Origin of the sequence: Cellulomonas sp. CW35 (assembly GCF_052378485.1) — a bacterium.
In the GTDB taxonomy this organism is placed as follows: domain Bacteria; phylum Actinomycetota; class Actinomycetes; order Actinomycetales; family Cellulomonadaceae; genus Cellulomonas; species Cellulomonas uda.
Map to the genome: position 1 here is coordinate 3143807 of NZ_CP199000.1, position 57671 is coordinate 3201477.

Annotated in this window: 46 protein-coding genes and 1 tRNA gene (2 of these 47 running past the window's edge); 17 read left to right on the forward strand and 30 right to left on the reverse strand. The window is 75.3% G+C overall.

Translation table 11 applies throughout. The annotated features are described in order from the left end of the window. Both ACT17Q_RS14350 and dacB read right to left on the reverse strand, forming a co-directional pair. Positions 1-758, reverse strand: partial view of a zinc-dependent metalloprotease gene (locus ACT17Q_RS14350; protein WP_444663248.1) — the 5' portion only. 376 nt of this gene lie to the left of the window's left edge; 758 of the gene's 1134 nt are visible here — the first part of the coding sequence; it begins with the start codon at positions 756-758; the stop codon falls past the left edge of the window. A 44-nt stretch (positions 759-802) separates the two neighbouring features. Then, positions 803-2227 (reverse strand): D-alanyl-D-alanine carboxypeptidase/D-alanyl-D-alanine endopeptidase, encoded by a 1425-nt coding sequence (gene dacB / locus ACT17Q_RS14355; protein WP_444663250.1) that lies wholly within the window; start codon positions 2225-2227, stop codon positions 803-805. Between the two features lie 181 nt (positions 2228-2408). Between dacB and ACT17Q_RS14360 the strand changes: the two genes are divergently transcribed. Further along, complete coding sequence (locus ACT17Q_RS14360) at positions 2409-2906, forward strand: inorganic diphosphatase (protein WP_094181767.1); 498 nt, start codon at positions 2409-2411, stop codon at positions 2904-2906. 122 nt (positions 2907-3028) lie between these two features. On the opposite strand, the gene ACT17Q_RS14365 is transcribed toward ACT17Q_RS14360, so the two are convergent. Then, the gene (locus ACT17Q_RS14365; protein WP_444663253.1) at positions 3029-4549 is read right to left on the reverse strand and encodes a C40 family peptidase; all 1521 of its coding nucleotides are present in this window, start codon (positions 4547-4549) and stop codon (positions 3029-3031) included. Between the two features lie 395 nt (positions 4550-4944). On the opposite strand from ACT17Q_RS14365, the gene ACT17Q_RS14370 reads away from it, so the two are divergent. From ACT17Q_RS14370 to ACT17Q_RS14395, 6 genes are all read left to right on the forward strand, one after another. Continuing rightward, on the forward strand, positions 4945-6264 hold the full coding sequence (locus ACT17Q_RS14370; RefSeq protein ID WP_094181766.1) for a bifunctional o-acetylhomoserine/o-acetylserine sulfhydrylase: 1320 nt from the start codon (positions 4945-4947) through the stop codon (positions 6262-6264). 150 nt (positions 6265-6414) lie between these two features. Further along, positions 6415-7650 (forward strand): homoserine O-acetyltransferase MetX, encoded by a 1236-nt coding sequence (gene metX, locus ACT17Q_RS14375; protein WP_094181765.1) that lies wholly within the window; start codon positions 6415-6417, stop codon positions 7648-7650. Positions 7651-7754: 104 nt separating this feature from the next. Then, a complete protein-coding gene (locus ACT17Q_RS14380; RefSeq protein ID WP_444663256.1) occupies positions 7755-8480 on the forward strand; it encodes a maleylpyruvate isomerase N-terminal domain-containing protein in 726 nt (241 codons plus the stop codon). 47 nt (positions 8481-8527) lie between these two features. Next, complete coding sequence (locus ACT17Q_RS14385; RefSeq protein WP_444663258.1) at positions 8528-9325, forward strand: DUF5995 family protein; 798 nt, start codon at positions 8528-8530, stop codon at positions 9323-9325. 66 nt (positions 9326-9391) lie between these two features. Beyond that, positions 9392-10348 carry a zinc-binding dehydrogenase gene (locus ACT17Q_RS14390; protein ID WP_444663260.1) on the forward strand — a complete coding sequence of 319 codons (957 nt, stop codon included), beginning with the start codon at positions 9392-9394 and terminating at the stop codon, positions 10346-10348. A 26-nt stretch (positions 10349-10374) separates the two neighbouring features. Next, positions 10375-11451 (forward strand): alpha/beta hydrolase, encoded by a 1077-nt coding sequence (locus tag ACT17Q_RS14395; RefSeq protein ID WP_444663262.1) that lies wholly within the window; start codon positions 10375-10377, stop codon positions 11449-11451. Positions 11452-11466: 15 nt separating this feature from the next. Here ACT17Q_RS14395 and ACT17Q_RS14400 read toward each other — a convergent pair whose 3' ends face one another. The 3 genes from ACT17Q_RS14400 to ACT17Q_RS14410 all read right to left on the reverse strand — a co-directional run bounded on the left by ACT17Q_RS14400 (position 11467) and on the right by ACT17Q_RS14410 (position 14663). Then, positions 11467-13392, reverse strand: a complete 1926-nt coding sequence (locus tag ACT17Q_RS14400) for a restriction system modified-DNA reader domain-containing protein (protein WP_444663264.1) — start codon at positions 13390-13392, stop codon at positions 11467-11469. A 433-nt stretch (positions 13393-13825) separates the two neighbouring features. After that, a complete protein-coding gene (locus ACT17Q_RS14405) occupies positions 13826-14158 on the reverse strand; it encodes a thiamine-binding protein (RefSeq protein ID WP_094181760.1) in 333 nt (110 codons plus the stop codon). A 46-nt stretch (positions 14159-14204) separates the two neighbouring features. Next, the gene (locus ACT17Q_RS14410) at positions 14205-14663 is read right to left on the reverse strand and encodes a pyridoxamine 5'-phosphate oxidase family protein (RefSeq protein WP_244937781.1); all 459 of its coding nucleotides are present in this window, start codon (positions 14661-14663) and stop codon (positions 14205-14207) included. Positions 14664-14805: 142 nt separating this feature from the next. Between ACT17Q_RS14410 and ACT17Q_RS14415 the strand changes: the two genes are divergently transcribed. Beyond that, positions 14806-16662, forward strand: a complete 1857-nt coding sequence (locus ACT17Q_RS14415) for a DUF222 domain-containing protein (RefSeq protein ID WP_444663267.1) — start codon at positions 14806-14808, stop codon at positions 16660-16662. Positions 16663-16840: 178 nt separating this feature from the next. Here the strand turns inward: ACT17Q_RS14415 and ACT17Q_RS14420 are convergent, their stop codons facing one another. From ACT17Q_RS14420 to ACT17Q_RS14440, 5 genes are all read right to left on the reverse strand, one after another. Continuing rightward, entirely contained in the window at positions 16841-19918 is a 3078-nt protein-coding gene (locus tag ACT17Q_RS14420; RefSeq protein ID WP_444663269.1) for an FAD-linked oxidase C-terminal domain-containing protein, read from the reverse strand. A gap of 390 nt (positions 19919-20308) precedes the next feature. Next, a complete protein-coding gene (locus ACT17Q_RS14425) occupies positions 20309-20548 on the reverse strand; it encodes a FeoA family protein (RefSeq protein WP_094181757.1) in 240 nt (79 codons plus the stop codon). A gap of 147 nt (positions 20549-20695) precedes the next feature. Continuing rightward, positions 20696-21133, reverse strand: coding sequence for an OsmC family peroxiredoxin (locus ACT17Q_RS14430; protein ID WP_141321719.1), 438 nt, complete (start codon positions 21131-21133; stop codon positions 20696-20698). Between the two features lie 297 nt (positions 21134-21430). Beyond that, positions 21431-22909, reverse strand: a complete 1479-nt coding sequence (locus ACT17Q_RS14435; RefSeq protein ID WP_444663273.1) for a M15 family metallopeptidase — start codon at positions 22907-22909, stop codon at positions 21431-21433. Positions 22910-23717: 808 nt separating this feature from the next. Further along, positions 23718-25487: a GMC oxidoreductase gene (locus ACT17Q_RS14440; RefSeq protein WP_444665403.1), complete on the reverse strand. Its 1770-nt coding sequence runs from the start codon at positions 25485-25487 to the stop codon at positions 23718-23720. Positions 25488-25751: 264 nt separating this feature from the next. On the opposite strand from ACT17Q_RS14440, the gene ACT17Q_RS14445 reads away from it, so the two are divergent. Together ACT17Q_RS14445 and ACT17Q_RS14450 are read left to right on the forward strand one after the other, a co-directional pair. Beyond that, positions 25752-26438, forward strand: coding sequence for a protein-L-isoaspartate O-methyltransferase family protein (locus tag ACT17Q_RS14445; protein ID WP_444663275.1), 687 nt, complete (start codon positions 25752-25754; stop codon positions 26436-26438). A 221-nt stretch (positions 26439-26659) separates the two neighbouring features. Further along, positions 26660-30577: a S8 family serine peptidase gene (locus tag ACT17Q_RS14450; RefSeq protein ID WP_444663277.1), complete on the forward strand. Its 3918-nt coding sequence runs from the start codon at positions 26660-26662 to the stop codon at positions 30575-30577. Between the two features lie 345 nt (positions 30578-30922). Here the strand turns inward: ACT17Q_RS14450 and ACT17Q_RS14455 are convergent, their stop codons facing one another. Then, positions 30923-31603 (reverse strand): ribonuclease H family protein, encoded by a 681-nt coding sequence (locus ACT17Q_RS14455; RefSeq protein WP_444663279.1) that lies wholly within the window; start codon positions 31601-31603, stop codon positions 30923-30925. Positions 31604-31890: 287 nt separating this feature from the next. Here ACT17Q_RS14455 and ACT17Q_RS14460 point away from each other — a divergent pair, with 287 nt between their 5' ends. Next, entirely contained in the window at positions 31891-35739 is a 3849-nt protein-coding gene (locus ACT17Q_RS14460; RefSeq protein ID WP_444663281.1) for a S8 family serine peptidase, read from the forward strand. A 171-nt stretch (positions 35740-35910) separates the two neighbouring features. Continuing rightward, positions 35911-36441: a hypothetical protein gene (locus ACT17Q_RS14465; RefSeq protein WP_444663283.1), complete on the forward strand. Its 531-nt coding sequence runs from the start codon at positions 35911-35913 to the stop codon at positions 36439-36441. A gap of 24 nt (positions 36442-36465) precedes the next feature. On the opposite strand, the gene ACT17Q_RS14470 is transcribed toward ACT17Q_RS14465, so the two are convergent. From ACT17Q_RS14470 to ACT17Q_RS14495, 6 genes are all read right to left on the reverse strand, one after another. After that, positions 36466-37431 carry a 5'-3' exonuclease gene (locus ACT17Q_RS14470; RefSeq protein ID WP_444663285.1) on the reverse strand — a complete coding sequence of 322 codons (966 nt, stop codon included), beginning with the start codon at positions 37429-37431 and terminating at the stop codon, positions 36466-36468. 63 nt (positions 37432-37494) lie between these two features. Then, positions 37495-38100, reverse strand: a complete 606-nt coding sequence (locus tag ACT17Q_RS14475) for a DUF4203 domain-containing protein (RefSeq protein WP_268534742.1) — start codon at positions 38098-38100, stop codon at positions 37495-37497. Positions 38101-38243: 143 nt separating this feature from the next. Continuing rightward, positions 38244-39689, reverse strand: a complete 1446-nt coding sequence (locus tag ACT17Q_RS14480) for a hypothetical protein (protein WP_444663288.1) — start codon at positions 39687-39689, stop codon at positions 38244-38246. A 117-nt stretch (positions 39690-39806) separates the two neighbouring features. Next, positions 39807-40523, reverse strand: coding sequence for an RNA polymerase sigma factor (locus tag ACT17Q_RS14485; protein ID WP_444663290.1), 717 nt, complete (start codon positions 40521-40523; stop codon positions 39807-39809). 151 nt (positions 40524-40674) lie between these two features. Beyond that, on the reverse strand, positions 40675-42273 hold the full coding sequence (locus tag ACT17Q_RS14490) for a MinD/ParA family ATP-binding protein (protein ID WP_444663292.1): 1599 nt from the start codon (positions 42271-42273) through the stop codon (positions 40675-40677). A 184-nt stretch (positions 42274-42457) separates the two neighbouring features. Further along, the gene (locus tag ACT17Q_RS14495; protein WP_232514539.1) at positions 42458-42892 is read right to left on the reverse strand and encodes an ATP-binding protein; all 435 of its coding nucleotides are present in this window, start codon (positions 42890-42892) and stop codon (positions 42458-42460) included. 154 nt (positions 42893-43046) lie between these two features. Between ACT17Q_RS14495 and ligD the strand changes: the two genes are divergently transcribed. Next, positions 43047-44132, forward strand: coding sequence for a non-homologous end-joining DNA ligase (gene ligD, locus ACT17Q_RS14500; protein ID WP_444663295.1), 1086 nt, complete (start codon positions 43047-43049; stop codon positions 44130-44132). A 3-nt stretch (positions 44133-44135) separates the two neighbouring features. Here the strand turns inward: ligD and ACT17Q_RS14505 are convergent, their stop codons facing one another. Next, positions 44136-45257 (reverse strand): M15 family metallopeptidase, encoded by a 1122-nt coding sequence (locus tag ACT17Q_RS14505; protein ID WP_444663297.1) that lies wholly within the window; start codon positions 45255-45257, stop codon positions 44136-44138. Positions 45258-45392: 135 nt separating this feature from the next. Here ACT17Q_RS14505 and ACT17Q_RS14510 point away from each other — a divergent pair, with 135 nt between their 5' ends. After that, positions 45393-46634, forward strand: a complete 1242-nt coding sequence (locus ACT17Q_RS14510; RefSeq protein WP_157732679.1) for a hypothetical protein — start codon at positions 45393-45395, stop codon at positions 46632-46634. A 21-nt stretch (positions 46635-46655) separates the two neighbouring features. Here the strand turns inward: ACT17Q_RS14510 and ACT17Q_RS14515 are convergent, their stop codons facing one another. The 3 genes from ACT17Q_RS14515 to ACT17Q_RS14525 form a co-directional block, all read right to left on the reverse strand. Beyond that, positions 46656-47372: an endonuclease/exonuclease/phosphatase family protein gene (locus ACT17Q_RS14515; RefSeq protein WP_444663299.1), complete on the reverse strand. Its 717-nt coding sequence runs from the start codon at positions 47370-47372 to the stop codon at positions 46656-46658. Positions 47373-47686: 314 nt separating this feature from the next. After that, the gene (locus ACT17Q_RS14520) at positions 47687-47980 is read right to left on the reverse strand and encodes a hypothetical protein (protein WP_141320223.1); all 294 of its coding nucleotides are present in this window, start codon (positions 47978-47980) and stop codon (positions 47687-47689) included. Positions 47981-48117: 137 nt separating this feature from the next. Next, a complete protein-coding gene (locus tag ACT17Q_RS14525) occupies positions 48118-48789 on the reverse strand; it encodes an arsenate reductase/protein-tyrosine-phosphatase family protein (RefSeq protein WP_444663301.1) in 672 nt (223 codons plus the stop codon). Positions 48790-48835: 46 nt separating this feature from the next. On the opposite strand from ACT17Q_RS14525, the gene ACT17Q_RS14530 reads away from it, so the two are divergent. After that, positions 48836-49312, forward strand: a complete 477-nt coding sequence (locus tag ACT17Q_RS14530) for an arsenate-mycothiol transferase ArsC (RefSeq protein ID WP_244937718.1) — start codon at positions 48836-48838, stop codon at positions 49310-49312. A 75-nt stretch (positions 49313-49387) separates the two neighbouring features. After that, complete coding sequence (locus tag ACT17Q_RS14535; RefSeq protein ID WP_444665404.1) at positions 49388-49747, forward strand: arsenate reductase ArsC; 360 nt, start codon at positions 49388-49390, stop codon at positions 49745-49747. A 46-nt stretch (positions 49748-49793) separates the two neighbouring features. On the opposite strand, the gene arsA is transcribed toward ACT17Q_RS14535, so the two are convergent. The 8 genes from arsA to ACT17Q_RS14575 all read right to left on the reverse strand — a co-directional run bounded on the left by arsA (position 49794) and on the right by ACT17Q_RS14575 (position 57432). Next, a complete protein-coding gene (arsA, locus tag ACT17Q_RS14540; RefSeq protein WP_268535155.1) occupies positions 49794-51566 on the reverse strand; it encodes an arsenical pump-driving ATPase in 1773 nt (590 codons plus the stop codon). Positions 51567-51575: 9 nt separating this feature from the next. Continuing rightward, positions 51576-51962, reverse strand: coding sequence for an arsenite efflux transporter metallochaperone ArsD (gene arsD, locus ACT17Q_RS14545; RefSeq protein ID WP_444663304.1), 387 nt, complete (start codon positions 51960-51962; stop codon positions 51576-51578). 99 nt (positions 51963-52061) lie between these two features. Further along, complete coding sequence (locus ACT17Q_RS14550) at positions 52062-52364, reverse strand: ArsR/SmtB family transcription factor (protein WP_307722673.1); 303 nt, start codon at positions 52362-52364, stop codon at positions 52062-52064. Positions 52365-52569: 205 nt separating this feature from the next. Continuing rightward, positions 52570-52645: transfer RNA gene (locus tag ACT17Q_RS14555), tRNA-Thr, on the reverse strand. Positions 52646-52768: 123 nt separating this feature from the next. Continuing rightward, positions 52769-54286 (reverse strand): alpha/beta hydrolase, encoded by a 1518-nt coding sequence (locus ACT17Q_RS14560; RefSeq protein ID WP_268535159.1) that lies wholly within the window; start codon positions 54284-54286, stop codon positions 52769-52771. 248 nt (positions 54287-54534) lie between these two features. Continuing rightward, a complete protein-coding gene (locus ACT17Q_RS14565; protein WP_094181724.1) occupies positions 54535-55671 on the reverse strand; it encodes a DNA polymerase III subunit delta' in 1137 nt (378 codons plus the stop codon). Beyond that, entirely contained in the window at positions 55668-56342 is a 675-nt protein-coding gene (tmk, locus tag ACT17Q_RS14570) for a dTMP kinase (RefSeq protein ID WP_444665405.1), read from the reverse strand. The genes ACT17Q_RS14565 and tmk overlap by 4 nt, the downstream gene beginning before the upstream one ends. Positions 56343-56427: 85 nt before the next feature. After that, positions 56428-57432 carry a Gfo/Idh/MocA family protein gene (locus tag ACT17Q_RS14575; protein WP_141320233.1) on the reverse strand — a complete coding sequence of 335 codons (1005 nt, stop codon included), beginning with the start codon at positions 57430-57432 and terminating at the stop codon, positions 56428-56430. A 146-nt stretch (positions 57433-57578) separates the two neighbouring features. Between ACT17Q_RS14575 and ACT17Q_RS14580 the strand changes: the two genes are divergently transcribed. Beyond that, on the forward strand, positions 57579-57671 hold the 5' end (the start) of the coding sequence (locus tag ACT17Q_RS14580; RefSeq protein WP_444663308.1) for a glycosyl hydrolase. It continues 3648 nt past the right edge of the window; only the first 93 of its 3741 coding nucleotides appear in the window; the start codon lies at positions 57579-57581; the stop codon falls past the right edge of the window.

The window sequence follows — 57671 nt, forward strand, 5'->3', positions numbered from 1 at the left end:
AGGATGCTCGCGTCGTCGTCGGTGAGCACGCGGCCCAGCGCGGAGAGCATCCGGCTGAGCGTCTCCTCGCGGCCCTCGTCGCCCGCGTGCCCCGTGACCTGCCCGGCGACGTCGCCGAGCAGCGCGGCGGACCGCTCCCGCAGGTGGTCGGCGAGCCACGGCGCGGCGGCGAACTGCAGCGCGTGCGTCTGCTCGTGCAGCGCGACCCACAGCCGGAAGTCGGCGGGCTCGACGCGCAGCGTCCGCTCGAGGTGCAGCACGTTGGGCGCGACGAGCAGCAGCCGTCCCTCGCCGGGTGCGCCGGCCGGAGCACCCGCGCGTGGCGTGTACGGGTCGAACTGCCCGAGCACCTTGCCGGCCAGCACGCCGAGCACGGCGCCGACCTGGGCGGCACCCGCGAGCCGCCCGACGGCGGAGGAGCCGCGCGCGCCAGACCCGTCGGGGCGCGCGAGTGCGTCGACGAGGGGCGTCGCCATGACCTCGAACATCCGCACGTTCGCGCGCGCCCAGCCGGCACGGTCGACGACGAGCACGCGCGAGACGTCCGCCGCGGGTCGACCGTCGGCCGCCTCGAGCCGGGTGACGCGTGCGGCGTGCTCGGCCGCGGGCCCGGCCGCGGCCCGCAGCCCCGCGACGAGGTCCTCGAGCTCGGCACGCGGCGCGCGCGGGCCCGGCCGTACGGCGCGCGCGGCGAGGCGGGCGGCGGCGTCCCAGTCGACGGGGCCGGGGGCGCTCGTCGTCGTGCGCGTGGCGCTCATGCGGCTCACCGTAACCCGCGGGACCACGCGTACGACCGGCCGGGTCAGCCCTGGCAGCCGCACCCGTGCAGCGCTGTGACGAACGCGTCGATCGCCTGGCGCGGACCCCACGGCCCGGTCTCCTTGGCGTGCCGGACCAGGACGACGAACGTGAGCTGGCGGCCCTGCGCGGTGAGGACGGTGCCTGCCAGACCCTTGACGCCCGCGAGGCTGCCGGTCTTGGCGCGCACCAGCCCGCGCGCGTCGGACGTGAGGTAGCGGTCGTGCAGCGTGCCCGTGAGGCCGCCGATCGGCATCCCGGCGGCGATCGAGCGCAGCTCGGGGTGCGCGGGGTCGGCCACGAGCTGGACCAGGTCGAGCAGCGTCGTCGGCGTGAGGCGCGAGCCCTCGGCGAGCCCGGACGCGTCCGCGAGCGCCGCGTCCGTGGTGTCGGCGCCGAGCCGGGTGACCGCCCGCAGCACGGCCTGCGTGCCGCCGTCGAAGCTCGCGGGCAGGCCCTGGTCGAGTGCGACCGCGCGCGAGACGACCTCGGTGATCGTGTTGTCCGAGGACTCGAGGAAGAAGTGCACGACGTCCTGCAGCGGGGCCGAGCCCACGGTCGCCAGGACGGTCGCGCCCGAGGGCGCACCGCCGCGTGCGACCGTCCCGGTGACGGTCACGCCGGCCTCCGCGAGCCGGGCCGCGAACACCTGCGCGGCGGACAGCGCGGGGTCCGACGAGCGCGGCGGGTACTCCACGCCCTCCTTGGTCGCCGCGATCCGCACCGCGAGCGGCGCGACGGGCGCGACGTAGCCGAGGTTGAGGTCGTCCTCGTCCCAGCCGAGGCTGGTGCGCGGGCCGGAGTACAGGGTGTCGTCGACGCGCAGCGTGACCTCGGTCAGCCCGACGAGCCTGAGCTGCTTGGCCGCGGCGCGCGCCAGGTCACCCAGGCCCGCGCGCCCGTTGACGGCGGACGCGTCGCCCTCGTCGGGCGCGAGCATCATGTCGCCCCCGCCGACGAGCACCACCTGGTTGCCGGGGCCGCGCACGACGCTCGTCGTGAACGTGCTCGCCGGGTCCAGCGTGCCGAGCGCCGCGACGGCCGTGACGAGCTTCGCGGTGGACGCCGGCTCCCGCGCGACGTCCGCGCCGTGCTGCGCGACGACCTGCCCCGTGAGCTCGTCCGCGACGACCACCCCGACGGCGCTGCCCTCGCCCAGGCGCTCGTCGGCGACCAGGTCAGCGACGAGCGCCTCCACGGGTGCGGACGCCGGCACGGGCGCGTCCGCGGCCACCGGCCCGAGGGCGGGCTCGACCTCGGGCGGCGCGACGGCGGCGGGCGCCGTCGGGAACGGCGCGGGGTCCGGCGGGACCGGGTCGAGCGTCACGAACCCGGGCGCGACGTCGTACGCGTCGGCCGCCACGTAGCCCCCGACGCCGAGCACCAGGACGAGCATCGTCGTGCCGACGACTCGCGCGCCTGTGGCCATCGTCACGCTCCGCTCAGGGGCCTCGAAGAAGTGCGATGGGACGATCGGCCCACCGGTGCGTCAGACTATGACGGACAACTCGGTGCGCCCGAACCCGCGGCACGCCGGTCACCGAACCACGCCGCGTGCGCGCGCACCTCCCACCGGTGGTGCGCCGGCGCCGCGAGCCGACAGGAGAGCTGTGGAGTTCGACGTCACGATCGAGATCCCCAAGGGTCAGCGCAACAAGTACGAGGTGGATCACGCGACGGGGCGGATCCGGCTCGACCGCATGCTCTTCACCTCGACGCGCTACCCGGACGACTACGGCTTCATCGAGGGCACCCTGGGTGAGGACGGCGACCCGCTGGACGCCCTCGTCCTGCTCGAGGAGCCCACGTTCCCCGGCTGCCTGATCCGGTGCCGCGCGCTCGGCATGTTCCGCATGCGCGACGAGGCCGGCGGCGACGACAAGGTGCTGTGCGTGCCCACGGGCGACCAGCGCGCCGCGTGGCGGCAGGACATCGACGACGTCTCCGACTTCCACCGCCTGGAGATCCAGCACTTCTTCGAGGTCTACAAGGACCTCGAGCCCGGCAAGTCCGTCGAGGGCGCGCACTGGGTGGGCCGCGCGGAGGCCGAGGCGGAGATCCAGCGTTCGCGCCAGCGCGCGATCGACTCGGGCTACGACCAGCACTGAGCGAGTCGCTGAGCCGGCACTCAGCCGGCACTGAGCCGGCACTGGCCGGCACTGGCCGGTCACGACGAAGGCCCGGACCCCCGCGGGGAGTCCGGGCCTTCGTCGTCGGTCCTCAGGTCAGGTCACGGTCGGCCGGCGTAGGGCATCGAGCCCGCGTACCGCATCGACGTGATGCGCACGGCCACGCCCGGCCGCGGCGCCTCGATGATCTGCCCGCCGCCGATGTACATCGCGACGTGGTAGATCGAGTCGGGGCTGTTCGGGTTGGTGCCCCAGAACACGAGGTCACCGGGGCGCATGTCGGCGTAGCGGATCTTGAGGACCTGCTTGTACTGGTCGCGTGACGTCCGGTTGAGCCCGACACCCGCGCCGCTCCACGAGGTCATGGTCAGCCCGGAGCAGTCGTAGCCCGGGCCCGTGCCGCCCCACACGTAGGGCGCGCCCAGGCGGGTCTTCGCGATCGAGACGGCCTTCTGGCCCTGCGACGACGAGCCGCGCGAGACGCCGGTGCCGAGGCCGTACCGGTCGGTCGGGGTGGGCGCCGGGGCCGGCGTGGTGGGACGCGGGGCCGGGGTGGTCGGGGCCGGGGCCGGGGTCGTGGGGCGCGGTGCCGGGGTGGTGGGCCGCGGGGCCGGCGTCGTGGGGCGCGGGGCGGGCGTCGTCGGGTCGGGCCTCGTCGGCTCCGGGTCGCGCGTCGGCGCGGGGTCCGGCGCGGGGTCCGGCGTGCGGATCGGCTCGGGGTCGGTCGTCTCGACGGGCGTCGGGTCCTGCTGCTCCTCGCGGCGACGACGAGCCTCCTCCTCCTCGCGTGCGCGACGCTCGGCCTCGATGGCCTCCTGCCGCTCGCGCTCGACCTCGACGCTCGTGCTGCGCGCGGCGGCGAGCTGGCCGAGCAGCGCCTCGCGCTCGGTCTGGGCCGCGGCCTGTGCGGCGTCCGCGTCGTCGGCGAGGTCCTGCGCGTGGTCGAGCGCGGCCTGCGCGTCGTCCTGCGCGCGCGCCGCGGTGGCGGCCGCGTCGTCCGCCGTGCCGGCGAGGGTGCTCGAGACGAGCTTCGCCGCCTGGTAGCCCTGCACGGCCGAGTCGGCCTTGCGGGTGATCTGGTCCATCGCGGAGGTCCGACGAGCGACGTCGGCGAAGCCGTCCGCGGACAGCAGGGACTCGACGAGGTCGGCGGAGCCGCCGGACCGGGCGACCTGCCGGGCGATCGCGAGCAGCTCGCGGCGCGCCTGCTCGGCGTCCGCGGCGGCCTGGTCGGCGCGCGTCCGGGCCGCGTCGGCACCGGCCTGCGCCGCCTGCGCGTCGCTCATCGCCTGCGTGTACGCCTCGCCGGCCTGCTGGACCTGGAGGGTCGCGGTGTCCGCCTCGGCGGACAGCTGCGCGAGCCGGACCTCCATCTCGGCGACGGACTGCTCGGCGCGGCCGACGGCGGCGCGCGCGTCGCGCACGTCCTGGTCGCTCGGGCCCGTGGGGTCGGCGACGGCGCCGGGCGCGCCGACGAGCAGCGCCGCGATCGTCGCGACCGTGAGCGCGCCTGCGCCGCGCGCTCGTCGTCCTCGTCGCTCCACCTCGTGCGTGCCCTTCGTCGTGCCGATGTCCCTGCCGGACCCACCAGCGGCGGTACCGCGTTCTCGGACGGTACCCACGCGTGCCACAGAAGTGAACTCCCGTCACAAGAGTCACTCCTTTCACAGCAGTCACATCCGGGACGAACCCGACACATGCGACGCCGCCCGTCCACCATCTGAGACAAAGGTCCCGGCCCGGAGGCGCTGCACCGCGAATGAGACACCCATCTCAGTAAGCAAGACGCCCGTTCCACGGCACGGACGCAGCCCGTAGCCTCGGCCCCATGCTTCGTCGAATGTGTCGCTGACCAGCGCACGTTCGGCATGCCTGCGGGCAGCTCGCCGCCCGGACCCCGTCCGGCGACGACCCCCGCACCAGCCCGTCTCGACCGTGCGCCCCTCCCCCTCTCCCCGCGGGTCGGACGTCGGCTGCCGAGCTCCCCGCGGACCCACCCCGCCACAAGGAGCCAGCAGTGAGCAACGAGAACTGGAACTTCGAGACCCGCCAGATCCACGCGGGCCAGGTCCCCGACCCGACGACGGGCGCGCGCGCCCTGCCGATCTACCAGACCACGTCCTACGTCTTCCCCGACGCCGGCGTCGCCGCCGCGCGGTTCGCGCTGCAGGACCTGGGCCCGATCTACACGCGCATCGGCAACCCCACGCAGGAGGTCGTCGAGAACCGCATCGCGTCGCTCGAGGGCGGCGTCGGCGCGCTGCTCGTCGCGTCCGGCCAGGCCGCCGAGACGTTCGCGATCCTCAACGTCGCCGAGGCCGGCGACCACGTCGTCGCGAGCCCGTCGCTCTACGGCGGCACGTACAACCTGCTGCACTACACGCTGCCCAAGCTCGGCGTCGAGACGACGTTCGTGACGGACCCGCACGACGCCGAGGCGTGGCGCGCCGCGATCCGCCCCAACACCAAGGCGTTCTTCGCCGAGACCATCCCGAACCCGAAGTCCGACGTGCTCGACATCGAGCTCGTCGCCGGCGTCGCGCACGAGTACGGCGTGCCGCTCATCGTCGACAACACCGTCGCCACGCCCTACCTCATCAACCCGCTGAAGTGGGGCGCCGACGTCGTGGTGCACTCCGCGACCAAGTACCTCGGCGGGCACGGCTCGGCGATCGGCGGCGTGATCGTCGACGGCGGCACGTTCGACTACGCGCAGTACCCGGACCGCTTCCCCGGCTTCAACCTGCCCGACCCCTCGTACCACGGCCTCAAGATCGCCGAGGCGCTCGGCGTCGGCTCGGCGTTCGGCGCGAACCTGTCGTACATCCTCAAGGCGCGCATCCAGCTCCTGCGCGACCTGGGCTCCGCGATCTCCCCGTTCAACGCGTTCCTCATCTCCCAGGGCATCGAGACGCTGTCCCTGCGCGTCGAGCGGCACGTCGAGAACGCCACCAAGGTCGCGCAGTGGCTCGAGGCGCGCGACGACGTGCAGCGCGTGCACTACTCGGGCCTCGAGTCGAGCCCGTGGCACGCCAACCAGGTCAAGTACGCGCCGCGCGGCGGTGGCGCGGTCCTCGCGTTCGAGATCGAGGGCGGTTCCGCGGCCGGCCAGGCGTTCGTCTCGGCGCTCGAGCTGCACTCGAACGTCGCGAACATCGGTGACGTGCGCTCGCTCGTCATCCACCCCGCGTCGACCACGCACAGCCAGCTGACCCCGCAGGAGCAGGAGCTGTCCGGCGTCACGCCGGGGCTCGTGCGCCTCGCGGTCGGCATCGAGCACGTCGACGACATCCTCGCCGACCTCGAGGCCGGCTTCCGCGCCGCCAAGGGCGCCTGACCACCGGGCCGGGTGGGCGCCACCCCCGACCGCCCACCCGGCCCGCACCCCGTCCCGCCGTCGTCGCCCCGCCTTCGTCGTCCCGCCTTCGTCGTCCCGCAGGACGGGACGACGGGCGGCGTCCCTCCCCCTTCCGTAGATTGGCTGACCGTGTCCGACGAGAACGCGACGGTGCCCGCCACGAGCCCACCGGCCGGCGGCGCCCACGCCCGCACCGGGACGAGCCGCGTCCCGGTCGCGCAGCGCCCGCCGGTGCCCGCGTCCGCCGCCTGGCAGGACGGCGACCCGCTCGGGCGTCGGCAGCTCGCGGACCTCGGGCCGTTCGCGCTCGAGTCCGGCGGTCGCCTGCCCGCCGTCCGCCTCGCCTACGAGACGTGGGGCACGCTCGCCGAGGACGGGTCCAACGCGGTCCTCGTGCTGCACGCCCTCACCGGCGACTCGCACGTGACCGGCGACGCGGCCGAGGGCCACCCCACCCCCGGCTGGTGGCAGTCGATGGTCGGGCCGGGCGCACCGATCGACACCGACCGCTGGTTCGTCGTCGCCCCCAACGTCCTCGGCGGGTGCCAGGGCTCGACCGGTCCCGCGTCACCCGCGCCCGACGGGCGCCCCTGGGGCTCGCGGTTCCCCGTGCTGTCCGTGCGCGACCAGGTCGCCGCCGAGGTGCGGCTCGCCGACCTGCTCGGCATCCGGCGGTGGGCGCTCGTCATCGGCGCCTCGATGGGCGGGCAGCGCGTGCTCGAGTGGGCCGCGTCCGAGCCCGAGCGGGTCGAGGCGTTCGCGGCGATCGCGACCACCGCCGCGACCTGCGGGGACCAGATCGCCAACTTCCACACCCAGCTCGTCGCGATCCAGCAGGACCCCGCGTTCCGCGGCGGCGACTACTACGACGCCGCGCCCGGCGACGGCCCCCACCGCGGGCTGGGGCTCGCACGCCAGATCGCGCACCAGAGCTACCGGTCCGCGTACGAGCTCGACGAGCGGTTCGGCCGGATCCCGCAGGGCGCCGAGGACCCGCTCGAGGGCGGCCGGTTCGCCGTGCAGTCCTACCTCGAGCACCACGGCGACAAGCTCGCGCGCCGGTTCGACGCGAACACCTACGTCACCCTCACCCGCACCATGCTCACGCACGACCTCGGCCGCGACCGCGGCGGCGTGGACAACGCGCTGTCGCAGATCACCGCGCGCGGGCTCGTCGTCGCCGTCGACACCGACCGGCTGTTCCCCGTGGCGCAGTCCGAGCGGATCGCCGCGCACGTGCCCGGCGCGGGTCCCGTGCGCGTCGTGCACTCCGACTTCGGGCACGACGGGTTCCTCATCGAGGAGGACCAGGTCGGCGCGCTCGTCGCGGACTTCCTGACCGAGCGGGTCCGCAGCCGGCCCTGAGCGGGGACCCGCCGCGAGCCGGCACGGGCACCCGCGCGGGCACAGGCACGAGTAGGGGCACGGGCACGGGTACGGGCAGGGCGCGAGCACGGCAGGATGGCGCCATGACCGCGACCCTCGACGAGGCCACCACCGCGCTGCACGCCCAGTGGGACCGGCTGCGCACCTGGGTCGTCGACGTCGTCGACGACTCCGTGGGTGACGCACCGTCCGTGCTCGAGGGCTGGACCGTCACCGCGCTCGTCGCGCACGTCGGCCGGGCCATGGACGCGCTCGCCGCGTGCACGCCGCTGCCCCCCGGGACCGTGCCCCTCACGCTCGCCGAGTACCTCGGCACGTACGCGGGCCGCGCGGCGGACATCGCCGAGACCACGCGCGCGCTCGCCGCGCAGGTCGCCACCGACCCCGTCGCGTGGATCGACGCACGCGCCGCCGCGGCGTTCGCCGCGCTCGAGGCGCACAGCCGGTCCGGCGACCCCGTCGTCCAGGCCCGCCGGGGTCCCGTCCGGCTCTCCACGATGACGGTCTCGCGCGTCGTCGAGCTCGTCGTGCACGCCGACGACCTGTTCGTCTCGGTGCACCGCGTCCCCGGTGCGGGCGCCGGCCCCGACCCCGTGGAGCCCGGGGCGCTGCGGCTCGTCGCCGACGAGCTGCTCGCGATCGTCGTCGCCCGCGGCGGCTGGGACCTCGAGGTGGACGACGCACGCCGGTGGGTGCGGCTCGCGTCCGGACGCGAGCCCTACGACGTGGACGCGCTGGCCGTCGCGCTCGCGCCGCGGTGGACCGGGGACTCGCTGCCCGACCTGGGGCGCATGCTGCCCGTGCTCTGACGCGCTTCATCCTGGGCACGCGCGCCCCGCTCGGCCACAGTGGGGGCATGGGGCAGGACAGCGGTGCCCGGACGAGCGCAGGCTCGGGGTCGACGGCGGGGTCGGTCGCGGGGTCAGCGGGAGCCGTCGCGGGTTCCGTCGCGGGTTCGGTCGCGCTGGGCCGCGTGGTCGCCGCCATGGACGCCGAGCGCGAGCAGTGGCCCGCGGGCGACGGGCTCGGCGTGTTCAGCGACGTGTACCGGCAGGTCACGGTGCTCGTCGCGCGCCGCGTCGTCGACGGGACGTTCGGCGACCCGGCCTTCGTCGAGGACCTCGACGTCCGGTTCGCCGACCTGTACCTCGACGTGCCCCGCGACCTCGCCGCACGACGCCCCGTCAACCGCGCGTGGGCGCCGCTGGTCGAGCGCCGCGCGCACCGCGGGATCTGGCCCGTGCAGTTCGCGCTCGCCGGCATGAACGCGCACATCAACCACGACCTCGCGCTCGCCGTCGTCGCGACGTGCGAGGCGCGCGGCACCACACCGTCGGCGCGCGGCGTGCACGCCGACTTCGAGCGGGTCGACGACGTGCTCGCCGAGGTCGTGCGGCCCGTGCGGCAGTCGTTCCTCGACCGGCGCGTCGTCGCCGCGGGCGGCGAGCTGTCACCCGTCGCGGACCTCGTGTCGAGCTTCTCCATCGACAAGGCGCGCGACGCCGCCTGGGCCAACGCGCTCACGCTGTGGCACCTGCGTGACCTCGGGTTCGTCGCCGCGGCCGCGCGTGACGCGCTCGCGCGGACCGTCGGGCTGGTGAGCCGCCAGCTCCTCACGGTGTTCCCCGACCCGCTGGACCGCCCCGGCGACTGACCGGCCCGGCCGGCTCGCGTCCGCGATCCGCGCGTGCACCGGGCTACCCATCGGTAACGTGACGGTGTGATCGCGGCCTACGTACGAGAGCTCTCGTCCGACGACCCCGTCTCCGGCCTCGAGGTCGGCGACCGGCCCGAACCCGCGCCGCGCGAGCACTGGTCCGTGGTCGACGTCCGCGCCGCCGCGCTCAACCACCACGACCTGTGGTCGCTGCGTGGCGTCGGGCTGCGCGCCGACCAGCTGCCCATGGTGCTCGGCACCGACGCCGCGGGCGTCGTCGACGGACGCGAGGTCGTCGTGCACGGCGTCATCGGCGGCCCGAGCGGGCACGGCGTCGGGCCCGACGAACCGCGCTCGCTGCTGTCCGAGCGGTACCCCGGTACCCTCGCCGAGCGCGTCGCCGTCCCCACGTGGAACCTCGTCGACAAGCCCGCCGAGCTGTCGTTCGTCGAGGCCGCGTGCCTGCCGACCGCCTGGCTCACCGCGTACCGGATGCTGTTCACGACCGGCCGCGCCACACCCGGCCAACGCGTGCTCGTCCAGGGTGCCGGCGGGGGTGTCGCCACCGCCGCGATCCTCCTCGGCGCCGCGGCCGGCCTCGAGGTCGTCGTCACCAGCCGGTCCGACGAGCGACGCCGCCGCGCCCTCGAGCTCGGCGCGGCCGCCGCCGTCGAGACCGGGGCCCGCGTCCCGCGCGCCGACCTGGTCCTCGAGACCGTCGGACGCGCCACCTGGTCGCACACCATGCGCTCCGTGCGACCCGGCGGCACGGTCGTCGTCGCCGGCGCCACCTCGGGCGACCCCACCGCCGCCGAGCTCACCCGCCTGTTCTTCCAGGAGATCACCGTCGCGGGCGTCACCATGGGCTCGCGCGACGACCTGCAGCACCTGCTCGCGTTCCTCGCCCGGACCGGGGTGCGCCCGCTCGTCGACACCACCTACCCGCTCACGCAGGCAGGCGACGCACTGCGGCGGCTCGCCGCGGGCACGCAGTTCGGCAAGATCGTCCTGACGGTCTGACCCGCGACGGCCGAGCAGGGGGTGCGATGAGCGAGCGGACGACGAGCGGGACGGCCGGCACGCCGGTCCTCCCCGTCGCGCCCGTCGGGCCCCGCACGGACGTGCCCGACGAGGACGTCCCCACCGTCGAGTCCGCGCCCGGCACCTGGGTGCCCGACGTGCTCGGACCCGGGTACGAGGCGCAGACCCTGTACCTCGCACCCGACGACGAGGGCGCCGTCGTCGCGACCCTCGTGCGACACCGGCCCGAGACCGACGAGACCCTGCGCCCCGCACGCGCCGTGCTCTACCTGCACGGCTGGTCCGACTACTTCTTCCAGACCGGGCTCGCCGAGCACTGGACCGCGCGCGGCGTCGCGTTCTACGCGCTCGACCTGCGCAAGTACGGGCGCAGCCTGCGCGCGCACCAGACCCCCGGCTACGTCGACGACCTCGAGACGTACGACGAGGAGCTCGACGCAGCCCTCGCCGTCGTGCGCTCCGAGCTCGGTGCGCACGCCCGCGTCATGCTCATGGGCCACTCCACCGGCGGGCTCGTCACGAGCCTGTGGGCGCACCGGCACCCCGGACGCGTCGCCGGCCTCGTCCTCAACTCCCCCTGGCTCGAGCTCCAGGGCTCCGGCCTGCTGCGGCACGTGTCCAGCCCCGCCGTCGCCCAGCTCGCCCGGTTCCAGCCCAAGGCGCCCCTGCCCAACATCGACCCCGGCTTCTACAACCGCACCCTGTCCGCCGCGACCGGTGGTGAGTGGAGCTACGACGAGCGGTGGCGGCCCACCCCCGCGTTCCCCGTCCGCGCCGGGTGGCTCGCCGCGATCATGACCGGCCACACGCTCGTCGCGCGCGGCCTGTCCGTCGACGTGCCCATCCTCATGCTCGCGTCCACCCGCACCCTCATCACCCCCCGCTGGCACGACGACATGCGCTCCGCCGACATCGTCCTCGACGTCGAGCTGCTCGCCCGGCGCGCCGTGCAGCTCGGGCCCTGCGTCACCGTCGTCCGCATCGCCGGCGGCATCCACGACCTCGTCCTGTCCGCACCGCCCGTGCGCGCCCGCGTGTACGCCGAGATCGACCGGTGGACCGCCGGATACGGCTGGACCTGAGCCCGCCCGCGACCCTCAGGACTCGGTGCGGCCCGTGGCCTCCGCGAGCGTCGGGCCGCCGTCACCCAGCCGCCACGCACGCCACCCGTCGACCTCGACCGACGAGCTCGACGCGTACGCCGCCGCGTCCCCCGGCTCGACGAACCGCGCACCGTCCGGCAGCAGGATCGTGCCGTCCGGCTGGAGCTCCGCCACCAGCCGCTGACCCCGCCGCTCGCGCAACCACACGAGCGTCGCGATCGCACGGCGCCGCTTCGCCAGCATCGCCAGCTCCGGGTACGGCACGTCCGGGTCGCGCGGGGCCGGGCCCGCAGCCGACGGGGGCGGCGGGCCGTCCGGCAGGTCTGCCGACCCGTCCGCGAGTGCCTCGAACAGCGGCGACAAGCCGTCCGCCCGATCGTGTGCCCGGTCGTGTGCCCGGTCGTGTGCTCGGTCGTGTGCCCGATCGTCTGCCCGGTCGTGTGCCCCGTCGTCCGTCCGACCGTCTGCGGAGCGGCCGTCCGGCGTCCGGGCGTCGGCCGTCGACGGCGTCGGGGCCGTGCTCGTCGCCCGCGAGCCGCTGGGCGTGCGCGGGGTCACCGGGATCGACGGCATCGCGCCCGTGCCGACGACCGCGCCGTACGACGCGGCGGGCTTGGCGAGCGCCGGGTTCGCCGGGACGTCGCTCGTCGGCGCGTGGTTGGCCGGCGGGACGTAGGGGGAGGTCGTGCGGTTCGCGGGGGGCGAGTACGCGCGCGGCGCGAACGACGCCGGCGCAGCCGCTCGCGGTGCCGCGGGGCCGTGCGTCGACGACGACGAGCGCGGCCCGGACGACGCGCCGACCGGCGGGACGACCGTCGGGACCGCGCGGGTCTGCGCGCCCACCTGCCTGCTCGGCGTCCCCGCGACCGGCAGCGCGGTCGACGAGATCGTCTCCGACGCCGGGCGGGCGTCCCGGGCGCCTCCGCGGGAGGCCCTCGTCGTGCCCGGTGCGGCCGTCGTCGTACCGCTGGTGATCCCCGCGGTCGTCGTACCGGCGCGCATCGTGCTCGTCGGACCCGCCGTCGTCGGGCTCGCCGTCGTCGGGCCTGTGCTCGTCGGGCCTGTGCTCGTCACGCCCGCGTTCGTCGTGCCGGCGGCGCTGGTCGGGCGGGGTGGAGGCGGGACCGCCGGGACGGCCGCGGACACCGGGCGGCCGGGACCGTCCTGGCCCGTGCGGCCTCCGGCCGGGAAAGCCGACGACGCGGGCAGACCCGGCGTCCCCGCCCGCGACGACCCCACGGGCGACGGCGGGCGACGGCGGCCGTCCTCGTACGCCATCGCCGTCGCGAACGACGCCTCGCTCGAGCGCACGAGCCGCAGCGCGGTCGGCTCGACGGGCCGGCGCACGTTCTCGTGGCGCGCGAGCGGTGACACGTCGAGGAACCTGCGGTCGTCGACCCCGCGCACGACCCCGAGCTGCAGGATGTCCACGTGGCGGCCCGGGCCGCGCAGGTAGCCGAGCGTGTCCGCGGCCTCGGGGGCGACCTCCGAGCACACCACCAGGAGCCGCACCCCCTCACGCCGGCTCGACGTCATGCCGAACGCGACCTGCTCCCGGAACGCCGCGAAGTCCACCGCGAACCGCTCGGGGTCCGCGTGGTACGCGCGCGCCAGGTCCGTCGACGTCATGCGCGAGGCCGCGCCCGCGTGCCGCAGCGCCGCGACCACCGCGTCGTCGTCGAGCACCTGGACGGCCTCGAGGACGACCGCGCGGCCCGTCGAGTCCAGCGCCAGCAGCTCCGGCAGGTCCGCGTGGTCCGACGCGCTCGCCCGGTGCCGCACCGGGAACAGCGGCTCGCCCGCGATCGCGGCGAGGTGGTGCTGCACCAGCAGCGCCAGGTCCTGCGAGAACGACGCCGGGAGCGGCTGCATCGGCTGGACGAGGCGCGGCCGGCCGTCGTCGAGCTCGAACAGAGGCATCCGTCTCGCCGGCCTTCCTGGGTCTCGCAGGCACTTCGTGCGGGGTGGAACGGGGTGGTGCGTGCGCGGGCGAGCGGCGCGGACCGCGACGGGTCCGCTCCCTGCCGGAGCGTCCGTCCGACCGGGTGGCGGTCGTCGCGTGCCTACTGTCGCATGGCCGCGAATGTCCGGTCTGTCCGCCGGACGGGTCAGGTTCCGACCGCGGGCAGGGCCGTGCGGGTGACGACGAGCGCGTGGCCGTCCCCGGGCGCCATCCTGGCCCGCTCGGACGCGGGTGTCACGCGCCGTCCACGACCGCTCGTACCGTGTCGCGCGACACGCCCACGCCACGCCGACCGGCCCGTTCCACGCCGACGACGAGAGGTCGTGATCCATGAGGTTCCGGGCGCGTCCGTCGTCCTCCGTGGGCGCCGCACGCCGGGCCGCGACCCCGTCATCCGCCCTGCCGCGGGACCGGCTCGTCGGCCCGTGCCAGTGCGCCCTCGAGGCGCTCGACCTTGCCCGTCAGCTCACCGACGTGACCGGGCCGGATGTCCGCCTTGAGCACGAGCGACACGCGCGAGCCGAACGGCGCGACCGCCTCGGTCGCGCGCCTCACGACGTCGAAGCACGCATCCCAGTCGCCCTCGATCGTCGTGAACATCGCATCGGTGCGGCTCGGGAGGCCGGACTCCCGCACGACGCGGACCGCCGCCGCGACGGCGTCCGACACCGAGCCGTCGGAACGGCCGGTGCCGCTGGGTGCGACGGAGAACGCGACAAGCATCAGACACTCCTCAGGTCGGGATGGTGGCGGGGACCGGGTGGGGGCGTCACTCGCGCTCGACCCGGGTGATGCCGCGTCCCGGGTGCCACGCCGTCACGACCAGGCGGGTCCCGGTGGCGTCCATGCCGGTGTGGACGACCTCGGTGACGTCGAGCGCGAAGTACGCGCCGGGCAGCCCGCCGGCCGGCTGGGGGATCGGGACGAGCCGGCCGGCGAGCTTCGCGTCACCGACCCACTGCGCCAGGTCCTTCGGCGGCTCGATCGTCGGCGAGTGGATCGCCACGCGCGGGTCACGCTCCACGTCCCGGAGCTTGCGCGACGCGGGCATCATGCCGAGCGTCACGTCATCGCCCACCTCCAGCTCCGTGCCGGAGATGCGCGGCGAGCCGTCCGCCCGCGTCGTCGCCAGGGTCTTGTTGGTCCCCGCTGCGAACACCTCCTCGACCACCGCCGCCAGCTGCGGCACCTCGCGCCGCACGTCCACCCACCGCACTCGTCCGTCCACCCGACCATAAGACCGCGGACCACTGACATCCGCACCGACTCCGACCCGCGCGCTCCACGCACGCTGACGCCTGTCGCCTCCTCGTCCACAGGGCGCGCCCGCCCGTTCCCGCATCCGTGTCCGATCGACTAGCGTCGTACACATGTTCGATTCGTCGGAAGCGTCCTGGTCGGGCGGCGCAGCAGACCGCGCCGTCGCCCGCGCCGCGCTGCCCGCGAGCGGTGAGTCGCCGGACGGAGCTCTCGACGAGCTCGAGGCGGTGCGGATCCGGCTCGCCACGCTCGCGGCCGTCGCCGCGCGGGCCGACGGCTGGTCCGGCACGCAGCGGGCGCGCGCCCTGGCGACGCTCGACCGCATCGCATCCCTCGTGACGGTCGTGCGGTCGCCCGTGCTCGCGGCACAGCAGTCGGCGGCGGCCGCGGTCGGTGCCGGCCGCGAGTTCGCAGACACCCGCGCGCGGCTCACCGGCTCGACCAGGTGGCACGTGGCCGGTCAGGTCCGGTCCGCCGAGGCGCTGACGCGCCTGCCCACCGTGCGCGCCGCGATGGCCGAGGGCGTGGTGCGCGACGGTCACGTCGACGTGCTCGCACGCACGCTCGAGCAGGCGCCCGCACAGGCCGCCGAGTCGTTGCGCACGCCGCAGGGACAGGCGGCCGTGGTCGAGCTCGCGCGCGGGGTCGACGCCCGTGAGTTCGGCCGCACGCTCACGGCCTGGGTCGCCGCGCAGGACGACGACCACCTCGAGGCCAGACGCGCCGCCCAGCACCGCGCGAGGTTCCTCGCCCTCACCCACGCGGCGGACGGCACCCACCTGCGCGGGCGCCTCGACCCCGTCACGGGCCGGCTGCTGCAGCGCGCCCTCGACGCCACCGGGCACCGCCCCGACGACGACCGCACACCCGAGCAGGCTCGTGCCGACGCGTTGGCCGCGCTCGCCGGCAGCCCCGCTGCTGGGCACATCGCTCCCCCGTCGGCGTCGCAGCCGATCGAGCCGGTCGCCCACGCACGCCAGGTCGTGCGCGACGAGGTGCGCGACGAGGTGCGCGACGAGGTGCGTGCCGGGGCGTGGGCCGACGTGGGCGACGAGGCGCGCGGCGACGGGGAGCGGCCGCAGTCCGCCGCCGGTCCTCACCCCGGCTCGCTCGCCGTGCCCCACGTGTCGCTCCTCGTGCCTGCGGAGACGTGGGTGGAGCATCGTCGCCGCGCCGCGCGGCGTCACCGCGCGCCCGGCGCGCCGTCGAGCAGATCGGCGCCGGCGACGCCCTCCTCCTCCTCCTCCTCGGCGGTCCCACTGCCACCGGCCGTCACCGACGACGGCACCGTCCTGTCGCCGAGCGAGCTCGCGGCCGCCTTGTGCGACTGCGCGATGACGCGCGTGGTCATGGATGCGGCGGGCAGACCGCTCGACGTCGGCCGGACGCGACGCTCGTTCACGCCTGCCCAGCGCCTCGCTGTCGTCGCGCGTGACCGCGCGTGCGCGTGGAACGGGTGCTCGGTGCCGCCCGCGTACTGCGAGGTGCACCACATCGCGTGGTGGAACCGTGACGGGGGCACGTCCGACCTCGTCAACGCGGTCCTCCTGTGCTCGTTCCACCACCACGAGGTGCACCGCCTCGACCTCACCGTCGAACGCCACTCACCCGCCCTCGTTCCGCCGCACGGCGGCCCGCAGCGCACGCCCACGGGCTCCGAACCCGGGGAGCCAGATGCGACACCGGTGCCGGATAGCGCCCCGGGGCGGCCGCCGGGTGCGGTACCGGAGACGGATGGCGTACCGGAACCCTCGTGGGTGGCAGGAACGCCGCGCCCGGACCTCGCGATGTCAGGCGGGCGCTCCTCGGCCGGCACCCGCTACACGTTCCGCGACCGGTCGGGTCGGCCCTACAACGCCCCGGCGTCACCGACGCGCATCGTCGGGCAGGCGCCGGGCGCCGGCCACGGCGTGGGTCCGCACCTCGGCCCGGGCGTCGAGGCGAGACCAACGGGGTGGACGGCGTGAACCCGACCCGACACGGGTATGCCCTGCGGCCACGGTCGGCCCGGCGCGGGTCAGCCGGGGCGCGGGTCAGCCGGGGCGCGGGTCAGCCGGGGCGCGGGTCCGCCGGGGCGCGGGTCCGCCGGGGCGCGGGTCCGCCGGGGCGCGGGTCCGCCGGGGCGCGGGTCAGGCGGGGCGTGGGTCAGGCGGGCGTGGGCTCGGCGCGGTCGGGCGGTGCGGGGGTGGGGCGTGCGCCGAGCCGGGAGGCCAGGAGCTCCGCGAGGTGCATGCCCTGCACACCCGCGAGCTGGTCGGCCTGCGTGCGGCACGAGTAGCCGTCCGCGAGGTAGATGTCACCCGGGGCCGCGTCGCGCAGAGCGGGCAGGAGCGAGTTCTCCGCGACCGCCACCGAGACGTCGTAGTGGCCCTTCTCCATGCCGAAGTTCCCGGCGAGCCCGCAGCAGCCGGCCATGGCCGAGAACGTCGCGCCGGCGTCGGTCAGGAGCCGACGGTCAGGCGTCCACGTCATGACGGAGTAGTGGTGGCAGTGGGGCTGGACGACGGCGGTGACGTCGGACAGGTCGGGGACCTGCCAGCGGTCCCCGGGGCCGACCGGCGCGGGGGCGGTGAGCAGCTCGGCGAGCGTCCGGGTCTCGCGGGCTACAGCCACCGCGCGCGGGTCGTCGGGCAGGAGGTCGCGCAGGTCGGAGCGCAGCACGGCGGTGCAGGACGGCTCGAGGCCGACGATCGGGATGCCGTTCACGGCGAACGGTCCGAGCACCTCGAGGAGGTGCTCGAGCTGGTGGCGCGCGCCCTCGAGCTGGCCCGTGCTGATCCAGGTCAGGCCGCAGCACGCCTGGTGGTCGGGCACGAGCACCTCGTAGCCCGCGTCGCGCAGCACCGCCACCGCAGCCCGCGCGACCGACGGCGCGAGCGCGTCGCTGAACGAGTCGGTCCACAGCAGCACCCGCGGCCGGGAGCCCGTCGGGGCATCCGTCGGGGCATCCGCGCGAGCACCCCCAACCTCTCCGGTCCGCTCACCCGCCGGGCCGCTCGGCTGCCCGCTCGCCTGGTCGGTCGTGGGCGACGAGGACGTGGGCGGCGCCGGGGCGAGCGAGGCCGCTGCGCCCGAGGCGACCCGGGTCACCTCGGAGGCGCCCGCGCGGCGGACCCAGCGGCGGAACGGCTCACCGGCGAACGTCACCATCTGCCGGCGGGTGTCCATGCCGCCCGCCGCGAGCACGAGCTTGGCGATGGGACGCACACCCAGGACGGCGTTGGCCACCGACGCGACGCCGGGCAGCCCCGTGACGAGCCGCGCCCACCGGGGCAGCCATCCGAGCGCGTAGTGGTTCACGGGACGCAGGCGGCCGCGGTACGTGCGGTGCAGCACCTCGGACTTGTACTGGGCCATGTCCACGCCCGCAGGGCAGTCCGACGAGCACGCCTTGCAGCTCAGGCACAGGTCGAGCGCCTCGTGCACCTCGGGCGAGGACCAGCCGCGCGACACGAGCGAGCCGTTCGCCATCTCCTGGAGAACCCGGGCCCGCCCGCGCGTCGAGTCCTTCTCGTCCTTCGTCGCGAGGTACGAGGGGCACATGAAGCCGCCCGCCGCGGTCGAGTCGGCGCGGCACTTGCCGACCCCGACGCAGCGGTGGACGGCCGTCGTGAGGTCGCCCGCGTCGTGCGCGAAGGAGAAGCCCGTGGTCGCGGGCAGCGGGCGCGCGGCGGGCCGGCGCAGGTCGGCGTCGATCGCCGCGGGCCGCACCAGCACGCCGGGGTTGAGCAGGTCGCGCGGGTCGAACAACGCCTTGAACTGCCCGAAGACCTCGATGGCGCGCGGCGAGTACATCACGGGCAGCAGCTCGGAGCGTGCGCGGCCGTCACCGTGCTCGCCCGACAGCGACCCGCCGTGCGACGCGACGAGCTCGGCGGCGTCCTGCATGAACGCGCGCAACGGGTCGCCCGTGCGCTCGAGCGGGATGTCGATGCGCAGGTGCACGCACCCGTCGCCGAAGTGCCCGTAGGCCAGGCCGTCGACCCGGTGCCGCGCCATGAGCGCCTCGAGGTCACGCAGGTACCCGCCGAGCTTCGCGGGTGGCACGGCGGAGTCCTCGAACCCGGGCCACGCCTGCTCACCGGACGGCGTGCGACCGCCGAGGCCGGCCCCGTCCTCGCGGATGCGCCACATCGCGGTCGCCTCGGCCCCCGGCGGGAAGAGGGCCACGGCTCGGGTCCCCGCGTCGGCGGCCAGGGCGCGGGCGCGCTCGAGGGCCTCGTCGAGCGTGTCGCCGCCGACCTCGACCATGAGCCAGCCCGCGCCGGGCGGCAGGTCCGGCACGGCGGCCGCACCGCGAACTCGTCGGACCACGTCCACCAGACGCGCGTCCATGCCCTCGATCGCGATGGGCCGGTGCGCCAGGAGAGCGGGGACCGCGTCCGCGGCGGCGGGCATGTCCGGGTAGCCGAGCACGACGAGCACGGGCGCCGCGGCGATCGGGACGAGCCGGAGCTTCGCCTCGAGCAGCGTGCCGACGGTGCCCTCCGTGCCGACGAGCGCCTTCGCGAGGTCCGTGCCGTTCTCGGGCAGCAGGTGCTCGAGCGAGTAGCCCGACACCTGACGGCCGAACCGGCCGAGCTCGGTGCGCAGCAGGTCGAGGTTGGCACGCACGAGCGCGGGCAGACCCGCCACGACGTCGAGCGCACCCTCACCGGCGCGCGCCTCGACCCGCCGGCCCGTGCCGTCGACGAGGTCGAGCGCCAGCACGTTGTCGGCCGTCCGGCCGTAGGCGACGGCCCGCGGACCGCACGCGTTGTTGCCGATCATCCCGCCGAGGGTCGCCCGGGTCCACGTCGAGGGGTCCGGGCCGAACCGCAACCCGTGCGGCGCGGCGGCCTTCTGCAGCGCGGCCATGACGACGCCGGGCTGGACCCGCGCAGTCCGCTCCTCGGGGTCGACCTCGAGGATGCGGTTGACGTGCCGGGAGAAGTCGAGGACCACGCCGGGGCCGACGGAGTTGCCCGCGACGGACGTGCCCGCGCCGCGGGCCGTGATGGGCACGCCTGCCTCGCGGGCGACCGCGAGCGCCGCCTCCACGTCGTCGGTGTCCTGCGGGAACACGACGACCTGCGGGACCACCCGGTAGTTCGACGCGTCGGTCGAGTACTCCGCGCGACGCCGGGACGAGTCGTCGACCGCCCCGCGCACCGCGGACCGGAGCGCGGCGACGACGTCGGTCCCGGCGCTCTTCTCGTCGGCCACAGCAGTCACGGGAGGCATCTTCGCACCACCGCCCGAGGGCGGTCCGGGACCACCCGAGGACCGGACGCCGCCCCCGCACCCGGGTTCCCGGCGCCCCACCGCCGCCTACCCGCCGCCTCCTGCCGCGACCGCCCTCGTCGGCGCCGCACGAGGGCTGGCAGGTCGCGTCGCACGCAGGCGCGTCCACGGGCGGTGCAGGGCGTGTGGACCCGGTCGGGCCCGGGCGGTGTCGTGTACCGAGGCGAGGCAGGAGTGGGGCCCGGGCAGGCCCAGGCAACGCCGTGGACCCGAGGACGCAGGACTGCGGGCCCGGCGGGCCCCGGCAACGTCGTGGAGCCGAGGTGGTGCAGGGGTGCGGGGGCACGGCGGCCGGGCCAGGGCGACACGGTGGGCCCTCGGCGGGCGGTGTCAGGCCGGGTCGATGCCGTGGACCGGGGAGACGTAGCGGCGGACGCAGGTCCAGGACCGGAGCGCGAACCGGTCGGTCCCCAGCCCGACCTCACGATCGCCCAGCCCGCCGCGGTGGGTCACGTGCACGGCCGCGCCCGGGGCGAGCCCGAGGCTCCGGCACCGGCGACGCATCGCGGTGTCGAGGTCGATGCGGACGGCCCGGGCAGCGTCGCCCGGTGTCCCCTCGGCGAGGGTCACGCTCGCGACGGTAGGCCCCCGACGAGCCGTCGGCCTGGGCCGGAGGTCCTCGGGGGACGTCCGCCCAGGCCGACGACTGCCCAGGTCAAGCGTGATGAAACGCCCGCCGGCCGGCCACGGTGTGTCGAGCAGCGAGCGACCGCGGCGTCAGGCGAGAGCGGCGTCGAGCGTGATCTCGGTGCCGGTGAGCGCCTTGCTCACGGGGCAGCCGGCCTTGGCGCTCTCGGCCGCGGCACGGAAGCCGTCGGCGTCGAGGCCCTCGACCTGCCCGCGCACGGTGAGCGCGATGCCGGAGATGCGGAACCCGCCGGCCGGGTCGGGGCGGAGGGTGACGTCCGCCTTCACGTCGAGCGCGACGGGCGTGCCGCCGGCCTCGCCGATGAGCGCGGACAGCTGCATCGCGTAGCAGGACGAGTGCGCGGCCGCGATGAGCTCCTCGGGGCTCGTGACGCCGCCGGCCTCGTCGGCCGCGCGCCGGGGGAACGAGACGTCGTAGGCACCGGCGCCCGAGCTCGAGAGCTCGACGTGACCGCTGCCGTCGGCGAGAGTTCCCTGCCAGGAGGTGTGTGCGCTGCGCGTGGGCATGACCGCTCCTTCGTCGTGACGTGGATGTGCGCCCGCGACCGCGCTGGTGCGGTCGGCGGACCGCCGGCACCAGCGACGACGCGCATCGCGCGGCGTCCGGGCCGGCTCGTCCACGCTAGGCGCGGGGGCCGCCCGCCGCAGCCCGGCGGCCACGCCTCGGACACCCGGGCCCCGACCGGCACGCATCACCCGGGAGCCCGCTCCCGGCCATGGGGCGTCACGCGCCGGCGGGCCGCTCGGGCATCACACCGGCTGTGCGCGTCACACCGGCTGCGTGCGTCACACCGGCCGCGCGCGTCAGCGCACGTACTCCCAGTGCCACGCCTCGGGCTTGCTGCCGCCCGCGCGCGCCCACGCGGGGTGGACCCAGCCGAACTCGTCGGCGTGCTGCTGCATCCACGCGTGCTGCGCGGTGCCGAACGACTGGATGCCGCCGCCCAGGTCGACCGCGATGCCCGTCCCGTGGTTCGACGTGCCGGGGGCCGCGCACAGCCAGCCCTTGGTCGCGCGGCACGTGACCTGCGCGCCGTACGAGCGGTACGAGTCGGAGACCGCGAGGTGCGTCCCGAAGTCGTCGAGGTACGCGGCGTCCAGCGCATCGAGGTCCTCGGCGGCGTCGCAGCGCAGCAGCTGGCCGGCGTCGAACGACAGCGCGCACAGCGCCGACGACGGCACCCGGCCGTTCGCGTAGCCGAGCAGCGACTTCTTCCACGCGGCACGCTCGGCCGCGGCTGCCTCGGCCGCAGCCTCGGCGGCGGCCTTCGCGGCCGCCTCCTCCTGCGCCTTCTTCGCGGCGGCCGCGGCGGCCGCGGCGGCCTTCTTCCGCTCGGCCTCGAGGCGCGCGGCCTCCTCCTCGGCGGCGATGCGCGCGCGCTCCTCCTCCGCGGTGTCGAGGACCTCGCCGCTGAGCGCGACGACCCGCGCGAGGGCCGCGCGGATCTTGCGGGTCGTGGCGTCCTCGGGCCCCTGGACCGGCGGGATCTCGACGACGTCGTCGGCGGACGGCTCGGCGGGGTTGTCGGTCGCGCCCTGCGTGGGGCTCTCGGTGGAGGTCTCCGTGGAGGTCTCCGTGGAGGTCTCGGTGGGGTTCTCGGCTGCCGTCCCGGTCGCGTCGGGGGTCGGGGTGGCCGACGAGGCGGCACCCCCTGCCGCACCCGTGTCGGCCGGGTCGGCGGGCGCGGGCGTCTGCTGCGGGGCGCCGGCCGTGGCCAGCAGGTCCTGCGACGCGCTCAGCAAGGGCTCGCTCGAGGGCGCCTGGGCGTCGGCGGCAGGAGCGTCGGCAGCGGCTTCGTCGGCCGCGGGAGCGTCGGCAGCGGCAGCGCCGGCGGCGGGAGCGTCGGCAGCGACAGCGGTCGGCTCGTCGGTCGCGCCGCGGGCCGCACCCGAAGGCGTACCCGAACCCGCGCTACCCGAGCGCGCGCTCGTCGTGCGCTCGGTCGAGGTACGCGACCCGCTGCGGGACGCGGTGTCCGCACCGCGCAGCTCGGCGATCCCGAGGTCGGCGACACCCGCGTCGTCGAGGAGGTCCTCGAGCTCGGCGGTCGCGGCCTCGAGGGCGGCGAGGGACTCGTCGTCGAGCGTGACGTCCTCCGCGGCGAGGCTGGCCTCGTGCGCGGTCTGCACCGCCTCGAACGCGGCGCCCGCGACGGCCGTGCGCGCCTCGCGCATGGCGGTGCGGTCGGAGCTCGCCGCCGCGGTGCTCTGCGCGACGAACGCACCGAGCGAACCGGTGAGGGCGACGACGACGAACCCCTGCGCCAGTCGGCGGGGGGTCATACGGAAGGGGCGCGGGCTGGCCGGGACAGCCGCGTGGCGGCCGCTGCCGGACGTGCGCCGGCGCTGCGGCTCGTCATTCATCGCGTCCACGTTAAGAACGTTCGGACGGGGGACGGCGTGACGTGAGGTCAAGGTTCTGCGAAGGCTTTCGAGGGCGCTTCGCACATGTCGGACACGCCCGGTGCCGGTGGTCGCGTCGGGCCGTCGACGGGTCGCGCGGCGCCTCGGGGGTGTCGCCCCTGGTCAGTCGGCGGATGTCCCGACGAGGCCGTGGAGAACGTTCTGGCATGAATCGGGCAGCCGCTCGCGACGCGCCGGACATCGCTCCCATCACACTTCCGCCACATTTTTCACCCGCTCGCAGCGGCGTGTCGCGCGGATCACAGTGGGGCCTTCACCCAGTCGCAGAGCCCCGCGACCTGCACAAACGCCCCACGGCTGCGCGAACCGGACATCCGGTCCCGCTCGACGCCGCCGCCGCGTCCGCGGCACGCGACGCACGGCAACGGCGTGCGCGCCGTCACATCTCCGCCACGCGCGGCGAGCCCCTCCCCGAGGCGGGTGGCGGCGAGCCGAGTAACGCGGAGCGGATGGCGCGGAGCCGATGCTGCCGGGCGGGATGGCGCGGAGCCGATGCTGCGGACGGGATGGCGCGGAGCCGATGCTGCGGACGGGATGGCGCGGAGCCGATGCTGCGGACGGGATGGCGCGGAGCCGATGCTGCGGGGCGGGTGCTGGGAGCGGATGGTGCGGAGCGGGTGCTTGGAGCGGATGGCGCGGAGCGGGTGGGTCGGTCGCGGCGACGGGGTCAGGGGTCCGGGTGCGCGACGCCCCGCGTCGGTCGCAGCGCGCCCGGCGCACCGGCCGGGACCACCGGGCGGGCCGGGGCGACCGGGGCCAGGCGCAGGTAGGGCTCGCCCGGTGCGGGGCGCGGGTCGACCTCGCCGCGGTTGGGCCACAGCGCGCACGCGCGCTCGGCCTGCGCGGTGATGGTGAGCGACGGGTTCACGCCGAGGTTCGCCGAGATCGTCGAGCCGTCGACCACGTGCAGCCCGGGGTGACCGTGGACGCGGTGGTACGGGTCCACCACGCCCTCGTCGCGGGTCCGCCCGATCGTGCACCCACCGATGAAGTGCGCCGTCATGGGCACGTCGACGACCTCCGCGAGGCTCGAGGCCGGGAACCCGCCGAGCCGCCGCGCCATCGCCCGGTACGCGGCGTGCGCCTGCGGGATCCAGGTGGGGTTCGGCTCGCCCTCCCCCGGTGTCGACGTCAGCCGCACCCGGCCGCGCCACGTGCGGCGGGGGCGCACGACGATCGACGCCCCGCCCGTCTGCATGACGAGCCCGATCACGGTCCGTTGCGACCAGGACCCGATGCCCAGCACCAGCGACGCGACCTGCCCGGGGTGCCGCGCGACCGTCCCGAGCCACCGCAGCGCCCGCTCGGCCCGCGCCCCACCGGGCCGCCCGTCGGCGGGTGCGACGCCCGCGCCGCCACCGCCCGGGCGGGTGCGACCCGCGGTGAGGACGGTGGAGAGCAACCCCATGAGGTTCGACCCGCGTCCGTACCGCACGGGCTCGAGGTGGGTGCGCTCGTCGAGCCACACGGACGACGTGATGGCGACGCCGCGGGTCAGGTCGGGCGCCGAGCGCCGGTCCCGCCACCGGGCGACGGCCCCGCCGAGCGCCTCGGAGTTCGTCCGCGTGAGGTGGCCGAGCCGGTCGGACAGCTCGGGCAGCACGCCGTCGGCCTTGAGGCGGTGCAGGAGCACCTGCGTCCCCCACGCACCGGCGGCGAGCACGACCTGCCCGGCGCGCAGGGTCCTGCGGCCCCGGCGTGGGTGCCCCGTCGCGGCGACGTCGACCTCCCACGTCCCGTCGGCGGCGGGGCGCACGGACGTCACGGTGGTGAGCGCACGGACGCGCGCGCCCGCACGCTCGGCGAGCGCGAGGTAGTTCGTCGTCAGCGTGTTCTTCGCGCCGAACCGGCAGCCCGTCATGCACGCGCCGCACTGCGTGCACCCGCGACGCTGCGGCCCGACCCCGCCGAAGAACGGGTCGGGCACCGCCTGGCCGGGCTCGAGCCGTCCGTCCCGCCCGAACACCACGCCGACCGGCGCGAGGCGGAAGGACCCCCCGACCCCGAGGTCCTGCGCGGCGCCGCGGACCACCTCGTCGGCCGGTGTGGTGCTGGGATTCTCGACGACGCCGAGCATGCGCCGCGCCTGGTCGTAGTGGGGCGCGAGCTCGGCGCGCCAGTCGGTGATGCCCGCCCACTGCGGGTCGTCCCAGAACTCGTCACGCTCGGGCTCGTACAGCGTGTTCGCGTAGACCAGCGAGCCGCCGCCGACGCCCGCGCCGGCGAGCACGACCACGTCGGGCAGCACGTGGATCCGCTGGATGCCCGTGCACCCGAGCCGCGGCGCCCACAGGAACCGCCGCACGTCCCAGGACGTGCGCGGCAGCGTGTCGTCGGTGAAGCGCCGGCCTGCCTCGACGACGAGCACGCGGTAGCCCTTCTCGACGAGGCGCAGCGCCGCGACGCTCCCGCCGAAGCCGGATCCGACGACGACCACGTCGGCGTCGAGCGGGTCGCCGGCACGCCCGTCGGCGTGCTCGTCGGCACGCTCGTCGGCGTGCTCGTCGGCGGCGACGACGCCCGGCGCCTGGGGCGCGGCGGGGTGCGCGGGCGGGTGCGACGACGTCGTCGTGGTCCGGGGGGCGGTCACCCGCCTAGTGTCGGTGGTGAGCGCGGCGTGCGCCGCCACCGCCACGTGCGGCGCGCGCCGTCCCGGACGGAAGCGGACGTACCACCTCGCCCGAGGCGACGGAGGCGGCGAATGCGCGATGACGGACCTGGCGACGAGCGCGGCCGAGCTGACGAGCGCGGCCCAGGTGACGAGCACGGCCGAGGCGACGAGCGCGACGGCACGCACGAGGCACCCGCCGCGAGCCAGCGGGTCGCGGACGCGATGCGGGCGGTGCCGCGCGCGGACTTCCTGCCGCCGGCGCAGCGCGGCAACGCCACGCAGGACCAGGCGCTGCCGCTGTGGCAGGGGTCGACGTGCTCGCAGCCGAGCACGGTCGCGGCGATGCTGCGCCTGCTGGACGTGCCGCGCGGCGCGAGGGTGCTCGACGTGGGCGCGGGCTCGGGCTGGACGACGGCGCTGCTCGCGTGGCTCGTCGGGCCGCAGGGCGAGGTGCTGGGTCTGGAGCTGGAGCCGCAGATCGCGCAGTGGGGCGCGCAGAACCTCGAGCGGTTCGTCGCGCAGCACCGCGCCGAGGTGGGTCGGGCGCGGCTCGAGCGGGCCGAGCCGGGCACGGTCGGGCGCCCGCGCGCGGGCGGGTGGGACCGGGCGCTGGTGTCGGCGGCGGCGCGGACCGTCCCCGACGCGCTCGTCGGGATGCTCGCGGACCCGGGGCGGCTGGTGCTGCCCGTGCGGTCGACCATGCACCTCGTCGTGCGGGCGGACGGGCAGGTCAGCGTCTCGACGCACGGCTCGTACGCGTTCGTCCCGCTGCGCTGACCGGGCGCCGCCGCACCCGAGCGCACCTGAGCGCACCTGGGCGCACCTGGGCGCACCCCGGCGGCAGGTCGGGCAATGGGGAGCGAACGGGTGACGCGGGACGTACCGGTAAGTAACGTGCGTCGGGCGTGCTGCATGACCGCCGAGGAGGGAACGAGGACGATCGCCGGTCCGACGATCACGCGGGACGCTCCGTGAGAACCACGACTCCAGGGGTGCACATGTCACGTCCACCAGCTCGTCGTCCCGCGCTCGCCGCAGCCACCGCGCTGTCCGTCGCGCTCACCACCGGTGTCCTGGCGACCTCCGCGTCCGCCGCCCCACCGGGGCCGCCCACGCCGGCCGACCACCGCATCGACCCGTCACGGCTCGACGCGTCCCTCGCCGAGGCACGCAAGACCGTCGGCATCGCGGACGCCGAGGGCCGGGTCACGGCGCTCGTCACGCTCGACGCCCCCGCCGGGGTGGACGTCGCCGCGCAGGGCAAGGACGCCGTGCAGGACGCCGCCGCGCAGACCCAGGCGGTCGCCGAGGCCGTCGTCCCCGCCGAGCTGACCGCGCGGAACGCCCGCTCGGCGACGCCCAAGCGCGTCGGCACGCTCACCAACCTCGTCGCGGGGACGCTCGTCACGGGCGACGCCGCCAAGATCCGCGCGCTCGCCGCGAAGGACCAGGTCACGGCCATCTACCGGGTGGTGGAGAAGCGCACGACGAACTCCAGCACGGTCGCCTTCACCCGCGCGCTGCAGGCGTGGCAGGACACCGGGCAGACCGGTGAGGGCGTGAGCCTGGCGGTCATCGACACGGGCCTGGACTACACGCACGCCGACTTCGGCGGCGCCGGGACCCAGGAGGCGTACGAGGAGGCGTACGGCGAGGACGGCACGCAGCCCGTCGACCCCGCGTGGTTCGACGCGGCGAAGTTCGCCGGCGGCTACGACTTCGCGGGGCCGCTGTACGACGCGAGCCTCGACGAGCCGGGCTCCACGGACGTCCCGACGCCCGACGAGAACCCGATCGACGCGCTGGCCACGTCGCCCAACTCCGGCCACGGCACGCACGTCGCGGGCAGCGCCGCGGGCTACGGCGTCGATGCCTCGGGTGACACGTTCCGCGGCGACTACGCCACGCTGACGGACGTGTCCGACTGGGAGGTCGGCCCCGGCTCGGCCCCGCGCGCGCAGCTGTGGTCGTTCAAGGTCTTCGGTGACATCGGCGGGTCCACGGACCTCACGAGCCTCGCGCTCGACCGCGCCGCGGACCCGGACGGCGACGGCGACCTGTCCGACCGGGTCGACGTGGTCAACATGTCGCTCGGCGGCGACGGCGCCCCGGCCGACGACCCCGACAGCCTGCTGGTGGACGAGCTCACGAAGCTGGGCGTGCTCGTCACCAACTCCGCGGGCAACGCCGGCGACATCACCGACATCGGGGGCGCGCCGGGCAACGCCGCGAGCGCCCTCACCGTCGCGAACTCGGTCGGCTCCCCCGTGCTCGACGCCGTGAAGGTCACCGCGGCGTCCGACGACGCGCTCGTGGGCGACGAGCTGCCCGCGCAGAACTCGGTCGCGTACGCGGGTCCGGACGTCGAGGCGCCCGTGGCGTACCTCGGCGCGACGTTCGACGGGTGCACCGCGTTCACGGCCGCGCAGGCCGCTGCGGTCGCCGGGAAGATCGCGTACCTGTGGTGGGACGACGACGACACGTCCCGCCGGTGCGGCTCCGCGGCGCGCTTCACCAACGCGGCGACCGCCGGTGCGGTCGGCGTGGTGCTGCCCACCGAGCTCACGGTGTTCGCCGCGGGCATCGCGGGCAACGCGGCCATCCCGGGCGCGCAACTCACCCAGCAGTCGACCGACGCGCTCCTGCCGGAGATCGAGGCGGGGACGCTCACGCTCTCGATCGGCCCCGGCCACGCCATGAGCGGCAGCCTGGACGGTGCGCAGGACCTGCTGAACGACGGCTCGTCGCGCGGCGTGCACGGTTCGCTCGGCGTCGTGAAGCCCGACGTCGCGGCGCCCGGCACGGGCATCCTGTCCGCCGCGTCGGGCGGCGGCTCCGCGGGGCACGTGCTGTCCGGCACGTCGATGGCCGCACCGCACGTCGCGGGCATCGCCGCGCTCGTCCGGGCCGCGCACCCGCGCTGGTCGCCGACCGAGGTGAAGGCCGCGATCGTCAACACCGCGACGCACGACGTCACGACCGAGCCCGGCGGGGCCGGCCTGGCCTACGGGCCGGAGCGCGTGGGCGCCGGGCGGGTCGACGCGCTCGCCGCGGTCGAGACCGACGTCGTCGCGTACGCCGCGAAGGACCCGGCGCTCACGTCGGTGGCGTTCGGGGTCGTCGACGTGGGCGCCACGAAGGTCACGCGCAAGTCCACGGTCACGGTCCGCAACTTCGGCCGGTCCGCGCAGAGCTACGACGCGTCGTTCGCCGCCGCGTCCACCACGGGCGGCGCGACGATCACGGTCTCGCCCGCACGCGTCACCGTCCCGCGCGGCGGCAAGGCCACGGTCACGCTCACGCTGTCGGTGGACCCGGCGACGCTCGAGCGGGACATCGACCCGACGTCGTCGCTCGAGCAGGGCGGGCTGCCCCGCGAGTACGTCGCGGCGCTCACGGGCCGGCTCGTGCTCGACTCGCGGTCGGGTGACGACGAGCTGCGCGTCCCCGTGCAGGCGGCGCCGCGGCTCGTGAGCGACCTGCGCGCCCAGGACGTCACGTTCACGGGGTCCGCGGACACCGCGGGCCTGGCGCTGCGGGGCCGCGGTGTCGCCTCCGGCGGGTGGCAGTCGCTGACCACACCGCTGGTCCTCGGCGCCACCAGCCCGCGTCTGCCGCGGGAGGCGACGCTGGGCACGTCCCGGTCGGCCGTCCGGTCCGGTGACCTCCGCTACGTCGGCTGGTCGTCCACCGCGCCGTACGTCGAGGCGCTCGGCGCCGACCCGCAGGAGTACGGCCTGCTCGACGTCGGCCTCGCGACCGAGGGCGACTGGGCCTCGCTCGGTCGCAGCGTGTTCCCCGTGATCGACATCGACGTCGACGGGGACGGCAGGTTCGACCTCGAGTCGATCGTGTGGAAGCTCGACGACGCGATCGACCTCACCGTCGTCGCGACGTACGACCTGCACGCGCCCGCGAGCGCTCCGGCGGTCGACGTCCAGCCGGTCAACGCCGAGCTCGGCGACGTCGACACCGGCGTGTTCGACTCGAACGTGCTGGTCGCACCGATCGCGCTCGGCGCGACCGGCATCGCGCCCGGGGACACGCCGACCGTCACCGTGTGGACGTACTCGCCGTACGGCGGGGACGACTCGGTGGTCGACGAGGCCGAGGCGTTCACGGTCGACCCGTACTCGCCGCCGTTCTGGTTCGAGAACGACCGGTCGTCCCTCGTCTCGACGAACGGCGCGGGCGGGGTGAGCATCCCGGTGCACCGCTCCGCCGACGCGACGAGCGGCGAGCTGCTGGTGCTGCAGCACCACAACCGCGACGGCAAGCGCGCGCAGGTCGTCGACGTCACGGTCCCGACGAGCACGACGACGACCCTTGCGGTCAGCGGCGGCACGTCGTACGGCTCCACGGCGACCCTCACCGCGAGGGTCGCACCGTCGGCCGCGACGGGGTCGGTCGCGTTCCGCGACGGCACCCGGCTGCTCGCCGTGGAGCGGGTGCGTCACGGGACGGCGACCGCGCGGGTCCGGCTCGGCCTGGGGGCGCACTCGCTCACCGCGTCGTTCGTGCCCGACCGCGGGGCGCCGTACCTCGCGTCGACGTCGGCGCCCGCCGCGTTGACGGTCGGGAGGTCGGCGACGACGACGTCGGTGAAGGTGCTGGGCGCGGGCGGCTCGTCCCGCTCGTCGGCCCTGCCGGCCGGCGGCAGGGGCGGGTCGCACGGACCGGTCACCGCGGTCGTCACGGTGGTCGGGACGACCGCCGCACCGTCCGGCACGGTGACCCTGTCCGAGGGCGGGGCGACGCTGGGCACCGCGAAGCTGTCGGTCCGGCGGCTCACCGGCACGGCCACGGTCATGCTGCGTGACCTGGCGCCCGGGTCGCACACTCTGACCGCGACGTACCCCGGCACGGCGACGACCGCGCCCTCCACCGGCACGGTCACCGTCACGATCCGCCGCTGACCCGCAGGACCACCGCACGACGACCCCGCGGTCGCTCCGGCTCTGCCCCACGAGACCCGGAGCAACCGCGGGGTCACGCGTGTCCGGACGGCTGGGGGCGGGGTCGGGATCAGAAGAGCGGGTCCATCCCGACGAGACCGGGGTTGCTCCGTGTCCCGGCCGCCGAAGCCGGAACAAGCACGGCCTCGGCCGTGGCGTCCCCGACGAGACCGGGGTCCCTCCGGGTATCCACGCTCGAACCCGGAGCAACCGCGGGGTCGACGACGGGGCGGTGACTGTGGGGTCGACGGGGGTGGGGTCGGTGACCTCAGTGGCGAGGACCGTGGGGTCGGGGTGGGGTCGGGACTAGAAGAGCGGGTCCATCCCGACGAGACCGGGGTTGCTCCGGGTCCCGGCCGCCGAAGCCGGAACAAGCACGGGCTCGGCAGGTGGGTTCCCGACGAGACCGGGGTTGCTCCGGGTATCCGCGCTCGGACCCGGAACAACCGCGGCGTCGACGGTGGGGGCGGTGGCCTCGGAGTCGACGGTGGGGGCGGTGGCTTCGGAGTCGACGGTGGGGGTGGGGGGCGCGGGCGTGGGGGGTGGGGGGAGGGTGCCGGCGCGGGCGGCGCGGGCGGCGATGCCCGCGAGCTCGTCGGCGCGCTCGTTGAAGCGGTCGCCGCGGTGGCCGCGCACCCACGAGAACGTGACGGGACCGGTGCGCTCGCGGATCGCCTGGTCGATCGCCTGGACCAGCGCGAGGTTCTGGACCGGGCCGCCGCTCGCGGTGCGCCAGCCGCGCCGGCGCCAGCCGTGCACCCACTCCGACGAGCACTTGATCGCGTACTGCGAGTCCGCCTCGATGCGCAGCGGCTCGGGGCCGGGGTGCGCGAGGACCGCCTCGAGCACGGCCGTGAGCTCGGCGACCTGGTTGGTGCCGGAGGGTGCGCCGCCGCTCGCGCTCGTGCCGTCGTGGTTGGCCCACGCCCAGCCGATCGCGCCGCCGGGGTTGCGCAGGCAGGAGCCGTCGGTGCTCACGGTGATCATCGGCGCCATTGTCCGGCACGGCGCCCGGCCCGCGCGCCGCGCGTCCACGGCGAGCACCGGCGGCCAGCGCGTGGTCGGGCGGCCCGTGGGCGTCCGGCGGGCGGCCCCGCGCACGGGTCGCGGCGTACCGGGCATGTCCCCCAGTCGCGACACAAGTGTTTCGATCTGGTTACAAACGCCCGGAGAGCTCTACCGATCAGTAACGTGCGCCGCACGTCTGCTCCGTGCCGCCCATGACGGCCGGCACGGCACCGCCGACGTCCCGAGAGATCCACGAAGGGGCACGCATGTCACGACCAGTCCGGCGACCAGTCCTCGCCTCAGCCACAGCGGTGTCCGTCGCGCTCACGAGCGCGCTGCTCGCCACGTCCGCCACGGCCACGCCGTCCGGTCCGGACCTCTCCGACCGCCCGGACGCGTCCCGGGTCTCGACGACCCTCGCCCAGGCGCGCAAGACCATCGGGTTCTCCGCCGACGACGGCCGGATCACGGCGCTCGTCGAGCTCGACACGGCCACGGGCGTCGAGGTCGCGGCCCAGGGTGCCGACGCGGTCCTCGACGCCGCCGAGACGACCGAGGCGCTCGCGCAGGACGTCGTCCCCGCCGAGCTCACCGCGAAGAACGCGGACTCGGCCACCCCCAAGCGGCTCGGCACGGTCACCAATCTCATGGCGGGCACGCTCGTCACGGGCGACGCGGAGAAGATCGCGGCGCTCGCCTCGTCGGACAAGGTCACGGCGATCTACCGCGTCGCGACGAAGAAGCCGATGAACGCGGGCAGCGACACGTTCACGCGCGCGCTGCAGACCTGGCAGGACACGGGCAACACGGGTGAGGGCGTCTCGATCGCCGTCATCGACACGGGCCTGGACTACACGCATGCCGCGTTCGGCGGTGCGGGCACGCAGGACGCGTACGACGAGGCGTACGGCGAGGACGGCACGCAGCCGGTCGACCCGTCGTGGTTCGACGCGGCCAAGTACGCGGGCGGGTACGACTTCGTCGGCCCGGACTACGACGCGAGCCTCGAGGAGCCGGGCTCGACGGACGTCCCGGCGCCCGACGAGAACCCGATCGACTCGCTGTCGACCTCCCCGAACTCGGGCCACGGCACGCACGTCGCCGGCACGGCCGCGGGCTACGGGGTCGACGCGGCCGGTGAGACGTTCGAGGGTGACTACTCCGAGCTCACGGACCTCTCGGACTGGAAGGTCGGCCCGGGCTCGGCGCCGCATGCCTCGATCTGGGCGTTCAAGGTGTTCGGCGACATCGGCGGCTCGACCGACGTCACCGCCCTCGCGCTCGACCGCGCGGCGGACCCGAACGGCGACGGTGACCTGTCCGACCACGTCGACGTGGTCAACATGTCGCTCGGCTCGGACGGCTCCCCCGCGGACGACCCGGACAACGTGCTGGTCGACCGTCTGACGAACCTCGGCGTGGTCGTCGCGGTCGCGTCGGGCAACGCGGGCGACATCACCGACGTCGGCGGTGCGCCGGGCAACGCGGCGAGCGCGCTGACGGTCGCCAACTCGGTGGCCGCGCCGGTCCTGGACGCCGCGCGCGTCGAGGACGCGTCGGACGCCGCGCTGGAGAGCCGGACGTTCGCGGGCCAGAACTCGGTCGCGTACGCGGGTGCGGACGTCACCGCGCCGGTCGTGTCGCTGGGTGAGACGTTCGACGGGTGCTCGGCGTTCACGACCGAGCAGGCCGCCGCGGTCGCGGGCAAGATCGCGTACCTGTGGTGGGACGAGACGCCGGCGCGTGTGTGCGGCTCGGTCGCCCGCTTCAACAACGCGACGGCCGCGGGTGCCGTGGGCGTCGTGCTGCCCACGGACGTCGCGGTCTTCTCCGCGGGCATCTCGGGCAACGCGGCGATCCCCGGCTTCCAGATGACGCGGACGACGACGGAGGCGCTCCTGCCCGAGATCGAGGCGGGCACGCTCACGCTCACCATCGGTCCGGGCCTCGCGATGCGTGGCGCGCAGGACGGTGCTGCCGACCTGCTCAACTCGAGCTCGTCGCGCGGTGTGCACGGCTCGCTCGGCATCGTGAAGCCGGACGTCGCGGCGCCCGGCACGGGCATCCTGTCGGCCGCGTCCGGCGGCGGCGCCGCCGGTCACGTGCTCTCGGGCACGTCGATGGCGACCCCGCACGTCGCGGGCATCGCGGCGCTGGTCCGCGCGGAGCACCCGGGCTGGACCGCTGCGCAGGTCAAGGCGGCGGTCATGAACACCGCGACGCACGACGTGACGACCGAGGCCGACGGCGGCGGGATCGCCTACGGCCCCGAGCGCGTCGGCTCCGGCCGCGTGGACGCGCTGGCCGCGGTCAGCACGGACGTCATCGCGTACAACTCCGACGACGCGAACCTCGTGTCGGTGTCGTTCGGCGTCGTCGACGTGGCGGACGAGGTCGTGACCCGCAAGGCCACGCTCAAGGTCGCCAACTACGGCACCACGGCACGCACGTACGACACCGCGTTCGTCGCGGCGTCCACGGCGGGCGGCGCGTCGGTCACCGTCTCGCCCGCGCAGGTCACGGTGCCTGCGGGCGGCAAGGCGGCGACGGTCACGCTGACCCTCACGGCCGACCCGAGCACGCTCGAGCGCGAGATCGACCCGACGCAGGAGGCCACCCAGTTCGGCGAGGAGCGCGAGTACGTCACGACCCTCTCGGGCCGTGTCGTCCTGACCTCCACGGACGACGACCAGGAGCTGCGCGTGCCCGTCCAGGCCGCGCCGCGCCTCGTCGCCGACCTGTCGGCGTCGAAGGTCACGTTCACCGACGGCTCGTCGTCCGCGGAGCTGGGGCTCTCGGGCCGCGGCGTCGACGCGGGCGGCTGGACGTCGCTCACGTCGCCGCTGATCCTGGCGCGCACGAGCCCCCGCCTCGAGCGGGACGCGTCGCTGACGACCTCGGCGTCGGCGATCGCGTCGGGCGACCTGCGGTACGTCGGCTGGTCGTCGAACGCGCAGTACTTCGAGTCGCTCGGCATCCCGAGCGACTACGCGACGCTCAACATCGGCATCGCGACGGACGGCGACTGGGCCTCGATCGGCACCACGATGATCCCGGTGATCGACACCGACATCGACGGTGACGGCGAGGCGGACCTGCAGTCGATCGTCACGAAGTACGACCCGGAGGTCGACGTCACGGTCGTGCTCACGTACGACCTGCACGCGGACCCGTCCGACGGGCCGGTCGACGTGCAGTACGCCAACGGCGTGACCGGTGCCGACACCGGGCTGTTCGACAGCAACGTGGTCGTCGCGCCGATCGGTCTGGAGTACGCGGGCATCGAGTCCGGTGCGACGCCGACCGTCCAGGTGTGGACGTACTCGCCGTACGCCCGCGACGAGGTCGTCGACTCGGTCGCGCCGTTCACGGTGTCGCCGTTCGACGCGCCGTTCTGGTTCGAGACGCAGGACTTCGTCCTGTCCGTCGGCGACGACGGCGTCTCGATCCCGGTGCACCGCTCGGCGACCGCGAAGTCCGGCAAGCTGCTCGTCCTGCAGCACCACAACGCGGGCTCGGCGCGCGCGCAGGTCGTGGACGTCAGCGTCCCGGTCCGCACGGCGACGAAGCTGGCGTTCACGCCGGGCAAGACGCACGCGGACAAGGCCACGCTCACCGCGACGGTCTCCCCCGCGGCGGCGGGCAAGGTCGAGTTCTTCGACGGCCGCACGTCGCTCGGCAAGGTGACAGTCTCGAGCGGCAAGGCCACCAAGCAGGTCGCGGTGACCCTCGGGTCGCACTCCTACAAGGCGGTCTTCACGCCGACGAGCCCGACGGCGTACGGCTCGTCCGGCTCCGCGGCGGTCAAGGTCACGAAGTCCGCGACCACGACCTCGCTGACGCTGTCGCCGACGACCGTGAAGAAGGGCACCTCCGCGAAGGCGGTCGTCACGGTCAAGAGCACCTCGAAGCCGCCGACCGGCAAGGTGGTCATCAAGGAGAACGGCAAAGTGATCGCGTCGGGGACGCTCAAGGTCTCCGGCACGACCGGCAAGGTCACGATCACGCTGCCGAAGACGCTGGCGGTGGGCAAGCACTCGCTCACGGCGTCCTACGCGGGCTCGGGCTACACCGGCAGCTCGTGGAAGACGGCGACGCTCACGGTCACGCGCTGACCCTCACCCGCGCGTCGGCCTGAGTCGACGACGCGGACCGCGACGGGGTGTCGCGGCGGGCTCCGGCCCGCTGCGGCACCCCGTCCGTGTGTCCGCCGGAGGCTGGCAGCCGCGCGGAGCAACTCGGTGCATGTGTCTCATGTCACGTCCCGGCCGTGCCGATGACGGGGCATGACCACGTTCGAGGACCTCGACCTCGGCGAGGCGTTCGGCGACTTCGGTGGCGCGGCCGCTGCGCCCCGCCGACGCTCGCGCGCCTGGGGAGCCGCCGCGTTCCTGCTCGCGATCGCCCTGCTGGTGGTGGGTGTCGTCTGGCTCGACGCCGCCCGGCGTTCGCCCGTCGACGTGAGCGCCGCACCGTCGGACCTCGTGCCCGCGCTCGCCGCGGAGCAGACGGCCGCGGACCGGATCGCCGACGCGGACCTCGACCTGATCGACGTCGTCACCACGACGACGCGCCGGCTGGGCACGTCCGCGTGGGGCGAGCACTACGTGGGCCTGACGGCGGGCGGTGCGGTGTGCCTGCTGACGGTCGTCGAGGGCGACGTGCCCGGGCAGTCCTGCGCACGCCCGACGACACACCTCGCGCTCACCACGGCGGACGTGGACGGCCGCGACGTGGTGTGGCTCGCCGCGCAGGGTGCGGGGCCGACCGACGCCAGCTGGGCGCAGCTCGCCCCGAACCTCTGGGTGCGCGACTGACGCGACGCCGACGCGTGCGCCGGGTCAGCCGGCGAGCGCCGTCACGACGCGCGTGATCGACGACGCGATCCCCCACCGCTCCGCGAGCGCGACGAGCGCGTCGGGGTCCGCGGGCGTCGCGGGCAGCTGGTCGTCGACGTCCGGCACGGGTGCGTCGTGCGCGACCCGCACCACGCGCGGCGCGACCGCGAGGTAGTCGGCGGCCTCGGTGAGCCGGCGCAGCTGCGTCGCGGTCAGGCCGCGGTCGCCCGCGTCGCGCGCCGCGAGCACGCCGTCGAGCGAGCCGTACCGCCGCACGAGCGCGGCCGCGGTCTTCTCCCCGATGCCCGGCACACCGGGCAGCCCGTCCGACGGGTCGCCGCGCAGCGCCGCCATGTCCGCGTACGCGGCGCCGGAGTCCACGTCGTACCGCTCGCGCAGCCGCGCCAGGTCGACGACCTCGAGGTCCTTGATGCCCTTGACGGTGTAGAGCACGCGCACGCGCGTCTCGTCGTCGACGAGCTGGAACAGGTCACGGTCGCCCGTCACGACGTCCACGGGGTCCCGCTCGTCGGCGGGGCGGGCGCGTTCGCGCGCGACGAGCGTGCCGATCACGTCGTCGGCCTCGAACCCCGGCGCGCCGAGCCGCGCGATCCCGAGCGCCGCGAGCACCTCGGCGATCACGGGCACCTGGGGCGCGAGCGTGTCCGGGACCTCCTCGACGCTCGTCGTGCCGCCGCCCGGCGCCGGGACCTGCGCCGCGACGCGGTGCGCCTTGTACGAGCCGATGGCCTCGACCCGGAACGCGGGACGCCAGTCGTCGTCCCAGCACGCGACGAGGCGCGTGGGCCGCCGGTCGACGACGAGCCGCGCGATCATGTCGAGCAGGCCGCGCACGGCGTTCGTCGGCGAGCCGTCGGGCGCGCGCCCCACGGACTCGGGCACGCCGAAGTACGCCCGGAAGTACAGCGACGCGGTGTCCAGCAGCAGCAGCGGTCGACGGTCCGTCATCGGTTCGTGGTCCTCACCCGGGCCACCGTAGAGGAGACCACCCCCACGGGAGCAGACCCCGCGTCACGCGGCGGGTGCCGGGGGTGCGGCGGCCGTCTGCTGCGGCGGCAGGCCGAGCCGCTCGCGGAACAGCCGGCGCTGCACGTACCAGCCGGTGCCGGCGACCGCGAGCCACACGACGAGCATCACGGTCTGCTCCCAGCCCTCGTCCGGGTGCGCGAGGAACCCGAGCCCCTCGGGCCACAGCGCCGCGACACCGGACAGGATGACGCTCGCGCCGCCCAGCGCGGTGCACCACAGCAGCGCGCGGCGCGCGTACTTCTCCGCGAGCAGCGCGCACGCGAACGCCGTGACGACGACGAGCACGATGCCGAGGAGCGCGCTCGTGCCCGGGTCCGCCAACGCGGACCACAGCTTCGCGCCGATCACGGCCCCCGCGACGAGCCCGACGACGAACGTCGCGAACCGGAAGACCAGCGACACCGTGAGCCACACGAGGACCGCGGAGCCCAGCCCCACCCACAGCGCGGTCCACGGGTCCGCGTCGAACGCGTCCGCGACCAGGTACCCGATCGCGAACCCCGCCGCGAGCAGCGCGAGGTTGACCGAGCGCACGCCGTAGAAGCACAGCAGGACGCCGACGAGCAGCACCACCAGGGCCGTGGTCACGTCGCCCACGCTAGACCCGCAGCTCACGCCCGGCACGACGGAAGGCCGGCCGGTGCTGGTGCGCACCGACCGGCCTCACGTCCCTGCCCGTCCCGGGGACGTACCCACCCGGTCCGGACGACGAGCACGTGTCCCTCGGACTCCTAGCGCGTGAGGTCGAGCTGGTCGTCCGCGACGGCGATCACGCTCCACGTGGCGCCCGAGCCGTCGGACAGCTCGTACGCCGGGACGAGCACCGAGGCGCCGTCCTCGAGCACCTGCAGCGCCACACCGAGCCGCGCGTCCGTGATCGCGACCTGCGTGACGGGCCACGCGATCGGGTCGCCCGCGCGCGGCGTCGCCGGCACGGTCGGCTCGTCGGCCGTCGCCGCCTCGGTGTCGAGCTTGTTCTCGAGCACCGCGCCCCCGCGGGCCGAGGCCGCGAGCGGCCACACCCCACCCCAGCCGCCCGCGAAGCGCGGGTCGTTGAGCCGCTCGACCGCGTCGGCCGCGCTGACCACGTCGTAGTCGCCGAGCTCGACGACCGGCGCGAGCGGGCCGTACGCCGACTGCACGCCGTCCGCCATGACCGTGAAGTTCCACACGGCCTGGGTCGCCTGGCCGTCGACGACGAGCGTCGCGAGCACGTTGGTGCCCGCACCCTGGTCGGTCGTCACGTCGAACGTGAAGTCGTCCGCGTCGAGGCCGAGATCGTCGAGCGTGGCCTCGGCGGCCGCGGTCGCGTCCTTCGCCGACGGGCCGTCCTGCGCGCAGTCCGCGCCGCCCGTGGACCCGGGCTCGGCCGCACCCTCCGGGACGTCGCCGTTCGGCTTGTCGGGCATCGAGATCTGCTCGCAGCCCCACGGGTCACGCGTCGGGTCGTAGTAGGCGATGCTCGCCAGGCCGTCGGCGCTCAGGCTCACGGTGGGCGCCGAGCCGTCGAGCGCGCCGATCGTCAGGCCGTACTCGTCGCTCAGCTCACCGGAGACGCCGAACACCTTCGCGGCCGCGCGCAGCGTCGCCTCGGAGTACACCGACGCGGCGTCGAACGCCCACGCGGCGTGCTCGCCGGTCGCGTCCGACAGGCCCTCGCCGTGGAACACCTGCCGCCCGCCGTAGCCCCACGCGGGCATCATCCGATCGTCCCCGCCCTGGAGCTCGGCGGGCACCTGCAGCGAACCTACGCTCGAGGGCCCCTCCGCAGGGTGCGCCGGATCCATGGCCCCGTCGACCTCCTCGCTCGCGCCCGCCGCCGACGAGTCCAGCGAGATCGCCGCCGCGACCTGCGGCGAGCCGCCCTGCGCACCGATCGCGTAGCCGCCGCCACCGACGGCCGCGAACGCGGCGACCGCCGCCGCGGCCCCCACCCAGCGGGTGCGGCGCAGGCGTCGGGCGCGCGCCGCGGCGAGCTCGTCATGCTGCTCGTCGTGCTGCTCGTCGGGCTGCTCGTCATGCTCCGGCATCCGCACGCCCGTGCTCGCGGCGAGCGCCGCGTGCAGGCGTCCCGTGTCGAGCGTCGCGCCCGCCGCGGGGTCCGCCGCCGTGACGCGGCGCAGCGCGTCGTCGACGAGCGCGGGGTCGACCGGACGGTCGTCGTCGTGCGTGCTCACGGCTCCTCCAAAGGGTCCTGCGCGTCGTGCCGGACGCGCGTCCTGCCCCCTCTGTGTGCGGGGCGCGTCGCGTCTTGCACGACGAGCGCGGCGCACCGTCCCCAGCTCGTCCTCGGCTCAGTCCTGGTCGTCCGACGAGGCCGCCCACGCCGCGGCGAGCCGCGAGCGGGCACGGCTGAGTGCGGCGTCCGCACCGCCCCGGCCGATCCCGAGCACGTCCGCGAGCGCCTGACCCGTCAGGCCCTCCCACGCGTTGAGCAGGACGATCTTGCGGTCGCGCGGGCTGAGCGCCGCGAGCGCGGTGCGCACCTGCTCGTCGTGCACGGCGCGCAGCGCGGGGTCGTCGTCGTCGACCGTCTCCGGCAGGTGCTCGACCGGCACGGGCCGGCCCTTGCGCCGGTGGTTGGCCAGCACGTACCCCGCGGTCCGGTAGAGCCAGGGCAGCTCGGCACCCTCGGGGACGTCGGCGCGGCGGCGCCACGCGATCGTCAGCACGTCGGCCGTGAGGTCGTCGGCATCCTGGCCCGCGCGGCGCACGAGGAACCGGAACACGTCGCGCTGGTGCGCACGCACGAGCGCGGTGTACCAGTCGGCGCCGCGGTCCGGGCGCGTCGCGTCGTCGGGCGCGTCGGTCGAGAGCTCGTCGGCGTGCGCGTCGTCGGCGTGCGCGTCGTCGGCCGCCTCGTCGCGCTCGTCGTGGTCGTCGTCGGTCACGTCGTCACGCTCGTCGTCGGGCGCGTCGTCGCAGGCCTCGTCGCGCGGCAGCAGGCGCAGCGCGACGGGGCTCGTCCTCTCGGGCACGTCGGCCAGGGCGGCCAGCTCGTCGCGTGACACGGGCACCTCGTCTCGTCAGTCCTCGACCGGCAGTGCGGGGCGCGCGACGGCACACCCTGCACCCCTCCATGTCGCGAGACCGAGGCTTCTTGCACACCTCGCCGCAGACTCCTCGTCCGGCCGCACGCCCGACGACGCGCACGGCCGCCGGTCAGAGACCGTCGGCGACGATCGCGGTCGCGCGCAGCCACGCGTCACGCGTCGCGGGACGCAGCGACTCGTACGCGATCGGCCCGCCGGACACGAGCGACGGGTCGTACGGGACCTCCACGACCGCGCGCGTCAGCGCCCCGAAGTGGCTGCGCAGCCGCTTGCGCAGGTCCTTGTCGATCTTGCGGTCCGGCGCGGACAGGATCGTCACCGCGCGGCGCACCGCGTCGTCGTTGCCCGTCGCACGCAGCGCGTCGAGCGCCCACGCGGCGGACTGCGCGGTGTCCTCGCGGATCGTCGAGACGACGACCACCTGGTCGGCCGCGTCGATCGCCGCCTGCCAGTTCGACGCCCGCATGTTGTTGCCCGTGTCGATCACCAGCACGCGGTAGAACCGCGACAGGACCCGGTGCAGCGCGGCGAACGACGCCGCGTCCATCGACGACGCCGACCCGGCGCTCTCGTCGGACGCGAGCACGTCGAACTGCTCGTCCGTCTGCGTGCGCACGTACCCGTCGAGGTCGCCCACCCGGACCGTCGCCGCACCACCGAGGGACGGCAGCGCCTGCAGCAGGTCGACCGCGGTGTGCTGGTGGTCGGTGTGCGCCGAGCGCCAGCCGAGCGTGCCGCGGGTCTCGTTGTTGTCCCACGCGAGCGTGTAGCCGCCGCGCTGCAGGCCGAACGTCGCGGCGAGCAGCATGGTCGCGGTCGTCTTGTGGGCGCCGCCCTTGGGGTTGAGCACGACGACCGTGCGCGGGCCGTCGAACGTGCGCCGCACCGCGGCGGTCTGCACGCGGCGCTGCTGCTCCGCGCGCCCCGGGCCGAGCTTGACGCCACCGAACGTCGCGCGCCGCAGGCCGGCGCGCCAGCCCTGCTCCGCGGGACCCGTCGAGGCCTGGTGCCGCTTGGCGAGCAGGTCGTCGAGCGTGGGCAGCGTCGCGGAGGTGCGCTCGGCCTCGCGCGGCGGCGTGTCGACGCTCGTCGCGCCCGCGGCGGAGGCTGCCGGGCTCGCCGGGTCCGCGCTCGTCGAGCCTGCGCTCGTCGAGGACCCTGCGCCCGTCGGGGACCCTGCGCTCGTCGGGAACCCGGTGCTCGTCGGGGAGGCTGCGCTCGTCGAGGACCCTGCGCTCGGCGACGGCGCGCCGGTGGTGGTCGTGGCGGCACCCGGGAGGGACGCGGCCGCGGCGGGCCCGGCGAGCTCGGCGTCGAGCGCGCTCGCACCGGATCCCGGAACCGCAGCCGGCGCGGGGACCTCGACTCCGTCGGCGGCCGCGAGCGCGGCCTCGGCGACCGTGGCGGCCTCCGCGGTCGCGGCACCCGCCGCGTCGTTCGCCGGAGCCTCGTCCACCAGGCCGTCCGGGTGGATCAGCAGCGACCACATGCCGTCGGGGTCGCGGACCTGGACGGGGACGGGCGCACCCACCTCACCGGCGATCGCGGCGATCCGCTCGGTGATCGCCGCGCCCGCCTCCTGGAGGTTGGCCATGCGGATGCGCTCGATCACCCCGTCGACCGAGATCTGCCCGGTGCCGTCGTCCCGCACCTCCGCGGTGACCTGCGGCAGCCGCGCGATCCGGGTGGTGCTGTCGGTGTCGCTCATCGGTGGTCCCTCCTCGTCGGCCCCCCGCTGGCGAAACTACGCGAATGTCCGGTTCCGCGCGCGCGCCGGAGCAGGCGAAAACCTCGCGCGACCTGCGGGGGATGGCCCCGATCCTCCCATGAGGATGCCTCGGGCACCGATCGGCCGCCGTCGAGCCGACCCGCTGCGGCACGCCGTCCGAGGGTCAGGAGTCGTCGACCTCGAACCAGACGACGGTCCGGCCGGGCTCGTGCGTGGTGCCCCACGCGGACGACAGCGCGTCGACGATCGCCAGGCCACGCCCGTTGGGCGCGGTCGGCTCGGTGCGGCGCAGGTGGGGTGTGCCGCCGCCGTGGTCCGTGACCTCGACGTGCAGGACGCCGGCGGTCACGGTCACGCGCACCACCACGTCGCTGTCGTGCGGACCGTGCACCACGGTGTTCGCGACGACCTCTCCCGTCAGCAGCTCCGCGACCTGGTTCGCGGCGCCGCCGATGCCCGCGTCCGCCGCGATCTGCATGACCCAGTGCCGCGCGGTCCGGGGCGCCGAGGGGGTCGCCGTGAGCACGAGCTCGTCGTGTACCTCGGGCGCGCGCAGACGCACGCTCGCCGCGCTCCGGATGTCCCTCACCTCGCCCACGCCAACAGGGTGCACGACGATCCGCGGTTCCGCCGGTCGAACGTCCCGATCGTGGACACGCGGGATCCCGGACGCGGGGGTCTGCGTGGTGGGCACGCGGGCATCGTGCCATCACCGAGTGACGCGCGTCACCTGGGACACCTAGGTTGTGGACATGCCGTCCAAGACTCCCGCGACCGAGATCGACGTCCGTGGCCGGACCGTGCGCGTGTCGAGCCCGGACCGGATCTACTTCCCGGCGCGCGGGCTGACGAAGCTCGACGTCGTGCAGTACTTCGTCCAGGTCGGGGACGGGATCCTCGGCGCGCTGCTCGACCGTCCGACGACGCTCGAGCGCTGGCCCAAGGGCGTGTTCGAGGGTGCGAAGCTCGCGACGCGCGCGGACTCGTCGGGCGACGCGTTCTACCAGAAGCGCGTCCCGGCGGGCGCGCCCGACTACGTGCGCACCGCCCGGATCGCGTTCCCGTCGGGCCGTACGGCCGACGAGGTGGCGCCCGGCGAGCTCGCCGTCGTCGCGTGGGCCGCGAACCTCGGCACGCTCACGTTCCACCCGTGGCCCGTCACGTCGCAGGACGTCGAGCGTCCCGACCAGCTGCGCATCGACCTCGACCCGCAGCCCGGCACCGACTTCTCCGACGCGGCGCGCGTCGCCCCGCACGTGCGCGAGCTGCTCGCCGAGCACGGCCTCGAGGGCTGGCCCAAGACGTCCGGCGGGCGCGGCATCCACGTGTTCGTGCCGATCGAGCCGCGCTGGACGTTCGTCGAGGCCCGCCGCGCGACGATCGCGTTCGGCCGCGAGCTGGAACGCCGCCTGCCCGGCGAGGTCACGATGAAGTGGTGGAAGGAGGAGCGCGGCGCCAAGATCTTCGTCGACTACAACCAGATGGCCCGCGACCGCACGATCGCGTCGGCGTACTCGGTGCGCACGAACGCGCGCGCCACGGTCTCGGCGCCGCTCACCTGGGACGAGGTCGCGGACGTGCACCCCGACGACTTCGACGTGACGACGATGCCCGCGCGGTTCGCCGCCGTGGGCGACCTGTTCGCGCCCCTCGCGGCGCACGCCCCCGGGCGGTTCTCGATCGACTCGCTGCTCGAGCTCGCGCAGCGCCAGGAGCACGACGAGGGGCACGGGGACCTGCCGTACCCGCCGGAGTACCCGAAGATGCCCGGCGAGCCGCCGCGCGTGCAGCCGTCCCGCGCGCGCAAGCCGGCGAGCGAGGCCGACGACGAGGGCTGAGGCTCAGCCCACGTACTCGAAGTGCCAGTACTCGGGGTTGCTCCCGCCCTGGCGCGCCCACGACGGCTGCACCCAGCCGAACGACGGCCCCGTGCCCACGAGCCACGTGTGCTGCGGTGTGCCGTACCCGTACTCGCACGGCAGCTCGGGTACGTCGAGTGCGTACCCCGTGCCGTGCTTCGACGTCCCGGGCCGGGCCGCGATCGAGCCGAGCGCCTCGCGCATCGCGACCTGCGTCGCGTAGTCCCGGTACGTGAGGTCCAGGTCGAGGTCGTGCCCGAACTCCGCGCGGAACGCGACGTTGAGCCGCTCGAGGGCCGCGGTCGCCTCGGTGCGCAGGTAGTACCGCGTGCCCTTCGGGTCCACGCCCCAGGACGTGGCCGCGAGCATCGACCCCGGCAGCCTGCCGTTGGAGCCGTCGCCGCCCTTCGTCGGCGGCGACGTGTAGAACGGCGGGCCGTCGTACGTGGTGCGGCACCGGTCGTCGTCGGACCCGCCGGGGTCGCGGCCGGCCGGTGGTGGCGCGGGCGTGCGGGCGGCCTCGCGGGCCCGCGCCTCGCGCTCGGCCACCCACTCCTCGTGGGACGCGGCGACCGCGGCGCGGGCTGCGACGACCTCGGCCGCGAGCGTGCGCAGCGCGGCGACCGACCCGCCCTCTCCCGCCGGCCCGCCCCCGCCCGCCGAGCCGCCCTCGCCCGCCTCCGCGTCCTGCGGCGTGGACTCGAGCGCGTGCTTGGCGCGCTGCAGCACCTGCGCGAGCGCGTCGCGCACCGCGTCGTCGGCCACCTCGCCGTCGGTCGCGTCGAGCGTCGCACCGCCGTCCTCGACCGCGGCGAGCAGCGCGGACCGGGCCTCCTGCCGGGTCGTCGCCGCGAGCGAGGCCGACGCGCGTGCGGCCGCCACCTCGCGCGCGGCCGCGTCGTCGGCGAGCGCCTGCGCCGCGACGCTCGCGGACGCGCTCGCCTGCGCGTCCGCCGCGGCCGCGTCCCGGCGCCCGTCCAGCACGCCGACCCCGACGGCGGCACCGGCGAGGACGCACAGCACGACGGCGCCCGCCACCGCCACCCGGCGGGCCGTGCGTCGGGCCGTGCGGTGGGCCGTGCGGCGTGAGGTCCCGGAGGCCATCGGGCGAGTGTGCCGGGTGGAGGAACCGGACGCAACGCACGGACCACCCGGCCCGTGCGACCCGTCCGGGTGCAACTCGCGCACATCGGCCCCGGTCCGCTCAAGCGGCACAGGTCGCACGCCGATGGCATCGGCATGACCGAAGCCTCCGCCATCCCCGCGGCGGGTGCTGCCGCGCTCGCCGCCGCCGGGATGCGGGAGCTCACCGCCGACGAGCGCGGACACCTCGACCGGCTGCGCGGCCACCTCGCCGCGAGCGGCGCGCCCGTCGCGACGGTCGAGGGCCTCGGTGACCTGCTGCAGGCCGCGCACGCGGCGTGGGTCACGACGCCCGCGGGGCAGCGGCCCGACCCGAGCCCGATGATCACGTCCATCGCGGTCGGCGTGGGCGACCTCATCCGTGCGTCCGCGCCCGCCGCGCGGTGGGTCCTGCACGTCGACGGGCCGTCGGCCTCGCCCGCGCTGCTGTCCACCGACGGGTCGGCCGCGGTGGTCCCGTTCGCCGACGTCCGGCGCCGCTGGGCCGACGGCGCCGCGCGCGCCGACGAGCGCGCGGCGGGCGGTCACGGGCCCACCGACCCGGCCCAGCCCGACCCGACCGAGGTCGAGGGCGACGCCGCGTGGCTCGAGCGCTACGTGAGCGCCGCCGCCTCGCACCTCGCCGCGGCCGAGGCCGCGCCCGCCGCCCCCGAGCCGCACGAGCCCGCCGTCGACGTGCAGGACCACGTGCGAGACCACGTCCCCGCGCCGCGCCCGCCCGTCCCCGACGAGCACGCATGGGAGCCCGAGCACGCGTACGCCGCCCCGGACCACCCCGTCGAGCCGGCGCCCGACACCGCCCCGCGCGGACGCCGCGCGACCCACGCCCGCGGCGCGGCCGAGCTCCCCGACGAACCCGTCGTGCGCTACCGCACGCCCGGCGAGCTGCCGTACGTGCCGTCCGTCGACGCCCAGAACCTCGCGCTGCGCGCGCTCGACCGCGGCCTCACGCACGCGATCTCCGACGGGCCCGCGCCGTTCGCGCTGCGCGACGACGGCACCAACGTGCACGTCAAGTGGTTCCACGCCGACAACGACGAGGCCCTCGGCCTCGCGGAGCGGTGGGTCGCGGACGGCATCGGGCTGCGCGCCGCGATCGGCTGGGTCGTCCCGCTCGACGACGACGCCGCGGCGCACCTGCCCGGGCTCGGCGCCGTCCCGCCGGACGACACCGCGGCGTCGCTCGGCGCCGACCACGCGGTCGTCGTGCTCGCGTCCGACTCGCGCATGCCCGGCATGGTCGTGGCCCACCGCTTCTCCAGCGGCGCGCGCACGGGCGCGGCGGGCTGCCCGATCGGCGAGCCCGTCGTCGTCGGCCCCTGCCCGACGGTCCTGTAGCGAGCGGCCGCCGGCCCCGCGTCAGGCGACCGCGAACTCGACCCACAGCGGGTAGTGGTCGCTCACGCGCCACGACACCTCGGTGCGCGACAGGCCAGGGAACACGTGCGGGAGGAAGTCGAACCCGCCCGCGCGGCGCGTGTACGTCAGCCCCTCGAGCAGCGACGCGCCCGTCGGCTCCGAGAACCACGCGACCTGGTCGTAGAAGTGCCGGTCGTTGTCGTCGTCGAAGATGGTGCGCGGCACCTGGTCCAGCTCGCTCGGCGCCCACAGACCCGTCGAGACGAACGCCTCGTACAGCGGGTTGCCCAGGCGGTCGAGGTTGAAGTCCCCGAGCACCAGCAGGTTCGAGCTCCAGTCGTCCTCACGGTCCGCCCACCGGCGCATCCACTGCGCGAACTGCTCGATCTCCACCACGCGCGCGGCGGGCGTCCCCCACAGCACGTGCACGGTCGTCAGGACGAACGACACCGGCTCCCGCGCGTCCTCCGCGGCCCGCACCCGCTCGAACCCCACCGCGTACGGGGTGCGCGCGAACTGGTCGGCGGCCCGCCCCGCGACCGGCGGGAGCACGATCTCCCCCACGAGCCCCGAGGGCTCGACTCGCGACGAGTCGTACAGGAACGCGAGCCGCTCCCCGTTGCCGGCGCTGCCCTCCGTGACGTCGGACGCGAGCACGCGCCACGTCGGCCCGAGCCGTGAGCGCAGGAACCGCAGCGCCCCGGTCGAGCGACGCACCCTCCTGCAGCGCCACGACGTCCAGCTGCTCGACGACCGCCGCGACCAGCGCGACCGCCGTCCAGTCCCGCTTGGGGGACGTGCGCGGTCCGGCGGCCCACGTGGGGCTCACGTCACCGAACGCGCGCAGGTTCCACGTGCCGATCAGCAGGTTGTCGTCCGTGCGGGGCGGGACCGCCGCCCGGACCTGCGCGCGCAGCGCCTCGACCTGCGCCACGACCTGGTCGGGCGTCGCCGGCGGACCCGTGGGCACGCTCACCCCTCCATGGCACCACCGCGCGGGTGGGCTCACCACCCCCGCAGCGGGCGAAGTCTCACGCCTGCGGCGCGCGCCCCTCGTCCGCCGTCGCCTCCGGCTGGGCGGGCGGCTCAGCGGGCGACTCGGCGGGCGGCGCGGCCGGCGGTTCGACTCGCGCCGCCACGGCCGCCGCGCGCACGCGCACGACGGTCGCGACGAGCCACACGACGCCGATCAGCGCGAACGGCCACGGGTAGCGAGGCGCCGAGAACACGGCGGCGACACCGATGACCAGACCCGCGGCGAGCGCGGACAGCACCTGCCGGTCCCGCAGGACGCGACCGAGGACGGACCGAGGCTTCGAGGACATGCCGCCATTCTCCCCGCCCGGGCGCACGACGAAGCCGCCTGCTCCCGCTGGCGGCGCACGGGTGCGGCCAGCAGTGCGTCCTGCTGGTCGACGGTCAGGGCGGGGCGCGTGCTGGACGTCGCCGCACCTCCTGAGGGTCAGGACATGACGAGGCGTGGTGCGAGGTCGCCGACCCTGCGACCGAGCTCGGCGACGGCGAGGTCGAACGCGTCGTCGGTGCCGGCGGGCACCGGGTCGGGGATGGACCAGTGGACGTCGGCGGTCAGGCCGACCTCTTCGTGGGCGCGGTCGCACACGGTGATGACGAGGTCGTCCTCGCGTCGCACGGAGTCGAGGTGCTGGGGGTGCTGGTCGCGCAGGTCGAGGTCGTGACGACCGGCGGCCGCGACCGCGCCAGGGGCGATGGCGGAGGCCGGGTGCGTGCCGGCGGAGACGGCGGGGATGGTGCTCGCGCGACGCCAGAGGGCGACGGCGAGGTGGGAGCGGGCGGAGTTCGCGGTGCAGATGAACAGCACGCGCGGCGGCTTGGGGAGCGCGGTGGTGAACGGTCCGAGCTCGGTCGACAGGAGCCGCAGGTAGGTGCGGCGCCGGTCGCCCTCGGAGCGGGTGCGCTCGACCAGGCCGTGCTCGACGAGGACGTTGACGTGGTGCGCGAGCAGGTTCGAGGGCATGGACAGCTCGGCGGCGAGCTCCGACGGAGAGGCGTCGCCGCGGGAGAGCAGGTCGACGACGGCGAGACGTCCGGGGTCCGACAGGGCCCCGTGCAACGCGGCTCGGCGCTCGACCTGACGCATCCACTCAGTGTTCATTGAGTCAATCTTGACTGAGTGGCACGCCGCCGGTCAACATGTCGGCGTGACCTCTTCCGAACGGCCGTCGGCCCCACCCTCGCTCGGCCGACGCCTCACCGCCGAAGGCGGTCCTGGCGCGATGATCAACGTGCTGTTCGTGTGCGTGCACAACGCCGGCCGCTCCCAGCTCGCCGCCGGGCTCGCCGAGGCCATCGGCGGCGGTCGCCTGAGCGTCGCCTCGGCCGGCACGGAGCCCGAGGACCACGTGAGCGACGTCGTCATCGGTTCGCTCGCCGAGGTCGGCGTCGACTGGACCGGCCGCACCCCGACGCGCCTGACACGCCAGGCCGTCGAGGCCGCCGACGTCGTCGTCGCACTCAAGCCCTCCCTCGTCCTGCCGCAGGTCGACGGCGTCCGCTACGAGACCTGGCCGCTGCCCGACCCCGCAGGCTGGGACCTCGACGGCATCCGCCCCCTGCGCGAGCACCTGCGCGAGCGCATCGAGTCCCTGGCGTCGAGCTCGACACCCACCACACCCTGAAGGAGCACACCCGTGACCACGACCGACTCCCCCAGCGTCCTGTTCGTCTGCGTGCACAACGCCGGCCGCTCCCAGATGGCCGCGGGCTTCCTCACGGCACTGTCCGGCGGCGCCGTCGAGGTGCGCTCGGCCGGCTCGATGCCCGCCGACCAGGTCAACCCCGTCGCCGTCGCTGCGATGGCGGAGGTCGGCATCGACATCGCTGCCGAGCAGCCCAAGATCCTCACCGCCGACGCCGTGCAGTCCTCCGACGTCGTGGTCACCATGGGCTGCGGCGACGCCTGCCCCTACTTCCCCGGCGTCCGCTACGAGGACTGGAAGCTCGACGACCCGGCCGGCCAGGGTATCGAGGCCGTCCGCCCCATCCGTGACGAGATCCGCACGCGGGTCCTGGGCCTGCTGGACCAGCTCGGCGTCCGACCGGTCAGCGCATGACGAGCGTGCGCGACCTCGTCATCGTCGGATCGGGCAGGCCGGCGGCTCAGCCGGTCGCGGTCGAGCCGAGCACCGATGAGCTCGTCGCCAACGCCCTGAGGCCCTCGACATCGACCGGCTCGGCCGCCTGGAGCGCGATCACCGCGTGGCGAGGCGCGAGCATCTCGACCCGGTCGAGGTAAGGGCGCTCGGCCTGGGCGCGCCGGCGGAGCAGCGCGCTCCTCGGCCGGGCCGCAGCCAGCGACTGGTCGACCACCCACGCCCACGGATGGATCCCGGCCCGCTCGAGGTCCGCGGCCAGCTCCTCGGCCTCCAGCACCGGGGTCATCTCCGGAAGGGTCGCGACGATGACCCGGGTGTGGTCCCGGTTCTGCAACCGCATCAGGGGTGTGGTGTAGGAGACGCCCTCGGCCATGTGACGTGCGATCTCTCGGTGGTAGGACCCGGTCGCGTCCATCAGGAGCAGGGTGTGGCCGGTGGGCGCGGTATCCATCACGACGATGCGTCTGCTCGACTCGTGCACCACCCGGGAGAACGCCTCGAACACCGCGATCTCCTCGGTGCACGGGCTCATGAGGTCCTCGGCGAGCACAGCGCGCCCGGCGTCGTCGAGCCGCTTGCCCTTGGTGGACATCACGCGAGCGCGGTAGTCCGCCACGGCCTGCACAGGGTCGATCCGTGAGACGCGCAGGCCCGGGACCTCGGCGAGCGCGGGGTCGATGCGCCCCGCCGGGTCCGTCGTCGTGAGATGGACGTCCAGACCTCGGTCCGCGAGGGCCACGGCGATCGCGGCGGCGACGGTGGTCTTGCCGACCCCGCCCTTCCCCATCGTCATGACGAGCCCCGTGCCGGTGGCGGCGAGCTCGTCGACCAGCCTGTCGAGACCCGGCGCCGCGACGTCCTCCAGGTCGGACGTCTCGTCCGCCGACCCCTGGGGTGCGTCGTCCAGCAGCGCGCGCAGCGCGTCGAGCCCCGTCGCGTTCACGGGCTTGAGGCTCACCTCGTCGCGCCGGATCGACCTGAGACCGGCGGGCATCTCGGCCAGTGCCGCCTGCTCGCGCTCGCGGATCGCCGCACCGAGCGCGTCGTCGGCCGCATCGACGGGAAGGACGGCGTTGATCACCAGCGCCGCGGGCGCGATGCCGATCGCGGCGAGCTCCTCTGCCGCGCGGGCGACCTCGGCCAGGCTCGACGGCTGCGGGCGAGCCACGAGCACCAGTGCGGTCCGCGTCGGGTCCGTCAGCGCCTCCACCGCGCCCGCGTACACCGCGCGCGCCTGGTCCAGGCCGGACAGCGGACCGAGGCACGAGGCGTCGCCCTTGCCACCGTCGAGGAACGTCGTCCAGTCACCGGGCAGCTGCAGCAGCCGCAAGGTGTGACCGGTGGGCGCGGTGTCGAAGATGACGTGGTCGTAGGCGGCCGTCGTCTCGGGGTCTGCGAGCAGCGACGTGAACTCGTTGAACGAGGCGACCTCCGTCGTGCACGAGCCGGACAGCTGCTCGGTGATCTCGGCGATCTCCTTGGCCGGCAGGAGATCCCGCACCGGGCCGATGATGCGCTCGCGGTAGGCCTCCGCCGCCTGAGCCGGGTCGATCTCCAGCGCATCGAGGCCGCGCACGGCGGGGACCGGCGTGATGCGGTTGCCGATCGTGATGCCGAAGACCTGTCCGACGTTGGACGCGGGGTCGGTCGAGACCAGCAGGACCCGCCGCCCACGGTCAGCAAGCCGGACAGCAGAGGCGCACGCCAGCGACGTCTTGCCGACGCCACCCTTGCCGGTGAGCAGCAGGACGCGGGCAGGGTCGTCGAGGTAGCGCATCACGCCCCCTCAGCAGCAGGAGGACGACGAGCCGCCGCAGCAGGTGCCACCGCCGGCGGAGGTCACGGCGGTCAGCGGGAGCTCGCCGCCCGGCTCGAGGCCCGCGTACCGCACGAGCTCGGCTCGCGTCGGGTAGCGCCCCGTCAGCACGATCGCGCCGTCGACCACGACGACGGGCAGGCCGTCGGAACCGGACACGCGCAGGAACTCACGGACCGGCTCCACCTGGGAGAACGCCGCCGGGTCGTTGGCGAGGTTGTGGCGAGCGGCATCGGCGCCCCGCGTGACCACGTGGTCGAGGTCAGCCGTGAACGCGAGGAGGGACTCGCTCGGGTCAGGACCGCAGACGCCGGTGTTGCAGCACAGGGCAGGTTCGAAGACGCGGATGGACGGCATGACCAGATCCTTCGACGAGAGTGACGTGACCCCTCGAACGTATCGACGCATCGACAAACGTCGAAGCGACCAAGGTCCCGCCGTCGCCGCCGGCGGCTCTCAGCGCCGGCCGAGGACCGCGTCTGCTGACGCACCGAGAAGCTCACGCGCGCCGGGCGCCACCGCGAAGTGCGCCCACCTCCCCTGCTGGCGTCGCGTGACAAGCCCCGCATCCGCGAGGATCTTCATGTGGTGCGAGACCGTCGGCTGCGACAGCCCGACAGGCTCGGTCAGGTCACACACGCAGGCGTCACCACCCGGCGCCGAGGCGATGATGGAGAGCAGGCGCACGCGCGCAGGATCGGCCAGCGCCTTGAAGGTCTTCGCCACCTCCGCCGCACGCGTGGGGTCGATCGCACCCACGGGGGCCTCGCACAGGCATGCGTCGGCGAGGTCGGTCGCCAGGGGATGCGTCGTGGTCACACCGCGATCGTGTCACATCGACCGACATCGAATCGGCGGTCGAACGTCTCGAGGTGCCGGCAACGGTCGACCGCCCCGCCCGCCCGCGAGACACGAAACCCGCGCCGTTCCAGCCTGAGATGGCTGGTCAGACGCGGGTTCCTGGTGGAGCCGCCTTGGGGAATCGAACCCCAGACCTTCTCATTACGAGTGAGACGCTCTGCCGACTGAGCTAAGGCGGCGCTGCCGGGACTGGTCAGGACCAGCCGGTCCGGCGAGCGCGCCCACTGTACCCGTAGGGGTGCCGGGTCTCCAAAGCGAGCCGTCGTCGGTCCGCCCGGGGCCCACCACCGGCCGTCGGCGCGTCAGCAGCGGGTGCCCTCCGCAGGGACCTCGCCGTCCAGCAGGTACGCGTCGACGTTCTCGGTGACGCAGTCGTTCGAGCGCCCGTACGCGGTGTGCCCCTCGCCCTCGTAGGTCAGCAGCACGCCCGAGTCGAGGATCGACGTGAGGGCCACGGCCTGCTCGTACGGCGTCGCGGGGTCGTTCGTCGTGCCGACGACGAGGATCGGCGCGGCGCCGGTCGCGGAGTAGTCGTCGAGCCCACCGACCTCGGGCACGGCCCACTGCGCGCACAGCACGCCGCCGTACGTGAACAGCGAGCCGACGGTCGGCGCCGCGGCGACGATGCGCTCGGCCTCAGCAGCCATCTCGTCCGGGTCTGCCGTGGGGCGTCCGTCGGCGCAGCCGATCGACCAGAACGCCTCGGTCTGGTTGGCGGAGTAGGTGCCGTCCGACGAGCGGTTGTAGTACGCGTCGGACAGCGTGAGCAGGACCGAGCCGTCGTCGTCCTGGATCGCGGCGCGCAGGCCGGACGTCAGGTAGCTCCAGTACGACTCGGAGTACAGCGTCACCGCGATGCCGGTGAACGCGAGCGCCTGCGTGAGGGGGCGGTCGTCGTCGCCCGTGTCGAGGGGTGCGGAGCGCGCCCGGTCGAGCAGGCGCCGGACCTGCTGCATGCCGTCGTCGACGCCGCCGCCGAGCGGGCACGACGCGCCCGCCTGGCAGTCCGTCACGTACGCGCGCAGCGCGTTCTCGAAGCCCACGGCCTGCTCGAGCGCCGACTGCTCGGGCGTGAGCGTCGGGTCGATCGCACCGTCGAGGACGAGGCGCCCGACGTTGCCGGGGAACAGCGCCGCGTACGTCGCGCCGAGCTGCGTGCCGTACGAGTAGCCCAGGTAGTGCAGGCGGTCGTCACCCAATGCGGCACGCAGCACGTCCAGGTCACGCGCCGCGCTCACGGTGTCCACGTGCCCGAGCAGCGGGCCCGTGCGCTCGAGGCACGCCTGCGAGAAGTCCGCGTAGCGGTCGATCGCGGCCTGCACGCCCTCCGGTGTCGAGTAGTCCGCGTCGAACGCGGTCAGCTCGTCCATCTGCGGGCCGTCGTAGCAGGCGATCGCGGGCTCGGAGTGCTGCACGCCGCGCGGGTCGAAGCCCACCAGGTCGTACCGCTCCTGCACGTCGTCGCTCACCGTGTCCCGCGCGCTCGCCAGGAAGTCCAGGCCGGACCCGCCGGGGCCGCCCGGGTTGAGCAGCAGCGAGCCGATGCGGTCGCCCGAGGCGCGGCTGCGCGCGAGCGCGAGGCTCGTGGTCTCGCCACCCGGGTCCGCGTAGTCCACCGGCACGACGGCGGTCGCGCACTCGCCCGCGTCGCAGTCCTCCCACTCGAGCCGCTGGGAGTAGAACCGCTCGAGGTCCGCGTCCGGCGCGCTCGACGCGTCCGGGGCGGAGGTCGCCGCGGAGCCGGCGGTGGTCTGGACGGACGACTGGTGCTTCGTCGTCGGCGAGCAGCCCGCGACGACGAGCGCCACGACGACGAGCACCCCCGTCAGGACGCCGCGGCGCGAGCCGGCGGCCGCGACCGGGGACCGGGACGAGGACCGGGACGAGGACCGGGACGAGGACCGGGACGAGGATCGGCGGGAGGTCGAGGAGCGGGAGCCGGCGCGAGCGGGACGAAGCACCCGCACACGGTAACCGCACCACCCCCGCCCGAGCGGCGCCCCACCCCCGGATGTGGACGGCCCGGCCCGTCGACGCGACGAGCGCGTGCGCGTCGCTCTCGTGCGGCTCAGGCCTGGGGGCGCAGCGCGATCGCCATGGCCTCGACGGCCAGGAGCGGGGCGACGTTGCCCTCGAGCCGCGTGCGGGCCGTCCCGATCGCGTCCATGCGGCGCAGCGTCTGCTCGGGCGTGGCGGCCGCGGCGAGCTCGCGCACGGTCTCGGCGTGGTCGAGGTTGACCAGCGACACGTCGGCGCCGAGCTGCACGACGAGCACGTCCCGGTAGAGCGACAGCAGGTCGAGCATCGCCCGGTCGAGGACGTCGCGCTGCGCGCGCGTGGCCCGGCGCTTCTGGTCCTCCTCGAGCTGGCGGACCTGACCGCGCACGGCGGGCGGGAGCGTCGCCGCGCCCTCGGCGCCGAGCGTGCGCAGCAGCGCGGCACGCTCGGCGGCGTCGCGCTCCTCGGTCGCGGCCTTCGCGTCGGCCTGCGCGGTCGCGACCAGGTCTCCCGCGGCCAGCACCGCGTCCCCCACGCCCCGGATGCGCGCGGCGATCTGCAGCACCTCGGCGCGCCGCCGCCGGGCCTCGGGGTCGCGCGCGAGCCGGCGCGCGATGCCCACGTGGCTCTGCGCCGCGCGCGCGGCGACCTCGGCCACCTGCGGGTCGATGCCGTCGCGGCGGACCAGCAGGTCCACCACGGCCGCCACGGGCGGCACGCGCAGCGCGACGGCCCGCGACCGCGAGCGCAGCGTGACGAGCACGTCCTGCGGGCTGGGGGCGCACAGCATCCAGACGGTGCGCGGCGCGGGCTCCTCGAGCGCCTTGAGCAGGACGTTCGACGTCTTCTCGACCAGCCGGTCGGCGTCCTCGACGAGGATCACGCGCCAGCGTCCCTCGGCGGGCGACCGCTGCGCGAGCTCGACGAGCGGGCGCACGGCGTCGATGAGGATGTTGACGCCCTCGGTCGCGACGACCTTCACGTCGGGGTGCGTGCCCGCCAGGACGGTGGTGCACGCGTGGCACCGCCCGCACCCGCCCTCGGTGCACTGCAGCGCGGCGGCGAACGCGCGGGCCAGGTTGGAGCGGCCCGAGCCGGGCGGGCCGGTGAACAGCCAGGCGTGCGTCATGGCCTGCGGGTCGACGACGGCGCGCTGCAGCTCCGTGATCGCGGGCTCCTGCCCGACGAGACCTTCCCAGACGCTCACGCGGCACCCCCTGCCGCGGGCTCGGCGGGCACGCCCAGCAGCGGTGCGACGCGCTCGCGCACCGCGCGGGCCAGCTCGTCGGGTGCGGTGGTCGCGTCGAGGACGAGGAACCGGGCGGGGTCGGCCGCGGCACGCTCGAGGAACGCCTGGCGGGTGCGTCGGTGGAACTCGTCGCCCGCGCTCTCGAGCCGGTCGGGGCTGCCGGTGAGGCGCGAGCGGCCGAGCACCGGGTCGACGTCGAGGAGCACCGTCACGGCGGGCAGCAGCCCGCCCGTCGCCCACAGCGAGAGCCGCTCGACCTCGTCGACACCCAGGTCCCGGCCGTGCCCCTGGTAGGCGACCGACGAGTCGAGGTACCGGTCGGTGACGACGAGCGCGCCGCGCGCGAGCGCGGGCCGCACGAGCGAGGCGACGTGGTGCGCACGGTCGGTCGCGTACAGCAGGGCCTCGGTGCGCGCGTCGACGTGGTCGCCGTGCAGCACCGCGTCCCGCAGGAGCCGGCCGAGCTCGGTGCCGCCGGGCTCGCGCGTGAGCACGACCTCGCGGCCGAGGCCGCGCGCCCAGTCCCCGAGCAGGCGCGCCTGGGTGGACTTGCCCGCACCGTCGCCGCCCTCGAGGGACACGAACACGCCGGGCAGCGGCGCGTCCGGCCCGGGGGGAGGCGCGGGCAGGCTCGTCGGACCGGCGGGCGATGTCACGGCGTCAGGCTAGCCGCCCGCGCCCACATCACCGCCCCCGCGGGTGCGGGGCCACGGGTCACTCCCCCGGGTACGCGAGGCCGATCTGCCGGCGCACCTCGTCGAGCGTGCGCAGCACCTCGACCGTGCCCTGCCAGGTCATGCGCGGGCTCTGCGTCTCGCCGTCGGCGATGCGCCGGGCGACCTCGGCGGCCTCGTACTGCAGGCCCTTGGTGCCGGGCTGCTCGAACGTCCACACGCGCCCGTCGTTGCGCGTGACGCGGAACGACGAGGGCCCGTAGAACGGCCCGGCGACCTCGATGTACCCCTCGGTGCCGGAGACGAGCGCGACGGTGGGCGTGCGGGCCCACAGGGTCGTCGAGAGCGTCGCCTGCGTGCGCTCGCCGTACGCGAGGACCACCGAGACGTGCCCGTCGACGCCGGTCGAGGTGAGCTGGCCGACGGCGTGCACGGAGTCGGGGACGCCCAGCAGGTCGTGCGCGAACGAGACCGGGTAGACGCCCAGGTCGAGCAGCGCGCCGCCGGCGAGCTCGGGGGCGTACAGGCGCGAGGCCGGGTCGAACGCCATGTGCTGGCCGTGGTCGGCGGTCACGTTGACCACGTCGCCGATCTCACCGGCATCGATGACCTGGTGCAGCGCCGCGACGTGCGGCAGGAACCGGGTCCACATGGCCTCCATGACGAACACGCCCGCATCGCGTGCGGCGTCGAAGACCTGCTGCGCCTCGTCGGCGTTGCGCGTGAACGCCTTCTCGACGAGGACATGCTTGCCCGCGCGGATCGCGAGCAGCGCGTGCTCGAGGTGCTCGGAGTGGGGCGTGGCGACGTAGACGACGTCGACCTGCGGGTCCTCGACGAGCGCCTCGTACCCGAGGTGCGTGGTGGGGATGCCGTGCGCGGTGGCGAACCGCTCGGCGCGGTCCCGGTGCCGCGAGCCGACCGCGACGACCTGCGCGCGCGTCTGGCTGCCGACGGCGTCGGCGAACGTGCCGGCGATGCGGCCGGCGCCGAGGATCCCCCAGCGGACGGGCGGGGCGGTGCGGGGGTCGGGAGTGCGAGCCATGGCGTCAACCTAGCGTGTGGACCGTTTTGGTCGGGCTCGTGCACTTTCTTTGCTCGCTTGACTTAGTTAGTCTCGGTCGCCATCGGCCCGACGGTGGGCCGTGCGGTCGCCCGGCGCGCCCGCCGGGTCGTTCGACGGAGAACGCGATGCCCACCTCAGCAGCCACCCGCCCCGCCCGCCGAGCGGTCGCGCTCGTCGCCGCCGCGGCCCTGACCCTCACCGGCCTGACGGCGGCGGCC

Bases quoted from the DNA above. Each gene is read 5' to 3' on its own strand.
- ACT17Q_RS14520 (WP_141320223.1), bottom strand. From the start codon at position 47,980: ATGTCCTCGAAGCCTCGGTCCGTCCTCGGTCGCGTCCTGCGGGACCGG.
- ACT17Q_RS14450 (WP_444663277.1), top strand. From the start codon at position 26,660: ATGTCACGTCCACCAGCTCGTCGTCCCGCGCTCGCCGCAGCCACCGCG.
- ACT17Q_RS14525 (WP_444663301.1), bottom strand. From the start codon at position 48,789: ATGAACACTGAGTGGATGCGTCAGGTCGAGCGCCGAGCCGCGTTGCAC.
- arsA (WP_268535155.1), bottom strand. From the start codon at position 51,566: ATGCGCTACCTCGACGACCCTGCCCGCGTCCTGCTGCTCACCGGCAAG.
- ligD (WP_444663295.1), top strand. From the start codon at position 43,047: ATGCCGTCCAAGACTCCCGCGACCGAGATCGACGTCCGTGGCCGGACC.
- ACT17Q_RS14380 (WP_444663256.1), top strand. From the start codon at position 7,755: ATGACCGCGACCCTCGACGAGGCCACCACCGCGCTGCACGCCCAGTGG.
- ACT17Q_RS14415 (WP_444663267.1), top strand. From the start codon at position 14,806: ATGTTCGATTCGTCGGAAGCGTCCTGGTCGGGCGGCGCAGCAGACCGC.
- ACT17Q_RS14470 (WP_444663285.1), bottom strand. From the start codon at position 37,431: ATGACGGACCGTCGACCGCTGCTGCTGCTGGACACCGCGTCGCTGTAC.
- ACT17Q_RS14395 (WP_444663262.1), top strand. From the start codon at position 10,375: ATGAGCGAGCGGACGACGAGCGGGACGGCCGGCACGCCGGTCCTCCCC.
- ACT17Q_RS14535 (WP_444665404.1), top strand. From the start codon at position 49,388: ATGGCCGCGGGCTTCCTCACGGCACTGTCCGGCGGCGCCGTCGAGGTG.
- ACT17Q_RS14505 (WP_444663297.1), bottom strand. From the start codon at position 45,257: ATGGCCTCCGGGACCTCACGCCGCACGGCCCACCGCACGGCCCGACGC.
- ACT17Q_RS14430 (WP_141321719.1), bottom strand. From the start codon at position 21,133: ATGCCCACGCGCAGCGCACACACCTCCTGGCAGGGAACTCTCGCCGAC.
- ACT17Q_RS14400 (WP_444663264.1), bottom strand. From the start codon at position 13,392: ATGCCTCTGTTCGAGCTCGACGACGGCCGGCCGCGCCTCGTCCAGCCG.
- ACT17Q_RS14445 (WP_444663275.1), top strand. From the start codon at position 25,752: ATGCGCGATGACGGACCTGGCGACGAGCGCGGCCGAGCTGACGAGCGC.
- ACT17Q_RS14385 (WP_444663258.1), top strand. From the start codon at position 8,528: ATGGGGCAGGACAGCGGTGCCCGGACGAGCGCAGGCTCGGGGTCGACG.
- ACT17Q_RS14575 (WP_141320233.1), bottom strand. From the start codon at position 57,432: ATGGCTCGCACTCCCGACCCCCGCACCGCCCCGCCCGTCCGCTGGGGG.
- ACT17Q_RS14455 (WP_444663279.1), bottom strand. From the start codon at position 31,603: ATGATCACCGTGAGCACCGACGGCTCCTGCCTGCGCAACCCCGGCGGC.
- ACT17Q_RS14510 (WP_157732679.1), top strand. From the start codon at position 45,393: ATGACCGAAGCCTCCGCCATCCCCGCGGCGGGTGCTGCCGCGCTCGCC.
- ACT17Q_RS14405 (WP_094181760.1), bottom strand. From the start codon at position 14,158: ATGCTTGTCGCGTTCTCCGTCGCACCCAGCGGCACCGGCCGTTCCGAC.
- arsD (WP_444663304.1), bottom strand. From the start codon at position 51,962: ATGCCGTCCATCCGCGTCTTCGAACCTGCCCTGTGCTGCAACACCGGC.
- ACT17Q_RS14490 (WP_444663292.1), bottom strand. From the start codon at position 42,273: ATGAGCGACACCGACAGCACCACCCGGATCGCGCGGCTGCCGCAGGTC.
- ACT17Q_RS14460 (WP_444663281.1), top strand. From the start codon at position 31,891: ATGTCACGACCAGTCCGGCGACCAGTCCTCGCCTCAGCCACAGCGGTG.
- ACT17Q_RS14435 (WP_444663273.1), bottom strand. From the start codon at position 22,909: ATGACCCCCCGCCGACTGGCGCAGGGGTTCGTCGTCGTCGCCCTCACC.
- ACT17Q_RS14420 (WP_444663269.1), bottom strand. From the start codon at position 19,918: ATGCCTCCCGTGACTGCTGTGGCCGACGAGAAGAGCGCCGGGACCGAC.
- dacB (WP_444663250.1), bottom strand. From the start codon at position 2,227: ATGGCCACAGGCGCGCGAGTCGTCGGCACGACGATGCTCGTCCTGGTG.
- ACT17Q_RS14465 (WP_444663283.1), top strand. From the start codon at position 35,911: ATGACCACGTTCGAGGACCTCGACCTCGGCGAGGCGTTCGGCGACTTC.